The 56,137-nt window shown below is 54.5% G+C and carries 59 protein-coding genes (1 of these 59 cut by a window edge); 12 read left to right on the plus strand and 47 right to left on the minus strand.

Going from position 1 to position 56,137, the window contains the following annotated elements; genetic code table 11:
* Positions 1 to 378: 378 nt before the first annotated feature.
* Positions 379 to 1,086 (plus strand): winged helix-turn-helix domain-containing protein, encoded by a 708-nt coding sequence (locus AAIE04_RS15195; protein WP_498577269.1) that lies wholly within the window; start codon positions 379 to 381, stop codon positions 1,084 to 1,086.
* Positions 1,087 to 1,124: 38 nt separating this feature from the next.
* Here the strand turns inward: AAIE04_RS15195 and AAIE04_RS15200 are convergent, their stop codons facing one another.
* The 9 genes from AAIE04_RS15200 to AAIE04_RS15240 all read right to left on the minus strand — a co-directional run bounded on the left by AAIE04_RS15200 (position 1,125) and on the right by AAIE04_RS15240 (position 10,122).
* Positions 1,125 to 1,607, minus strand: a complete 483-nt coding sequence (locus AAIE04_RS15200) for a FidL-like protein (protein WP_498057688.1) — start codon at positions 1,605 to 1,607, stop codon at positions 1,125 to 1,127.
* A complete protein-coding gene (locus tag AAIE04_RS15205; RefSeq protein WP_498577270.1) occupies positions 1,591 to 2,355 on the minus strand; it encodes a winged helix-turn-helix domain-containing protein in 765 nt (254 codons plus the stop codon). Before AAIE04_RS15205 ends, AAIE04_RS15200 begins: the two co-directional genes overlap by 17 nt.
* Positions 2,356 to 2,508: 153 nt before the next feature.
* Positions 2,509 to 3,513 carry a S1C family serine protease gene (locus AAIE04_RS15210; RefSeq protein ID WP_498577271.1) on the minus strand — a complete coding sequence of 335 codons (1,005 nt, stop codon included), beginning with the start codon at positions 3,511 to 3,513 and terminating at the stop codon, positions 2,509 to 2,511.
* Positions 3,514 to 3,780: 267 nt separating this feature from the next.
* Positions 3,781 to 4,464: a fimbria/pilus chaperone family protein gene (locus tag AAIE04_RS15215; protein ID WP_498577272.1), complete on the minus strand. Its 684-nt coding sequence runs from the start codon at positions 4,462 to 4,464 to the stop codon at positions 3,781 to 3,783.
* Positions 4,465 to 4,487: 23 nt separating this feature from the next.
* Entirely contained in the window at positions 4,488 to 6,854 is a 2,367-nt protein-coding gene (locus tag AAIE04_RS15220; RefSeq protein WP_498577273.1) for a fimbria/pilus outer membrane usher protein, read from the minus strand.
* A gap of 80 nt (positions 6,855 to 6,934) precedes the next feature.
* On the minus strand, positions 6,935 to 7,573 hold the full coding sequence (locus tag AAIE04_RS15225; RefSeq protein WP_498577274.1) for a DUF1120 domain-containing protein: 639 nt from the start codon (positions 7,571 to 7,573) through the stop codon (positions 6,935 to 6,937).
* Positions 7,574 to 7,620: 47 nt separating this feature from the next.
* The gene (locus AAIE04_RS15230; RefSeq protein ID WP_498577275.1) at positions 7,621 to 8,259 is read right to left on the minus strand and encodes a DUF1120 domain-containing protein; all 639 of its coding nucleotides are present in this window, start codon (positions 8,257 to 8,259) and stop codon (positions 7,621 to 7,623) included.
* Positions 8,260 to 8,425: 166 nt separating this feature from the next.
* The gene (locus tag AAIE04_RS15235) at positions 8,426 to 9,043 is read right to left on the minus strand and encodes a DUF1120 domain-containing protein (RefSeq protein WP_498577276.1); all 618 of its coding nucleotides are present in this window, start codon (positions 9,041 to 9,043) and stop codon (positions 8,426 to 8,428) included.
* A 626-nt stretch (positions 9,044 to 9,669) separates the two neighbouring features.
* Positions 9,670 to 10,122: a GNAT family N-acetyltransferase gene (locus AAIE04_RS15240; RefSeq protein ID WP_498577277.1), complete on the minus strand. Its 453-nt coding sequence runs from the start codon at positions 10,120 to 10,122 to the stop codon at positions 9,670 to 9,672.
* A gap of 100 nt (positions 10,123 to 10,222) precedes the next feature.
* Between AAIE04_RS15240 and AAIE04_RS15245 the strand changes: the two genes are divergently transcribed.
* Positions 10,223 to 10,957, plus strand: a complete 735-nt coding sequence (locus AAIE04_RS15245; RefSeq protein ID WP_498577278.1) for a class I SAM-dependent methyltransferase — start codon at positions 10,223 to 10,225, stop codon at positions 10,955 to 10,957.
* A 70-nt stretch (positions 10,958 to 11,027) separates the two neighbouring features.
* On the opposite strand, the gene AAIE04_RS15250 is transcribed toward AAIE04_RS15245, so the two are convergent.
* Positions 11,028 to 11,528 carry a GNAT family N-acetyltransferase gene (locus AAIE04_RS15250; protein ID WP_498577279.1) on the minus strand — a complete coding sequence of 167 codons (501 nt, stop codon included), beginning with the start codon at positions 11,526 to 11,528 and terminating at the stop codon, positions 11,028 to 11,030.
* Between the two features lie 85 nt (positions 11,529 to 11,613).
* Between AAIE04_RS15250 and AAIE04_RS15255 the strand changes: the two genes are divergently transcribed.
* Positions 11,614 to 12,540, plus strand: coding sequence for a LysR substrate-binding domain-containing protein (locus tag AAIE04_RS15255; protein WP_198637333.1), 927 nt, complete (start codon positions 11,614 to 11,616; stop codon positions 12,538 to 12,540).
* Here the strand turns inward: AAIE04_RS15255 and AAIE04_RS15260 are convergent.
* Positions 12,535 to 13,050: a DUF1543 domain-containing protein gene (locus AAIE04_RS15260; RefSeq protein WP_063919941.1), complete on the minus strand. Its 516-nt coding sequence runs from the start codon at positions 13,048 to 13,050 to the stop codon at positions 12,535 to 12,537. The two genes, AAIE04_RS15255 and AAIE04_RS15260, sit on opposite strands and share 6 nt — an antisense overlap.
* A gap of 120 nt (positions 13,051 to 13,170) precedes the next feature.
* Between AAIE04_RS15260 and AAIE04_RS15265 the strand changes: the two genes are divergently transcribed.
* Entirely contained in the window at positions 13,171 to 13,353 is a 183-nt protein-coding gene (locus tag AAIE04_RS15265) for a GDFGVC terminal motif YodC-like protein (protein ID WP_019452265.1), read from the plus strand.
* Positions 13,354 to 13,385: 32 nt separating this feature from the next.
* Here AAIE04_RS15265 and AAIE04_RS15270 read toward each other — a convergent pair whose 3' ends face one another.
* Together AAIE04_RS15270 and AAIE04_RS15275 are read right to left on the minus strand one after the other, a co-directional pair.
* Complete coding sequence (locus AAIE04_RS15270; RefSeq protein WP_019452264.1) at positions 13,386 to 13,664, minus strand: GNAT family N-acetyltransferase; 279 nt, start codon at positions 13,662 to 13,664, stop codon at positions 13,386 to 13,388.
* Between the two features lies 1 nt (position 13,665).
* Positions 13,666 to 13,896, minus strand: a complete 231-nt coding sequence (locus AAIE04_RS15275) for a (4Fe-4S)-binding protein (RefSeq protein WP_498057712.1) — start codon at positions 13,894 to 13,896, stop codon at positions 13,666 to 13,668.
* Positions 13,897 to 14,088: 192 nt separating this feature from the next.
* On the opposite strand from AAIE04_RS15275, the gene AAIE04_RS15280 reads away from it, so the two are divergent.
* Positions 14,089 to 14,502: a DoxX family protein gene (locus tag AAIE04_RS15280; protein ID WP_019452262.1), complete on the plus strand. Its 414-nt coding sequence runs from the start codon at positions 14,089 to 14,091 to the stop codon at positions 14,500 to 14,502.
* A 78-nt stretch (positions 14,503 to 14,580) separates the two neighbouring features.
* Here AAIE04_RS15280 and AAIE04_RS15285 read toward each other — a convergent pair whose 3' ends face one another.
* From AAIE04_RS15285 to AAIE04_RS15345, 13 genes are all read right to left on the minus strand, one after another.
* Positions 14,581 to 16,527, minus strand: a complete 1,947-nt coding sequence (locus AAIE04_RS15285) for a phage tail fiber protein (protein ID WP_154747710.1) — start codon at positions 16,525 to 16,527, stop codon at positions 14,581 to 14,583.
* A 121-nt stretch (positions 16,528 to 16,648) separates the two neighbouring features.
* Complete coding sequence (locus AAIE04_RS15290; protein ID WP_060441076.1) at positions 16,649 to 18,682, minus strand: phage tail fiber protein; 2,034 nt, start codon at positions 18,680 to 18,682, stop codon at positions 16,649 to 16,651.
* Between the two features lie 57 nt (positions 18,683 to 18,739).
* Positions 18,740 to 24,457 (minus strand): TipJ family phage tail tip protein, encoded by a 5,718-nt coding sequence (gene gpJ / locus AAIE04_RS15295; RefSeq protein ID WP_498577280.1) that lies wholly within the window; start codon positions 24,455 to 24,457, stop codon positions 18,740 to 18,742.
* Between the two features lie 54 nt (positions 24,458 to 24,511).
* On the minus strand, positions 24,512 to 25,132 hold the full coding sequence (locus AAIE04_RS15300; RefSeq protein WP_060441078.1) for a tail assembly protein: 621 nt from the start codon (positions 25,130 to 25,132) through the stop codon (positions 24,512 to 24,514).
* Positions 25,129 to 25,839: a C40 family peptidase gene (locus AAIE04_RS15305; protein WP_019455556.1), complete on the minus strand. Its 711-nt coding sequence runs from the start codon at positions 25,837 to 25,839 to the stop codon at positions 25,129 to 25,131. Before AAIE04_RS15305 ends, AAIE04_RS15300 begins: the two co-directional genes overlap by 4 nt.
* Positions 25,840 to 25,841: 2 nt before the next feature.
* Positions 25,842 to 26,594, minus strand: a complete 753-nt coding sequence (locus tag AAIE04_RS15310) for a phage minor tail protein L (protein ID WP_498577281.1) — start codon at positions 26,592 to 26,594, stop codon at positions 25,842 to 25,844.
* An 8-nt stretch (positions 26,595 to 26,602) separates the two neighbouring features.
* Entirely contained in the window at positions 26,603 to 26,944 is a 342-nt protein-coding gene (locus tag AAIE04_RS15315; protein ID WP_498577282.1) for a phage tail protein, read from the minus strand.
* 74 nt (positions 26,945 to 27,018) lie between these two features.
* Positions 27,019 to 29,463, minus strand: coding sequence for a phage tail tape measure protein (locus tag AAIE04_RS15320; protein WP_498577283.1), 2,445 nt, complete (start codon positions 29,461 to 29,463; stop codon positions 27,019 to 27,021).
* 55 nt (positions 29,464 to 29,518) lie between these two features.
* Positions 29,519 to 29,824 (minus strand): DUF1799 domain-containing protein, encoded by a 306-nt coding sequence (locus tag AAIE04_RS15325; protein WP_154747734.1) that lies wholly within the window; start codon positions 29,822 to 29,824, stop codon positions 29,519 to 29,521.
* Positions 29,821 to 30,174: a phage tail assembly chaperone gene (locus AAIE04_RS15330; RefSeq protein WP_498577284.1), complete on the minus strand. Its 354-nt coding sequence runs from the start codon at positions 30,172 to 30,174 to the stop codon at positions 29,821 to 29,823. Before AAIE04_RS15330 ends, AAIE04_RS15325 begins: the two co-directional genes overlap by 4 nt.
* A gap of 73 nt (positions 30,175 to 30,247) precedes the next feature.
* Complete coding sequence (locus AAIE04_RS15335; RefSeq protein ID WP_019455562.1) at positions 30,248 to 30,910, minus strand: phage tail protein; 663 nt, start codon at positions 30,908 to 30,910, stop codon at positions 30,248 to 30,250.
* A gap of 126 nt (positions 30,911 to 31,036) precedes the next feature.
* Complete coding sequence (locus tag AAIE04_RS15340) at positions 31,037 to 31,558, minus strand: phage tail terminator-like protein (protein ID WP_019455563.1); 522 nt, start codon at positions 31,556 to 31,558, stop codon at positions 31,037 to 31,039.
* Between the two features lie 157 nt (positions 31,559 to 31,715).
* Positions 31,716 to 32,084 (minus strand): antiterminator Q family protein, encoded by a 369-nt coding sequence (locus AAIE04_RS15345; RefSeq protein WP_154747735.1) that lies wholly within the window; start codon positions 32,082 to 32,084, stop codon positions 31,716 to 31,718.
* 173 nt (positions 32,085 to 32,257) lie between these two features.
* Here AAIE04_RS15345 and AAIE04_RS15350 point away from each other — a divergent pair, with 173 nt between their 5' ends.
* Positions 32,258 to 32,929 (plus strand): LexA family protein, encoded by a 672-nt coding sequence (locus AAIE04_RS15350; protein ID WP_019455565.1) that lies wholly within the window; start codon positions 32,258 to 32,260, stop codon positions 32,927 to 32,929.
* A gap of 64 nt (positions 32,930 to 32,993) precedes the next feature.
* Here AAIE04_RS15350 and smrA read toward each other — a convergent pair whose 3' ends face one another.
* Positions 32,994 to 33,566, minus strand: a complete 573-nt coding sequence (gene smrA / locus AAIE04_RS15355) for a DNA endonuclease SmrA (protein ID WP_498577285.1) — start codon at positions 33,564 to 33,566, stop codon at positions 32,994 to 32,996.
* Positions 33,567 to 33,750: 184 nt separating this feature from the next.
* Here smrA and AAIE04_RS15360 point away from each other — a divergent pair, with 184 nt between their 5' ends.
* Complete coding sequence (locus AAIE04_RS15360; protein ID WP_099784257.1) at positions 33,751 to 34,086, plus strand: MbeD/MobD family mobilization/exclusion family protein; 336 nt, start codon at positions 33,751 to 33,753, stop codon at positions 34,084 to 34,086.
* Between the two features lie 67 nt (positions 34,087 to 34,153).
* Positions 34,154 to 34,600, plus strand: a complete 447-nt coding sequence (locus tag AAIE04_RS15365; protein WP_019455567.1) for a DUF1198 family protein — start codon at positions 34,154 to 34,156, stop codon at positions 34,598 to 34,600.
* Positions 34,601 to 34,627: 27 nt separating this feature from the next.
* Here the strand turns inward: AAIE04_RS15365 and AAIE04_RS15370 are convergent, their stop codons facing one another.
* The 3 genes from AAIE04_RS15370 to AAIE04_RS15380 all read right to left on the minus strand — a co-directional run bounded on the left by AAIE04_RS15370 (position 34,628) and on the right by AAIE04_RS15380 (position 37,236).
* The gene (locus AAIE04_RS15370; protein WP_019455568.1) at positions 34,628 to 34,966 is read right to left on the minus strand and encodes a DUF2002 family protein; all 339 of its coding nucleotides are present in this window, start codon (positions 34,964 to 34,966) and stop codon (positions 34,628 to 34,630) included.
* Positions 34,967 to 35,068: 102 nt separating this feature from the next.
* On the minus strand, positions 35,069 to 36,241 hold the full coding sequence (locus AAIE04_RS15375) for an MFS transporter (RefSeq protein WP_019455569.1): 1,173 nt from the start codon (positions 36,239 to 36,241) through the stop codon (positions 35,069 to 35,071).
* A 98-nt stretch (positions 36,242 to 36,339) separates the two neighbouring features.
* Positions 36,340 to 37,236, minus strand: a complete 897-nt coding sequence (locus AAIE04_RS15380; protein WP_498577286.1) for a LysR family transcriptional regulator — start codon at positions 37,234 to 37,236, stop codon at positions 36,340 to 36,342.
* Between the two features lie 105 nt (positions 37,237 to 37,341).
* Between AAIE04_RS15380 and AAIE04_RS15385 the strand changes: the two genes are divergently transcribed.
* On the plus strand, positions 37,342 to 38,724 hold the full coding sequence (locus AAIE04_RS15385; RefSeq protein WP_074055588.1) for an MFS transporter: 1,383 nt from the start codon (positions 37,342 to 37,344) through the stop codon (positions 38,722 to 38,724).
* A complete protein-coding gene (locus tag AAIE04_RS15390; RefSeq protein WP_498577287.1) occupies positions 38,721 to 39,101 on the plus strand; it encodes a DUF4440 domain-containing protein in 381 nt (126 codons plus the stop codon). The genes AAIE04_RS15385 and AAIE04_RS15390 overlap by 4 nt, the downstream gene beginning before the upstream one ends.
* A 195-nt stretch (positions 39,102 to 39,296) precedes the next feature.
* Here AAIE04_RS15390 and asr read toward each other — a convergent pair whose 3' ends face one another.
* From asr to AAIE04_RS15470, 16 genes are all read right to left on the minus strand, one after another.
* On the minus strand, positions 39,297 to 39,647 hold the full coding sequence (gene asr / locus AAIE04_RS15395; RefSeq protein WP_004928953.1) for an acid resistance repetitive basic protein Asr: 351 nt from the start codon (positions 39,645 to 39,647) through the stop codon (positions 39,297 to 39,299).
* 177 nt (positions 39,648 to 39,824) lie between these two features.
* Positions 39,825 to 40,862, minus strand: coding sequence for a 3-deoxy-7-phosphoheptulonate synthase (locus AAIE04_RS15400; protein ID WP_498577288.1), 1,038 nt, complete (start codon positions 40,860 to 40,862; stop codon positions 39,825 to 39,827).
* Between the two features lie 29 nt (positions 40,863 to 40,891).
* Positions 40,892 to 42,304, minus strand: coding sequence for an FAD-dependent oxidoreductase (locus AAIE04_RS15405; protein WP_498577289.1), 1,413 nt, complete (start codon positions 42,302 to 42,304; stop codon positions 40,892 to 40,894).
* Complete coding sequence (locus tag AAIE04_RS15410) at positions 42,301 to 42,759, minus strand: PNPOx family protein (protein WP_498577290.1); 459 nt, start codon at positions 42,757 to 42,759, stop codon at positions 42,301 to 42,303. The genes AAIE04_RS15405 and AAIE04_RS15410 overlap by 4 nt, the downstream gene beginning before the upstream one ends.
* 69 nt (positions 42,760 to 42,828) lie before the next feature.
* Complete coding sequence (locus tag AAIE04_RS15415; RefSeq protein ID WP_498577291.1) at positions 42,829 to 44,598, minus strand: non-ribosomal peptide synthetase; 1,770 nt, start codon at positions 44,596 to 44,598, stop codon at positions 42,829 to 42,831.
* 44 nt (positions 44,599 to 44,642) lie between these two features.
* The gene (locus AAIE04_RS15420; RefSeq protein ID WP_498577292.1) at positions 44,643 to 45,578 is read right to left on the minus strand and encodes a hypothetical protein; all 936 of its coding nucleotides are present in this window, start codon (positions 45,576 to 45,578) and stop codon (positions 44,643 to 44,645) included.
* Positions 45,572 to 46,942, minus strand: coding sequence for an aldehyde dehydrogenase family protein (locus AAIE04_RS15425; protein ID WP_498577293.1), 1,371 nt, complete (start codon positions 46,940 to 46,942; stop codon positions 45,572 to 45,574). The genes AAIE04_RS15420 and AAIE04_RS15425 overlap by 7 nt, the downstream gene beginning before the upstream one ends.
* A gap of 2 nt (positions 46,943 to 46,944) precedes the next feature.
* The gene (locus AAIE04_RS15430) at positions 46,945 to 48,006 is read right to left on the minus strand and encodes an acyl-CoA synthetase family protein (protein ID WP_498577294.1); all 1,062 of its coding nucleotides are present in this window, start codon (positions 48,004 to 48,006) and stop codon (positions 46,945 to 46,947) included.
* A 12-nt stretch (positions 48,007 to 48,018) separates the two neighbouring features.
* Positions 48,019 to 48,654 (minus strand): pyridoxal 5'-phosphate synthase, encoded by a 636-nt coding sequence (locus AAIE04_RS15435; RefSeq protein WP_498577295.1) that lies wholly within the window; start codon positions 48,652 to 48,654, stop codon positions 48,019 to 48,021.
* A 13-nt stretch (positions 48,655 to 48,667) separates the two neighbouring features.
* The gene (locus AAIE04_RS15440) at positions 48,668 to 49,513 is read right to left on the minus strand and encodes a PhzF family phenazine biosynthesis protein (RefSeq protein WP_498577296.1); all 846 of its coding nucleotides are present in this window, start codon (positions 49,511 to 49,513) and stop codon (positions 48,668 to 48,670) included.
* Complete coding sequence (locus tag AAIE04_RS15445; protein WP_498577297.1) at positions 49,492 to 49,845, minus strand: hypothetical protein; 354 nt, start codon at positions 49,843 to 49,845, stop codon at positions 49,492 to 49,494. The genes AAIE04_RS15440 and AAIE04_RS15445 overlap by 22 nt, the downstream gene beginning before the upstream one ends.
* Positions 49,842 to 51,707, minus strand: coding sequence for an anthranilate synthase family protein (locus AAIE04_RS15450; RefSeq protein WP_498577298.1), 1,866 nt, complete (start codon positions 51,705 to 51,707; stop codon positions 49,842 to 49,844). The genes AAIE04_RS15445 and AAIE04_RS15450 overlap by 4 nt, the downstream gene beginning before the upstream one ends.
* On the minus strand, positions 51,704 to 52,324 hold the full coding sequence (locus AAIE04_RS15455) for an isochorismatase family protein (protein ID WP_498577299.1): 621 nt from the start codon (positions 52,322 to 52,324) through the stop codon (positions 51,704 to 51,706). The genes AAIE04_RS15450 and AAIE04_RS15455 overlap by 4 nt, the downstream gene beginning before the upstream one ends.
* 78 nt (positions 52,325 to 52,402) lie before the next feature.
* Complete coding sequence (locus AAIE04_RS15460) at positions 52,403 to 52,861, minus strand: PhzA/PhzB family protein (protein WP_498577300.1); 459 nt, start codon at positions 52,859 to 52,861, stop codon at positions 52,403 to 52,405.
* A gap of 46 nt (positions 52,862 to 52,907) precedes the next feature.
* On the minus strand, positions 52,908 to 53,690 hold the full coding sequence (locus AAIE04_RS15465) for an SDR family NAD(P)-dependent oxidoreductase (protein ID WP_498577301.1): 783 nt from the start codon (positions 53,688 to 53,690) through the stop codon (positions 52,908 to 52,910).
* Between the two features lie 113 nt (positions 53,691 to 53,803).
* Positions 53,804 to 54,190 carry a VOC family protein gene (locus AAIE04_RS15470; RefSeq protein ID WP_308886286.1) on the minus strand — a complete coding sequence of 129 codons (387 nt, stop codon included), beginning with the start codon at positions 54,188 to 54,190 and terminating at the stop codon, positions 53,804 to 53,806.
* Positions 54,191 to 54,739: 549 nt separating this feature from the next.
* Between AAIE04_RS15470 and AAIE04_RS15475 the strand changes: the two genes are divergently transcribed.
* Together AAIE04_RS15475 and AAIE04_RS15480 are read left to right on the plus strand one after the other, a co-directional pair.
* On the plus strand, positions 54,740 to 55,468 hold the full coding sequence (locus AAIE04_RS15475; protein WP_498577302.1) for a DUF2461 domain-containing protein: 729 nt from the start codon (positions 54,740 to 54,742) through the stop codon (positions 55,466 to 55,468).
* An 85-nt stretch (positions 55,469 to 55,553) separates the two neighbouring features.
* A complete protein-coding gene (locus AAIE04_RS15480) occupies positions 55,554 to 55,862 on the plus strand; it encodes an ElaB/YgaM/YqjD family protein (protein WP_004928950.1) in 309 nt (102 codons plus the stop codon).
* 61 nt (positions 55,863 to 55,923) lie between these two features.
* On the opposite strand, the gene pdxR is transcribed toward AAIE04_RS15480, so the two are convergent.
* Positions 55,924 to 56,137, minus strand: partial view of a MocR-like pyridoxine biosynthesis transcription factor PdxR gene (gene pdxR / locus AAIE04_RS15485; RefSeq protein ID WP_498577303.1) — the end only. The gene runs 1,217 nt beyond the window's last position; only the last 214 of its 1,431 coding nucleotides appear in the window; the start codon falls outside the window, past its right edge; it ends in the stop codon at positions 55,924 to 55,926.

The following is a 56,137-nucleotide window of genomic DNA, read 5'->3' on the forward strand; positions in this document are numbered from 1 at the left end:
AAGAGTTAAAAGCAACTGCCTTTTATCTGCAGACAAAACGTTCTTCACTAATATTTATCAGCGCAGGTTTTTCTCTGCCGCCGGCCATCAAACCGGTGAGAACAATCTACTACCCAGAAAGCAATCATGGAATATAAAACTGAATATTAATATAAATTAAGGATATGTATGCCACAAAATAACAAAAAATAGATTTTAATGCCAAAACAAGTCAAAAATTATAATTACTGTAAATAAAAAAACCGACTGACTTACATTTAATTAAGTAATTAAAAACACAAAGTAAGAATATTCTAATTCACCGACAAGCAAGCGAGTTGAAAAAAAAGCTGACGAGCCACATTATTAATACCGAACAGACTATTTACAGGGAACAAGATGAAATACATTATAAATAATGCCATCATCTATGATGAGCGTAAGGGAACGCTGTCACGCAGTAAAAAAGGTGACAAAGAAATCGTTTTATTAAAGCCGGCACAGAGATTGCTTTCACTATTTATTGAAAGCAATAATGAAATTGTGGAAAGGGAACGCTTACTGGACGAGGTGTGGAACAATCACGGCCTGACGGCCTCCAATAATAACCTGAGCAACTACATCTCGGGGTTACGTAAAACGCTGGCGCAGCTGGGGGAAGAGGATATTCTGGTCACCTATCCGCGGCAGGGATTTAAACTCGTTGCGGAGTCGGTAGTTGTGTTAGCGGATGAAAATGCCAATAATTCGCCTGATGCAAACCGCCTGACGCTGAAAGGGAAAATAAAACGTATAAAACCGCTCGCCCTGTTGCTGGCCTGCTGCCTCGTGGCGATCGGCGGCGCGGTCTATCACTATACGGCGAACAACGATCTGAGTTTTATCGGTAAATATCACAGCTGCAGCATCTTCGCCATCGACAGCACGCAGGATATTTCATCGGCCAGGCGGCTGCTGAGCGAGTTCGACTACGATTGCGGCAGCGACGCCAGCGTATACTTATACAACCAGGTGAACGATAACGACGGCGACACCACCTCAGCCATGATGACCTACTGTCTAAAACAGGGGGGCGCGCCCTGTAAAACGGTCAACCTGAAACAATGACGCCGGCCCCCGCAGAAGGGCCGGTACAGCAGGGGGTGTTAGCGGCGGTTACAGATAAAGTTCGGGGAGTGATTATCGGCAAAAATATATTGCTTATCATTGACCTTTTCGACCGTAAACAAAATATCTTTCCCAACGACGGGAAACAGGCTGTCCACGACGGCGTTGTCACTGTCGTCTTTTGGGCGCCGGACAATGCTGGTTGGGCGCAGCAAAAATCGCCCCTCACTCGCGCTATACTTCATGTTGATGGTTCGCGCGAGGGTAAAGTGACGGTTATTGTATGTCGCCGTACCATTGATGATAAATGCGCTTTCCCGATCGTTGATGTTAACAATGCTGATAAAAATCACCCGCGACAGAGATAAATCGCCGTCATGATACTCCGAGCGAATCACCGCATTGCATTCCGGCATTATCGGGGTGAAAAAACGCAGGTATAAACCGGTAAGAATAAGCGCAACGCCAAGCGCGCTCACCGCCATCAGCAACAGCCTTCTCGTTCTATTTTCTGAAGACATACACATTCTCGCAAGCTGCGCTGATATTCCCTTGCGTTTTAGGGCAATAGGCAAAGAAAGTCGCTAACGAATGTAAAGCGCTGAGAACCAGCGCGCCGCCGTTGTAATAATAAATCGTCGCCGGCTTTTCACAGCCAAACCCGTTTGCCGCGATGTTCTGCGCCACATCCTGCGAGGAGATGCTGGAACGCACCAGCTTATGGTGGCTGTTGATCATCTCGACATCGCAGTTGTTTATACGTGCGCCGGGAATGAATTGCGCAGTGGGAATTGAAACCTGACGCACCCCGGCGCCGAAGACCATCAACCCCAGGATAAAAACGGCCAGCGCCAGGCTCTCCCAAACATACTTTATGCGCCATTTTTTTCCTGTGTCGGCCATGACGCTCACCCGCTTAACTACCGTATCGTCAGCAGGCTCTTCCGTGCGAAAGACTCTCGCCTGGAGCTGAATGCCCTGTTTCGGCAACGTGACTAATACCTCATTTTCCCCCAGTTCAGAGAAAGCCTTGCGCAGCTGCGAAAGCGCGTTGTTCAGGTTATTGCCGGACTCGATCTGCCCATAGCTTCCCCATACGTGACTGAGCAAGAAGTCGCGACTCAACACTTTATTATCATTTTTTATAAATACTAATAGCAATCTGTTAATCGTCGCCGTTAGCGAGACTTTTGGCTGTTCATCATCAATAACGCAAAGCTCAGAGATATCTTCTCGATAAATTATTCTGTTGTTTATCACATAAGCCATAGCGCACCTCTTGTTGATCGCTTATATGATATCACAACGCAACATTGATAGGAATATTCTTACAAATAAACGAAAAAACCATTGAATACACTGAGTTACAATACAGTAAAAATCAATATAAAACCCACCATTCCTGTCAACCAAGCAGAACCTTCACTCATTTTGACAATCATCAACCACCACGCTAGAAACAAATTTTTCACTGTTTCTTTCCATTATGATATCAATAGTACGGCCTGGTGGCGTCTCGGCAAAAATATTCAGCGCCTCTTGTGCATTATTAATGTTATTTCCTGCTACAGTAGTTATAACATCACCTATCGTTATCCCCGCTTCACTCGCCGGCCCTTTATTTTTCACCCCGGTGACCGTAACCTGATATTTTCCGCCAATATGTTCGCTGGAACGACTGACATTGGCGGCCTCCACCCCAATGCAGCCGCGAATCACTCTGCCATCCGCAACAATTTTTTGCATCACGTTCTTCACCAGCGGCGCCGGCAAAGCAAAGCTGATGCCAGCCACGCTGTTCAGATCTTTGTCTACCGAGAAGACCGACGTATTCATACCGATCATTTCACCGAATGAATTCACCAACGGCCCGCCGGAATTACCTTTATTGATAGGCGCATCGGTTTGAATAAATGTTTGCCTGCCGATAACGCCGAAGCCGCTGCGGCCAATCGCGCTGACAATGCCATGTGAAACCGAACCGACCAGGTTGTAAGGATTGCCAATCGCCAGAACAAAATCGCCAACCTTGAGCTTGTTACGATCGTTAATACGGATCGGCGCCGTTCCCGCCGGCTCTATCTTCAATACCGCCAAATCGGTCAACTTATCGTAACCGACAAGGGTCACCGGCCTTATGCTCGCATCGCTCAACAGAGCCACGGTAGTTTTTATTCCATTGACGACGTGATAATTCGTCACCACATGCCCCACCCGGTCCATAATGACGCCGGTCCCTAGCGGGCAACCATAATCACCACCATTACAATCCTTGGAATATATATATACAACGGATGGTAATGCATTCTCTATCGCCTGGCTCAAGGATAATTCACGGCTCCCCTGCACGCTCAGGTTATCGAAACATTTAAAATAGATAACGCTGGCCGCTACGCCAATAAGAGCGCAAATTAACATATGAGTCATCCTGTTATTCATCGCGCCCTCAATGTGACGAAATCATTATTATCAGAACATTCTTCATACCGAAGATAAAATGCGCTGACAAGAAAAAGTTCATATCATCACGGCCGGCAGCGCCAATGGCAACTCGGAACAGGCCATCATGTACGCGTTGACGCAGGAACTGCTGTGGAAAAAAGCATAAGAAGTGCTACGGTTAAACCGCAGCAGCGAGAAAGGCCCAGCCAAATCGCCCGCTGGCTCTCACCGGGCGATTTGGCCTTGGTCATATTATTTCACCGCCAGCGTGACTGCCTCCTGCTTGAAGCCGTAGCGGCTCAGCGGCGTGATCACCACCGATGTCGGCCGGCCCTCTACCGCCAGCGTCTGTGTTTCACCGGCCATCAGGTAGTAGTTGTTCAGCGTCGCCATCTTGCCCGACGGCTGCAGCGCCAGCTGCGGCGCCAGCCGCACCACGTGCAGGCCGGCGTTGGTTATCGTCAGCCGACCGTCCGCCGCGCTCAGCTGCAGGTCGTCCCACGGCGTCTTGCTCACCGCCACCGATTTCGGCTGCAATATCAGCCCGATGCTCTGGCGCACCGGCATGCGCGCGCTGTTGTCCACCGCCTGGCCTATGCCTTCGAACGACGCCTTCAGCATCACCTCATGCGGTAGCACCGTACCCGGCTTCAGCACGAAGTTCACCTGCTGGCTCTGCCCCGCCTCGATGCGCGCTATCGGCGGCGACAGCAGCACCGCCTTGCTGAACCCTTTGCCATCCAAATCCTCCACCTTCGTCGCCAGCAGTATCGGCTCCGATGAACCGTTCCGGATGCTGAAGTTCACCCGCCCCGGGTTCTCCTCCAGCACGATGCCCATGCTCTCCAGCTGAAACGACGCCCCGGCGGAGTGCACCAGCCCCATCGCCAGCCACACCCCACCCAGCCATTGCGCCAGACTTCGTTTTATCGTCATGCTTGCTCCTCTCTTTTCATCCGTTATGGGGCCTGGCCGCCTGCCGCACGACAGACGCCATCCCCCTCTTCGTACAGCACCGACGGATCGAACGCCGCCGGCACCGCGTAACTCACCACGCATTCGTTCATATTCAGGCGCCGCACCCGCAGCGCCTTGCCGATATCGTCATTCACCAGCATCAGATTGCCCTCGCCTATCAGCGTGCCCAGCAGTTGCCCCCGCTCGTCATGCACCGACGCCCCGGTCGGCAGCGGCGTCCCGTTCTCATCCCGCAGGGTCAGCAGCAGCTGGCGCACTTCGGTCACCCGAAAGCGCCGCTCCGCCACCGTGCCGCGCGCCAGCTCAAACGCCGCTTCGGTGCTGTCCAGCCGCAGGTTCAGCGGCAGCGACAGCGTATCGACCTGCGCACGCAGCGGCAGATAGGGCATCAGCGCCGGCAACAGCGCATCGCCGGCGAAATCCGTGATGCCGCTGCCGCCACCCGACACGCTGACGCCGGACTGCCCCGGCACCTTCATCACCGCGAAGGTGTCGCCGATGCGCTGCGGCGACGTCACCCAGGTGCCGTTGGCCACCCCCAGCCCGCCCGACGACGACAGCGACAGCGAACGGCTGCCCTGCCCGCTGCGCGAGGCCCCCAGCGCCAGCCGGGTATAAGGCGTCTCGCCGCTCAGGCTGCCGGCGGTCTGATAGTCGCCGTCCGCATCCCGCGTCACGTCCAGGTAACCGTTCAGCCGGTCGCTTACAGGCCCCTGCCAGCTGCCGCCCAGCGTCATTTGATTGTTGCGCCGCGCCTGCAACCGGCTGCTGACGCTGCCCGCGCCCCAGGGCAGGCTCAGCCCGGCGTAAACCGCCGCGCGGTCATAGGCGGAAGACTGCAGGTTGACGCTCAGCGTCGCCCGCCCCAGGCTGATGCCGTACGCCAGCGCATGCGTCCAGCTGCGGCGGCTGTCGCGGTAATAACGCTCGTGCGACAGCGAGTAGGTCAGCGCGCCGGCGTTCAGGGTGCGCCAGGAGAGCGCCAGCCCGCCGTTGTAGCGCAGCCGGGTCGCTCCCGCGTCTTCCGCTGCGGGCGGATTCAGCGCTTCATCCGCCTCCCGAAAGCCTTCGGTGCGATACTGCGACGACAGCGACAGCGCCAGATTTGGCCCCAGCGCCCGCTGCCCGAGCACCTCCAGCTGCGCCCCCCGTTGCCGGCCGCGGGTGAAAATCGCGCCGGCCGACAGCCAGTTGCCGTCGGCATCGCCCCGCGTGCCCTGCCATCCCAGACGCTGATAGGTCCGCGCCAGCAGCCCGCCCGCCGTCATCAGGCCGCCCCGCTCATCGCGGAATGCCTTCTCGCCCAGCAGCAGCGCCGGCGGCGAGGCGCCATCGCGGCCGGCGCCGTAGGGCCGGTAACGCCCCGCCGCCAGCCGGTAATCTCCGCTCTGCCCCGCCGGGTCGCCGCTATCGGGCGTCACCGTAAAGCGCTGCTGCCGCCCGTCGGTTTCGGTCAGCGTCACCTCGGTCTCCACCCCGGCCATCACCGGCCCCAGCTCGCTCAGCGCAAACGGCCCGGCCGGCAGCAGGGTGCGATACATCACCTGCCCGCGCTGTTTGACCTCCAGCGTCGCCGGGCTCGTCACGCTGCCCTGCAGCGGCACCGTCAACACCGCACCGCGCGCGCCGGTATCCAGAGAGGCCAGCTGCCCGCCGCTGAGCGGCACGTTGCCGCTCAGCGCGCCGCCGGCGCTGAACTCGCCGAGCTGAACAAAGGCGCCCCAGGCGGGAAAATCTTTGGTCGCCGAAGTCTCGTACACCTCAAGCCGGCTGCCGCGCTCGTCGTTGCTGTAGTTTGAGCGATTGCGCAGCACCCAGTTGCGCAGGTTGATGCCTGGCTCCAGCATCGCCTGCAGCGTCTGCTGATTGCCGTAGCGCCCCTGGCGGCGGTTGCCGTACAGGTCATAGTTCAGCAGCAGCGCATGGCCGCCCGACTGCTCGGTGCGCAGCTTGTCCGCATCGAACGCCGCTTCCGGCAGGGTGATTTCCACCCGAAAGGCGCCGGGAAACGGCCGCACCGTCGCCTGCGGCCAGTGCGCGTCAAAACGTTCGCAGGCTCCCGGCGGCGGCACGGCCCGCAAACGCAGCGTTTCCGCCAGCCGTTCATCCAGGCAAAGCTCACCCTGCGCATCGAAACGCACCTCTTCCTGGTAACGCTGCGCGGCGTTGACCTCCAGCGTCACCCGATGCACGCCCGGCAAAAACCGGGCGGTATTGAAAAATTCGGCGATATCCGCGTTGTACCCCAGCTGCGCCAGGGTTTTGACATCAAATCCGGAGGCAATGGCTTTCGTCATCGGCCAGACCAACAGAAACAGCAGCGCCGATGCCCTTTGTCTTATAGACACGTCATCTTCTCGGGGTTAATTCAGGAGTTGGCAGGTTCAGAAAAGGGGGAGAAGCTCCCCCTTGCGCTATCCATCAGGCATTAGAGTCCAAAACCGAACTCCAGCGTGGTGGAGCCGTCCAGGTTGGTATCTTCGCCGACGCCGCCGTGCATATCGCCGCTTTTAGCCAGGAAGGCTTCAACCATCAGCTGCACAGTGAAGGTCTTGCCGATGGCCAGCGTATTGCCGGAGGTCTGAGCCCAGCCGGCCCGTTTGCCATGTTCAAGCTGTACCGAGGCTGAGGTTCCCGAGATCGTGCCGTCTTGAGCCACGAACATATTCACGGCTCTGCCATCAACCTGAGGAAAATAGGCAGTGATCGCATAAAAACCCAGTTTGCCGGTATTGTTGATACTGCCGAGACCGAAGGTTTTACCCGCTTCGCTGGCGGTGCCCAGACGGTTATCGATCGCATTGAAGGTCATCGGCGTTTCAGCATCGCATTTCACTTCCATAGTGCCGCCGCCTTTTGTTCCTAAACTGACGGCGTTGTCTTTATTGATCCGCATATGGCTGATACTGCCGTAATCGAAGATCCCGTCATTGGGCAGCGACACTTCGCAGGTCGGTGCCACCAGTTCCCCCACCACTTTGATTTCCGCAGTCGGGCCGGCGGCCTGACTGCCGCCGGCGACCAGCAGCATCGCAGCCGCCATCATGCGTAACGTAAATTTATTCATTGTTCGGCTTCCTTATATCGCTACAGTCCAAAAAAACCTTCAGGCACTCAAATGCCGTACGCGAAACTGAGCGTGGAAGAACCATCCAGTTTTACACTGTCGGTGATCGGGCCATTCATGTCTTTGGAAGAAGCCAGATAAGGTTCAACCTCAAGCACTGCACGGAAATTTTTACCGCTGTTTTGCACATTGCCGCTTTTGCCCCAGCCGACGATGTTGCCTTTATCAAGATAAACGGAATTGGCCGTGGAGAAGGTCGTGGTGCCTTTTTTGACGCTGTATAACGCGGAAGGTATGGCATTAACCGCCGCACTGAACACGTTCACCTTGTAATATCCGAGCTTGCCGGAACCATTAACGCTGCCCAGGCCAAAGTGGGTGCCGCCCGCAGTGCTGGCGCTGCCTTCACGGTTATCGACTACGGTGAAGTTTAAAAAGGTATCAGCTTCACAAGTAATGGAGAGTTCTTTTTGCGACTTGCTCAACGCCGTGGCAGTCGACGTGTTGATCAACGTATTCGACAATTTACCCAGATCGAAAACCCCGTCATTCATGATGGTCACCTGGCAAGACGGCACCGCCATCTGCCCTTTGACTTTCAGTTCCGGCGACATGGATGCGGCAGTCGCGACATTCGCCATCAACATCATTGAGGCGATGCTTGCAGAGATTACTGTTTTTTTCATAATGAATTATCCATATTCATAGTTAATACTTGCCCTGTTTAAAACCGAAAACAGGACGTTTGGCGGAGATAAAATCCCCTCGCTCATTCACGCTCACTGCAATTAGCCGTAATGGCCTCAGGCAATGCAGAAACGGCATGCGGTATTGCTTTTTGTTTTTTATTATTCAGAGCCCAAATACGAAACTCAGCGTTACTGAGCCGTCCAGCGCCGTTTTGTCGGTCACCGGTGTGGTGGCGGTCAGAACGGGCGTGACCGAGATATCCATGGTATAGGCGCGCCCGGCGATGCGCGTCGCATCAGGCTGCAGCCATTCGGTGCACTCGCCGGACCGCAATGAAACCGCTGCGCTCGGTAATGCGGTGGTTGAACTGCGTGAACGCAACAGCGCCGGCGCGCCATTTACGCTGGATTGAGTCAGGCCGAGCATGAAATAGCCGATAGGCAGCCCATCCGGCGTGTTGCCCAATCCAAAATAGTGCAGTGCCGGTTCGCTGCGGCTCGCCGCCCGATTGTCCGTCGGAATCAATGCCAGATAAGCGTCACCTTCGCAGCGTATCTGCCAGGTTTGCCTCAGGGTCGGCAACAGCTGCTTGCCGCCACCAGAAGCATTGCCTAACACGGCGCCATAGTCGTAAACGCCATTGTTGCCGGCAATAACGGAGCATCCTGAATACTTTATTTTTCCTGAAACCTTTATCTCGGCCGAAGGCGCAGCGATAAGTTGGGCGGAGAAAAACACCCACAGGGTAAAGGCCCCTGCTTGCAACACTTTATTTTTCATTCCGATAGGCTTTCCATTCCATGAGTCCGTGCGTTTGCCGCTGCGCCAATAGGCTGAGCGGCAAAGTATTTTCCCTGCCGATTATTGAGGCGCTAATGCTCACTTATTCAGGCCAGGGCCAGAAGATGCCACTGTGCCGGTGCCGTTAAACTTAACTTTTCAACAGGGAAATTGAAATATAAAGCCAATTAACCGCCTTGATTTAGCACATGTACAAAAATAAATAACATTATGTAGATATTAATTACAGAAAAACGCAGCCGCGCCCTACAAAGCAGGAAAATCCCCCTGTGACAATCATCTTTAATTAGCAATCTCACCACAAGAAAAACAAATATAGAGAAGGCTAAAGGTCATTAATAAGAAATATATCCCTCTCATCGCAAACTAAAGGAATCCAATAATAAACAGAGCGAATAATCTATTTTATTTCAAATAAGATTAAATATGAGTCAGCAACCCATCAGACTATCAGCCCGTATCGAAAAGCCCAGCCGTCAGGCCATTGGCTTAACGCTTGCCGGCTGAAAACGGGGTATGGCCAATATCATCGGCCAAACCGGGAAGACTAACTGAACCCTCTTTCCGGCTCACCATCAAGCCTGAGCAGAACAAGATAGAGGGGTTTACAGCACCCGCGAATAGACCCGCGAAGCCTCGCCCCAGGGATGATACCCGAGCCCGTTATACACGAAACCGCTGCGCTCGTAGTACCCTTCCAGATCGGTGCACAGGTGCAATTGCGGGAAGCCCAACCGGCGAGTTTCCGCCGCCACATGCTCAATCAGTTTGGCTCCATAGCCCCGGCCGCGCTGCGTTTCCTCTACATAGAGCGCGCATAGCCAGGGATAGAGCTCGCCGCGGCTGATAAAGTCGTTGGTAATCAGCCCCGAGCAGCCGAGGATCTGGTCATTTTCCATCAGCAGGTACCACTGCGGCAGCGGGTTGGCGGCGCCGATACTGCGGTTGATGGCGTCTTCATACATCATCAGCGTTTCTGCCGTAGCCCAGTGCCGCTGAAAATAGGCAATGGCGCGCGGCGCCAGCTCGGGCGCTTGCCGCACCGAAATCATGTCCATCGTCATTCCTGTTATCGATATTGTCAGCGTAGAATTATGCAGCAATATGCAGAGTATGGCAGCGGCATTCCGCCGCCATCGTTCATTCCAAGGAGTCATCATGACGCAAAACATCTATGACAATCAGGCCTTTTTCGACGGCTACGCGCAGCTCAGCCGTTCGCAGCATGGCCTGGACGGCGCGCCGGAATGGCCCGCCATCCGCCGCATCCTGCCGGATTTACAGGGCAAAAGCGTGGTCGATCTCGGCTGCGGCTACGGCTGGTTCTGCCGCAGCGCGCGCGAACAGGGCGCCGCCAACGTACTGGGGCTAGACGTCTCGGAAAAGATGCTGGCCAGGGCGCGGGGGATGACTGACGACGCGGACATCGAGTATCGTCGGCAAGATTTGGCGCAGCTGCAGCTGCCACCGGAAAGTTACGATCTGGTCTACAGCTCGCTGACGCTGCACTACCTGGAAGATCTGGCCGCGCTGTTCGCCACGGTTTACGCCGCGCTGAAACCCGGTGGGCAGTTTATCTTCACCGCCGAGCACCCGATCTACACCGCCCCGGCGCAGCAGGGCTGGCTGACCGACGGCAACGGGCAGAAATCCTGGCCGGTCAACGGCTACCAACGGGAAGGCCAGCGCGTCTCCAACTGGCTGGCGGAAGGCGTCATCAAGCAGCACCGCACGCTCGGCAGCTATATCAATCCGCTGGCGCAGCAAGGGTTTATCATTGCGTATTTGAACGAATGGGGCCCCAGCGCGCAGCAAATCGCCGCTAATCCGGCGCTGGACGAAGAGCAGGAACGCCCGATGATCTTCATTCTCGCCGCCCGCAAACCCGCCTGATGCTTGCCTGATTTACCCGCAGTACACCATTAACACCGCCAAATTTGGGGAGGCCGCCTCCCCCCAACGGCTATTGCGCCGGCAGCGCCGCCCCGTGCGCCGCGAAGTGCGTCAGCGCCTCGCCCTCCATGCGATAGCGCACCCACTCGCCCTGCGGCTGAGCGCCGATGCTGAGGTAGAAATCGATGGCCGGTTGATTCCAGTCCAGCACGCTCCACTCCAGGCGGCCGCACTGCCGCTCGCACGCCAGCCGGGCGATGTGCCGCAGCAGGGTTTTACCGGCGCCCGCGCCGCGATGCTTCGGCGCCACGTACAGATCTTCCAGATAGATGCCGTTTTTACCCAGCCAGGTGGAGTAACTCATAAAGAACACCGCATAGCCCGCCGGCTCGCCGTTCACCGTACAAATCAGTGCTTCGGAACAGGCGCCCGGTCCAAACAGGCTGCGTTCGGTATCTTCCACGCTGGCCAGCACCTGCTCGCGCGCTTTTTCGTACACCGCCAGCTCGATAATCATATCCAGAATCAGTTTGGCATCGCTTTTTTGCGCCGGGTAAATCTCAATGGTCATGGTGAATCCTGAGTGTATTGATGACTGTGCTTGCCAGCATATAGCGCCTCCAATACTGTATGAACTGCATTTTCATCAACAGGTAATGAATATCATGCATCTGGATTTGAAACGTCTCGATCTCAACCTGCTGCTGGTGTTCGAGGCGGTGTATCGGCTGAGGTCGGTGACGCGCGCCGCCGCAGAATTGGCCCTCAGCGCATCGGCGCTGAGCCACGCGCTGATCCGGCTGCGCAAGGCACTGGCGGACGAGCTGTTCTACCGGGTCGGCAACGACATGCATCCGACGGTGTATGCCGACAGCCTGGCTCCTACCGTCAGCGAAAGCCTGGCGCTGCTGTCTAAAGGGCTGCATCCGCGCCCGCGCTTCATCCCCGCCGAAAGCCGAGAAAGCTTCACTTTCGCCATTACCGATTACACCGCTTTCGCGGTGTTTCCGGCGCTGATGGCGCAGATGCAGCGTCTGGCGCCTGGGCTGTCATTTCAGCTGCGCTATTCCGAGCGCAAAGTGGCGCTGAACGATCTGCTGGCGGGGCGCATCGATTTCGCGCTGGGCTTTACCGAAACCGACGGCGAAAGCTACCCGGAGATCGACGAGGTGAGCTGGCTGGAGGATGAGTATGTGGCGATCTGTTCGCCCGCGTTCAGCGCAAGATACGGCGAACTGACGTTGGAAAATTACCTGCGGGCGCGCCATCTGGTGGTGACGCCGTGGAACGAGCAGCGCGGCGTCATTGACTATCAGCTCGACAAACTGGGGCTGCAACGCGATATCGCCATTCGCACGCCTTCATTGCTGGGCGCACCGTTCATCGTCGCCGACAGCGAACTGGTGATGAGCATGCCGCATTACGCCGCGCAAAAATTACGCCAGGCGGCGGTACTGGATGTCCACCCCCTGCCGTTTCCGGTGCCGTCGTATCAGATCAAAATCTACCTGCACCGTAAGAACGGCAGACCGGAGGCCTGCCGCTGGTTACGGCAACAGCTGCAGGCGCTGGCGGCGTTATAACGCCGGTTCGCCGATCGGCAGATACCCCTGCCACAGCGGCCGGGCCGGTTTGCCATGCGGGTTGGCCCGCAGATGAACGTGGTAGCCCTGCAGCGCCTGCAGCAGCAGGCAGTCGTCCACTTCGGCCAGATCATCCTTGTGCTGTTGCGCGCTGTCCCTCAGCAACACCCGCTTGGCTTTGTCTTTGGCCTCATCGGCGGAACGCGCCACGAACAGGCCGAACTGGTGCAGTTCCGCCAGCTCATCGCTGCGGTAACCGCCCACATTGACGAAAAACAGCTTCTCTTCACCGGCGAACGGCGCAGGTTCCAGGCTTACGTCGTAACCGTCCGCCCAGTCGATGCGCGCATAGCCGTCGACATGCACCTTGCGCTTGTCGCCAAACCACTTTTCACGCAGCAGCGGGTAAGCCTCTTCCGGCCGATCCGCCGCCGCAAACTGCACGTCGTGCAACTCAATATTGGCGCCCGGCGCCGTACCGCCCACATAAAACATCAATAATCCCGGCATGTTATTCTGCTCTCCTTGGTGATAATCGCTGTATAAATTAATACATAACGAAACATCTGCCAACGGCAGCGCCATTCTGTGTTATCAATAGATGAGGTTTAATCTGTTGTGGAGGAACGCATGGCATTCAATATCGGTGATTTTGTGCAACGCACCACCGGCGGCCCAAAGATGACCGTGGTGGCGATCGACGGCGAAACCCTGGTTTGCAGCTGGAATGAACTGGGTCAAGAGCAGCGCACGGAGGTGCAGGCCAGCGACGTGGCGCTGTACCACGAAGACGGCGATTTCGGCGTCTGCTGAATGACCGGGGCGCGCCGCGCCCCGTTATCGCCTCAGGCGCGAATGTCTTGATAGGCCGGTGTGGTATCGAACTCATGCTTGGCGAACGGGCACAGCGGAATGATTTTGCGCTGTTCCGCGCGCATTTTCTCCACCACCAGCGCCACCAGCTTTTTGCCGACGCCCTGTCCCTTCAATGACTCATCTACCCAAGTGTGATCGATAATAGTCAGCTTGTCGCCGCTCGGCACGAAAGAGATCTCGGCGATCGTCTTGCCCTGCTCGTCATTGATATAAAAACGCTTCTCGTCTGCCAGTATTTTAAGATCCATATTATTTCTCCCTATATTTCAGTGCACCGCTGGGACAGGTGTCGATAACGCGTTTCACCTCGGCCGGCTCGGCATTGTCCGGCATAATCCACGGGCGGCGGTTCAGGGTAAAAATAGCCGCGTTGCCGCGCACGCAGTTGGCGGAATGGCGGCAGATCGCGCTGTTAAAATAAACGTCAATCTTGTCGCCGGAATAACGGCGGTAACCGGTTGCGGTCAATTCCTCGTCCATCATGGCCTCACATTGCCTGTTTTATTGTTTTTGCTCCAGGCTCAAGTATAGGCAATGTCGCCGGCTTCACCACGCGTCTCGCTCACCGAAAAAAGAGGCGCAACCGCCCGCCGCCGCTAGAAAAAAACGTAAATTGATCTAATCTTTAATCAGCAAGACAACATAATTCCGACAGTGGCTAAGGAGTTCGAAATGGGTGATAGCTCAAAAGACGGCGTAATTCTGCTGTCCCGCATTCTACTGATGGTTCTGTTTATCATTTTCGGCTGGATGAAACTGGTCAACTTCGGTGCGACCGTCACGGCGATGGAAGGCTATGGCACGCCGATGCCTTATTTGGCGGCGATTATCGCCGTGGTGGTGGAGTTTATTTTCGGCATCGCGCTTATTCTCGGCCTGTTTACTCGCCCTATCGCGGTCATTTTCGCCCTGTATGTTCTGGGCACTGCGTTTATCGGCCATCCGTTCTGGAAGATGACCGGCATGGAAATGATGGGTAACGAAATCAACTTCTTTAAAAACATCAGCATCATTGGCGGCTTGCTGTTGCTGGCGGTAACCGGCGCCGGCCGTTATTCGCTGGACTATAAAATATTTAATAAATAATTCATCGATACGTCAATGGCAGCTCCTGCTGCCATTGACGTTCCTCCCTTTTCCGCTGCCTATCAGACGTTGTCTCGCTTACACCTCTGCCGCTATGGGGAATTCGGGCATTTGTACGCGCAGATCGATATGACGTCCCTCAGGAATGTCGATAGGCTGACCATCCACATACCCTTCTTTAATATTCCGCGCGAAAACAGGAACACCGTCGTGGGTACGGTGATAACTGCGAATAATGATATCGCCATTGGTTTCAACCTGATAATCAACCCAAATCAATGCTTGCTTGTTACTGTCTAATGGGATTTCAATCCCACCGTTTATCCCCCCCCAAATTGGGTCGGCATTGAATCCGAGCGTCCCTGCCATGCGGTAAACCCCTTCGCTGAGCCTCTCCGTTTTTACCCCCAGAACGTCTTCATTGAATACGCTGCGGCCATCACCAAAGAGCTTGACTACCGGGGAGGCGGGTTTGAGATACCCATTGGTGTCCGTGATCGTGGAGGCCTCTGTCCAAACCTTGAACCACTTGCTCCACTCGGTGCCATTCCAGGTACGCAAAAACATCTTCCCACTCTGGTTTCCCGACACCCCATAACCGTAACAAGTTTGCGCCGCGCGATAATTTTCTTTGGTGTCTTCTTGACCGACTTTCCAGCCATACACATCCAGAAAATACGTCCCGACATCTTTGAACGGATTCCCCAAAGGATCCGTTCCTACCATCCCTCTGCGCGAGAAGTATCGATCATTAAAATCCAGTTTTCTCGCTGCCGTTACACCATAGGTCAATCCCCAATCTTTCAGGTTGGAAATATCCGATACCGTAGGCAAACAGGTATCACCGAAGGTTCGCCCCCAGCTGATTTTCCCCGCCGATACCGAGTTGGATACACCGGTAAAGAGTGCTCCCGATGAGCCCACAGCCATATACCCTGTTGTTGGGCCACCATCGATCGGCAGTGAGACACAGCCAAAAATGTTGTTGGGAAGTGGAGCATTGTCAGAGGCCGGCGTCACTCGATACATGTTGTAAATTCGTTGAAAAGCATCATCTTTATGCTGGGCACCTGCTCCCAGACCAAACTCCCCTTTTGAAATCAACCGGCTGTCGAGATAATCACGATCGACGACAGTTGCATCGGTCAAGTTCGCAATCACTTTTTTACCCAGAGGGCTCTCAGGTATAACGCTATCTTTGGTGGCGACATGATTCCAGTTATCGACCATAGCCATATCTACGCTAGAAATCTCATAGAAACACTGATTGATAAAGCTACCAAGATTGACATGTACCTCATACATATTCGCCGTTCGCTCAATCAAACAAACGTCAATGACCGCCGCACGCTCTTGCAGTGCGTTCCAACATGTCACCCCCGCTCGTCCAGCTGCGTTGACAGTCGAAACTTGCCCATCACCGGTACGTATAACAATACTCGCCATCGCATTATGGATCCAAGCTCCGTTATAACCTGGTCCGCCGGTAACATCGATCTTTAGCGTACTTCCACCTTGCGTAAATTTGCTGATTTCACCAAGCAAATACCATCCTGGGTTCTTTGCCGTACCAGGCATCTTCCAACGAGTGTTATTAATGACTTTTTTAACCGTGACATCCATGCTATCGAGCACTTTCCTATATCCCGGCAAGATAATGCGTTGCCCATCGTCTTTTTCTATGGTGACATCACCTGATGAAGTCAATAAATTCATCAAATCATTGCGGCTTCCTTGAAAGTAAGTTAGCAAAGCTGACAATCTTGCGGAAAACTGGCTGATATCACCTTCATAAGTAGTGATAATCGCGTAATCTTGCCCAGTGGCCGTCGAACCTGCATAAGGCGAACTTAATACAAAGAGATTGTTGTTACTTACAGATTTAATCTCATAAAGTTGATTGTCTGGAGCCAGCAAAATCGTCCCAGGCATCACGCCATTTTTTGCGTCAGCCCATTGCGTCCCCACCCCTGCGACGGATGTCCCATTGCTGACAACATTAATTTTTCCCGTTCTGTACCACATGCTTAAATTCCTTGATATGCAATTGCATCATGATTAAAAGGCAGGCGTGCCAATGCCTGCCGTTAATGACATATTTATAATTAGCAACTCACGAAAGAGAGAAATAAATAGTCGATTCTAATTACTGCAAAGGTCCAACGTTGGCATCATCTGCATCGGCAAGATCAATATCGCGAAAATCTGCCGCATGTTTTTCCTTCTCATCAACTTCCTGATTCTGAAGGACATCCAGTCGTAGATCGATCCAGCGCCCCGCCGGAATATCCATAGGCTCACCGGCAATAACCATCGCCGTATCTGCATCGAATCGCCGTTTACTGACTCTGACCGTGACGACGCCATCGTCGTCAGTCTCCGTCTCTACGAAGCACAAACGGTTGCCGTTGCCATCTTGAGGTATTTCAAACGTCCACCCCTCCTTTGCGAAGCCACGAGCACCAGTGAGGCGATAAACGCCAGTCGTGAGCTTTTCTGCAGTGACTCCCGCCGCCTCGGGATTGATCGCCGCTACGCCGGCAAGCATAAAGCCGGCTAAAAAATCACTGTTCATGCGCTGCGGATCGCTGGACAAGCGAGCAATCGGCGAAGCTTTCTTGATAAAGCCGTTGCCATCTACCGTCGTCGTCGCTTCTGTCCAGTCCTTAATCCATCCAGTCCATTTCGTACCGTTCCACACCCGGGTAAAAACCTTGCCGCTTTCAGAACCAAGGCTGCCATAACCGGAAACCACCTGCCGCGTGCGAAGCGAACCGGGCTCCGCTCCGCCATCCACTTTCCAGCTTTCAACTTTAATAAACGCGGCGCCCACCCCCAATTCCGCCGGTCGATTAATAGCGTCATTAATCACCATCAACGGACTGGACTGGTATAGCGAATCTAAATTAAGCCGAGCTGCAGCGGTGACTGCCCCCGTCAATCCGTAATCTTTGCCATTTCTCAACTCCGAAACGGCAGGAGCATAGAGATCGGTAAACACGCGCTGCCAGAATATTTTTCCTTTATTTTCCCCATAGTTGCTTCCTTGCCCTACCCAGGCATGCCGCTGCCCGCTCACCGCCAAATAAGCCGCCGATGGGCTGCCATCCAGCGGCAGGGAAACCACCGCTACGTTACCCGCACCACCTGGATAGTTAGCCGAGTCTTGATTTATCCGATAAAAACGGTTGAGCATTTCAAACGCATCATCTTTGTGCACAGAAGTGCCGCCAATCCCGGTACCATCGCCAGCCCAAATGCACTTCTGCAGATCTATTTTCTTGTTTGCCAAACTCTCGACATACTGCGCATAGATTCCCACGTTCATATTGCTGGCAGGAAGGTCGCCCTCGAAACGAGTCCCTTTGTTGACCCAACGGCTCAGCATGGTCGAAAGTGACCCTCCTTGCACCGTATAGTAGTTGGAGGCCATGAAACTGCCCAGAGTCACATAAACATCGTAATTATTTGCCGATGTTTCTACTAAAGAAAGAGCTTTAATAATAACTTCATTACCTGAGTGAACCACTCTAGCTGAAATGCGCCCACGTGAATTAACAACGTTATTCTGCGTCCCCGTTCTGATAATAACCTGTGCTCCAGTGTTATTGTAAACCTGGCCATTAAATCCCGCCCCGCCAACGATATCTATACTCACCGTTGCGCCATTTTGCGGGAAGTTCACCAGCGTTCCCCACAAATAAGTGACATCTGCCGTTGTTGTCACCGGCATCGCAAAGCGTAAACGATCGATGGAAACAAGCGCCTTGTCTTGCATATCCGCCATCAATTTGCTGTACGAAGGTACAGTGATCAACGAACCATCTTCTTTGGTTAATTTAACGTCGCCGGTACCAGTCAAGACATCGATCAACTCACTACGACTTCCCTGAAAATAGGTTAGCAAGGCGCTGAATCGAGCAGAGAACTGACTGATATCTCCTTCGTAAGTCGTAATGATGGCATAGGGTTGCCCATTGGCCGTCTCACCCGAATAACTACTGTTCAAGGTCAATGAAGCATTGCTGTTAACGCTCTTGATTTCATAGAGCTTATTATCTGGTGCCAGCAACATCATCCCCGGCATCACGCCGTACTTTGCATCTCCCCATTGTGTGCCGGTCGCAGAAACAGAGGCGCTATTAGCGACAACATTAATTTTACCCGCTTTATACCACATACTTATTTCTCCATGTTTCTAAAAATTAAATTAAGGTAATTAAACGCCAAAGAACATTCATCCTCTCCAGGACCAGAACCTATTATTCTTAAGAGGGAAAACCATCATGACAAAAGAAGAAACTATTGTGCTATCTCGATCATCCATAGCGTCAGTCTCAATTCTAATTTGCTGCTCGCCGGCATACGCTGGAATATCGATTGAAATAGCATCTTCATAAACATCCCCTCCGCTCACTCTACTGAATCGATGTTGACGAAGGATATTCCCATTCAGTTTGATTCGCATATTGCATACCGAACCTCGCGGGCTGCTGTAATACACGACCTTGATATTGGGAATGACGAGTCTCACGGCATAGTTCATTCCACCCGCATAGACGTAGGTATATACGCCATCATGCTTGCGTAGCGTCTGGGCACTGAATGCCTGCATGCTGGCAATATCACCATCTATCCTATTCGCATAAACCTTGCCTCTGACATCGCAGTTCTCATTGATGGTCACGTTGTTGAATACGCCTGAAGTGGCGAAAATACGTCCGCGCACATCCATATTACTGAACGTGGCATAACCATTCTTATTGATCGCCCATCCCTGCCGATAAGCGGGGTCGTCATGCCAAACGTAGTTTGACGACGTGATTTCCTGTGCTATTTTTGCACTGTCTATCGAAGCATTGGCGATAAACGCGGCGTTAATAAACGTCTGGCCATTTTGCACGGCAAACGGGGAGGAGACACTTCCGTTTGGATTATTCAGCAACGCAAAACGATCCGCCTGGACCAAGAACTGACTGTTGCCCGCGCCATCTACGCCCAACGCCATCCCTGCAACAAACTGCCGCCCTGCGTTGTCAGCCTGTACCTTCAAACTCCATGATGCCGATATCTTTCCGTTCAATGAAGCCTGTGCCTGTTTGACCTCCTGTACCGCCGCAGTGTTATTACCGGCGGTCGCCGTCACGTGATCAATACGTTGTCCTAATGCACTATCGGCGCTTGAACGTACGCTGCTTTCATTCAGCAGATTGGTTTTGACCTTACCCACTTCAGTATTAAGTTGAACAATCTGTTGTGAAGAGGCCGATTGGTTATCGGTAACTGTTTTCGCCAGTTGGGTAAGTGCAGCGCGGTTTCCCTCTGTTTTACTGGATATATCGGTAAGCTGTTTTGCCTGAGCGCTACCCGTATCCACCAAAACCTGCAGCTGTTGTTCAACGTTCGCTTGATTCTCATCAACCGTGCCGCTTAACGTCGTCAACTGTTGTGCCAAAGCGCTATCGGCCTGCGCCCTTACCGTCAACTCTGTGGCCAATTTAGCCGCAACGCTACCAAAATTGGCCTGCAAGCCAATCAACTGCCTAGCCTGCGCTTGTTGCTTATCGGCCAAAACCGTCTGTTGAGTCTGGAGCCCCGCAGTAATGGTGTTTTGTTGCTGAACATCCCCACTTTGCTTCAATGCCAGCTCAATATTGGCTTTCGCCGTCGCTGCCAACGATTGTGACAGACTGGCATTGGCGCTATCGGCATCAGATTGCGTTTGCTGCAGCTGCGTAATTGCAGCCTGGCTCTCCCCTACCTGGCTATTAAGTGAATCCAGCCGTTGTGATAATGCGCTGTCCTCGGTCGCGCGTACGGTGAGCTCCTGCCGCAGCCCGGCAGAAACATCGCCAAAGTTAGCCTGCAGCATAAGCAACTGCCGTGCCTGCGACTCCAGCTTGTCGGCATGAACCTCCTGTTTCGAAATAAGCCCGGCGTTTACCCCAACCTGTTCTTTCTTGCTGTTATCAAGGTTTAGCGCATTCTCAATATCCGCTTTGCTCAAGGCTTCCAGCGACTGCGTCATTCCCGCCCGTGCGCTTTCGGCATCGCTGACAACCTGCTGCAGTTGGGCCAAGGTTGCACGACTATCGCCCACTTGACTATTGAGCGAGTCCAAACGTCGTGACAGCGCGCCGTCTTCCGTTGCACGCACGGTTAACTCTTGCTGGAGTTCTGCAGAAACATCACCAAAGTTGGCCTGCAAACGTGTCAACTGCCGTGCCTGAGACGCCAACTGATCGGCCTGAACTTGCTGTTGGACGGTAATCGTGGCGTTAACTTCGTGCTGATCTTTTTTGCTGTTATCAAGATTTAATGCGTTCTCGATATCCGCTTTGCTGAGTGCTTCCAGCGATTGCGTAATGCCCGCCATTGAACTCTCGGCATTGCTGGCTGCCTGCTGAAGTACATTGATGGCCGAAGCCTGGCCATCAACGGCCGTTCCCAACGTGTTAAGCGCTTTCGCCTGAGCGCTGTCAGCTTCTGCGCGAGTCTGCGATTCCGCTGCTATCGCTGCCGTATTGGAGCCCGCTTGTGATTCCAGGGCACTGAGTTGCCGTGCCAGAGCCGACTCGCTATCCGTCAAAGTCTTCAGTTGCTGCGTAACCTGGGCCTGATTATCGCTAAACTCGGCGCCCAATCCGCCCAACTGCTCACCCATTGCCTGCTGCTGGTTAGCCAATGCTTCCGTTTTTGCCGTAACGGCCGCATTAACCCGACCTTGTTCCGCATGATGGTCATCGACAATTTGGGCACTGGCGGCCACATCCGATTCCACTTTGGCCAACGCCGCTTGAGCATCTGCCTGCGTTTGTTCCAATTGGGCGATCGTTCCCTGCTGCTTATCGGAAACGGCTTTTACCGAATTGATAACTTGGGACATTGCCTCATCGGCATCACTCCTTGCCTGCTTTTCTTGAGCAATTTGCGCCGCATTGCCCGCTGATTTGGCCACGACGGCAGCCAATTGCTCTGCCAGCGCTTGGTCCTGTTCCCGCAAGACGCTAACCTGAGAAATCACCTCTGCAATGCTGGTGCCGTCACCGCCGGTCAATGCGTCTACTTTAGCCTGTAGCTCGGTATCGGCCCGCTGCAGAGCCGCTCGCGTCCCGCTAAGCTCATGCCGGGCATCTTGAATATCTCCGGCCAACGTTTGCTTCGCCATCGTCAAATCAGTGCGTGCCAAATCGAGTGTCAGGCTATTCTCAATCGCCGCCTTGCTGATTTGCTCCAGGTTGCGCTGCAAACCTTCTACGGTCATGTTCAGATCGGTATTGGTGCCGGCAACTTGTTCTTTAACACTCTCGAGTGCCTGCTCCAACGCACCGACATCGCCGGCCAGTGCCTCCTTGTTTTGCTCAATGTCACGCTGCGCCTTAGCGATCTTATTCGCCAGATCCTGAACGTTTTGATCGGACGGCAGACTGGAGATTTTATCCAACAGTTCTTTACCTAACTCCGTCTCGGTAATGCTGTTGGCAATCTGTTCCAAAACGATATCCGCTTTATCGGAGGAAATGCCGCGTACAAACTCCGTCCATTCAGACTGTAAGCCGTTTTTATCCGTAAACGCCGCGCGAAAATACAGCGTTTGCCCCGCCCTGAGTCCTTGCATGTCATAGTTATTTTGCGGATAAGGCACGTCTGCCAACAGTTTCTCATCAGAGAAATCCGCTCGTGCAGCAACGGCTAGCGTTGTTTTCAGACCATCCTCAGCCCCTGTACCAAACATCCAGGAAAGTTGGATACCAAATACCCGATCGATAGAAGCGCGCAGCCCAACGATTCGCGGCGGTGCCCCTTCTTTACCGGCCAAATAGGTGGTTTCCGAGCGGCCCCAAGGTGAGGAGACGTCGACTGCATTAACCGCACGCACCCGAACATCATAATTGCCTGCGAAAATACCGTTGACTTCAAACCCCAGCGAAGAGGTCGCACCGATATTCACCCAGTTGCCGCTGTCTTTGCGCCATTGCGCTTCATACTTCAGCGCACCGGTCACCCTCGCCCATTGCACGCGCAGAGTGGCGATATTGATCCCTTGGCTGACATAGTCATACCGGGAAAGAGTGATATTGGCGGGTGCGGCTATCGTGCCAGGGGGGGTGACAGTAAGCGGCGGAGAATCCAACCGAACACCGTTATCGATAAACGCGTATTTATTTGGATCGTGCTCTACCGCACTGATGGTGAAAGTGCCGTCATCGTTGGATTGCACTGAAATCACGCGGAACTGTTGAACGGCCAGGTCGTCAGAATCGATGCTCCAGACCGCTTCCGTTTCCGGTTGCTGACGAAAAGCCGCAGTGAGCGTTACGGTTTTCTTGTCAGCGGCAATGCTGGCAATGGTGCGGCGTTGGGCCGTGCCATCCGGCAGATTGACGCACAAACGATCGCCCGCGGTAAACTCGACCTCACGATCCAAAACGACTGTTCGTTCCTGTGCAGTTCGGATCCTGCCGCCATTGGCCTTACCGGCCAACATCGCGTCCGCGACGCCGATAATACGCGCAGGCAGAGGAATATTGCCGTCCAGTCCAACGTTAAAACTGACGGTACGATCTTTGGCATTGCTTAAAATAGCCCAGCGACCGCGGCGATGAGCTTCGGTCCGGCGTGTGCAGCCAATAGCCGTTATTTCGGTCTGGTTCACCCCATACCGTTTAACCAAATCGTTATCGTAGGCCGCCTCAACGGCCTCGGCATAATGATTGGATGGATCGCCCCATTTGACCAACGCCGAGGTATAGCGATTCTTGTAAGAACCTGAGGCATAGGTAAACTCACCGTTAATCACGTTGGCTCGCGAATAGACAAAATCCATATCGCGCGGCATATCCGCATAGGCAAATAGCTGATCGTTACCCCAGTAGGTAATACCGCGGAAAATAGCCGAAATATCGCGTAAGACGGTGTAAGCATCTTGCTGAGATTGAATATACACATCGCACAAAAAGCGTGGTTCCTTACCCTCACCACCCAGTCCGTCACTGACGAGCTCATCACAATACTGGGCGATTCGATAGAGTCCCCATTTGTCCATTTCCAATGCGGAAACCCGGTTCCCCAACCCATAGTTCTTATCAAGCGCAATATCGTAGAACACCCAGGCAGGGTTGTTGCTCCAAGCCCATTTGAAACTGCCATCCCAAGCGCCGGAGTAACTGCGAGCCAACGGATCGTAGTTGGCGGGAATGCGTATAATCTTGCCTTTTGGCCTGACGGTAATTTTAGGGACCGCGTTGAATTGAGCTGCGTCGAACTCAATGAACAGCAGTGCCGTATTGGGATAACGAAACTTCGCGTCAACGATCTCGGTATAAGTCTGAACCTGGGTATTATTTACCAGTTTGCTGCTGGTGGAGTCCGGCGTCAGACGACTTACACGCAACGTCCAGCCGTTTGTTGCCTTGGGCAAGTTAACCCGATGGTCACGCTCATACAAACTGGTGGTTTTGCCCTCTACTTTTCCGGCAACGACCGTTTGATAAGCAGCGCCGTCGGTAGAGAGTTCAATTTTGTATTCCACAACCGCGCCATGCATATCACCGTTATTTTCATAACGAAACAGCGATGGAAATCCCATCCGAATGCGCAATGCATCAATGTCGGTATTAGTGAAAGTACGTGTCCAGGCATTGGTCGTCGTCAGTTTTACGTTGACGGAGGTTTCCGACTCAACGTCCGGCATCCCCTGAATGTAATCCTGCATTTGCGTACCATTGCGCACCTCCCATTTCAGTCCGGTGAAATTCTCGCTGCCGTCGGCATTGTGTATCAGCGTGCCATCCAGCAGAATGCGCGTGCCGTCTAGTTCGCCGGCGATCTCACCTTCCGATAACGCCAGGAGGATTTTAATTTTTGCATTGGACTGCAAGTCATCAGGTGATTCGACCGGTGTATGCGCCGCTCCACCACCACCTTTGCGCCCGCGAATAAGTGTCTGTGCCATATTGCGCCCATAAAAAAAGGCCGCCTGAGCGACCGTGATGAATAAAGAAACGTCCTATTGTTGGTTTTCGGCGTAAATGCCCGCTGAGATCACCGCTCCCCCGATCTCGCGTTCACCGTACAAAATGGGCACAGGGTAGCCCTGTGCAGTGGTATTGACCGGGGAACCGAAAGCATACGAGGGTTTGTTCTCCACCGATTGTGAAACAGACATGCCGAAGCTGGGTTGCGGTGTCAGCATCTGGATGACACCGCCCATCACCATGGAAGCACCCATCATGCTGAGCGTTGAAACGGTGAGAGAAGTTGCCATGGATGCCTTCCAAAGCGCCAACGTGCCGCCCCCTGTATAAAATGCCCCTATCAAAGCGGCAACGCCGAGCACTATCTGGAACATGCCGCCGTTCTTGCTGCCCGCAATGATCGGCATGATGCGGATCACGGCATCACCTTTCGAGGTTGCGAACTCTTCAACCCCGATATTTTGATCACCGTTGAAAAAAGCGAAGTGAATGCCTTGGCGATGAGCGCCCATCATATATTTCTCAAACCCCTCGACCGTGACGCACAACGCGCGCAAGGCTTCACAAGTATCTTCGACCACCAACCGGTGAGTCTTGCCAAACCGCTTGCCCAGTTGGCCTCCTAACCTGATTGTTCTCGCTACCTTGTTCATAACAACTCCTTACGCCTGACCACTCGTACCGTTCGTTCTTGGAAATAGCCGTTATAGGGATAACGTTGGCTTAACTGGCCATAGAGATGATGCAACATCATGCTATCCCCTAAATAAATCCCCGCATGGTTTGTCACCGGAGCTGAAATTTGCATCATGATCATGTCACCCGGCCGTATTTCTCCCGCAAATTCACGAAACCCTTCACGATACCAATGCTCGTCATAGAGTCGGGTATGACCATCTCTCCACCACTCATGCTCTACGGAGTAATTATTCAGCATGATTCCATGCTGCCGGTGGTAATAATCCATGATCAATGACCAGCAATCGGCATGTCCCAGCAGCCAGTTGCGGCCAATCAACGGACGATCGCCACGCGGTGCAATTTCGAGATAATCCCCTTCAGGCCACGACAAAATGCCCCAGACAATACCCGAATGATCGCACTGAACCCGGTCCAACTCAGAAGGAACTACATTTGGCACATCGGGATGGCTGTGAATAATGCGAATAATTTCCCCACACGCTTCCGCACGAGCATAGTCCTGCGGAGCAATAACAAACCCCTCCAGCGGGCTGTCAGCCACATTATCACACGGCAAATACCGTACTTTACGACCACTGAGTACCACAAAACCGCAGCTTTCATTCGGGTACACCGAGCGGGCATGCTCATATATGGCCTGCATAACATGTTCTTGCATGCTCATTTCCCTAAAAGATTTGAACCAGGGAAACCACCGAAGGAGAGCGGCTGGGCTTCACCAAACCTTTTTCTGCATGAGGAAACACGGCCGCCACAGACATCCAACGCGGGATCGTCCACCGGTTGATCATCTTTGTCGAAGCCGGCAACGCCGCCGTAGTCGCAACCTCTTCCTGTACGATACCAACCGCGAATACACCACGTGCACAAACCATGGATTTGCCGTGACGGCAATTGTTGCCCCTGCAAATCAAAGGGTGTGGCCAGTTGGAATTCCACGACGGTGTTAGTCTCAGCAGTTTTGCTATCGATATAAAATACCTGCACTCGTTCCTGACTGGCATCCGCCAGCGAATTGCCTGCCGGAAAGTTGCGCGCATCAAGGTATTTCACAAAGGTTTGATGCACGGAGACTTTGGCCTGGACAAGATCGCTGTACGCCAGACATAACGCAGTCACCACATTGCTGATATTAGCAACGCGCAGTTTCGGCGTAGGCTGTGAACCGTCAGTTGTCGTGGCCAAGCCGGTAATTTCATACGGGTAAGCTTCATATTCCTGGCCCCGCCACCAAATTGACCTGGGCTTCAGGCATTGCTCATCCCCTGCAGACGCGGCAAGCTCCTCAGATTCCCGAGGAAGGCTGTGCGCATGGAAGCGCAGGATGTCCGCGCCAAAACCGGTCCCATCAATTTCAATCAATTGGATAACTTCACCGGGCTCTAATTTTTGCACATCGTTGTGATATGACATGGCTCCCCCTACACCCCGAAGGCCTGTTCAAAGGTAAAACTCACCGAAAACACATTGCGTGAAATCGGTGATACCGTGATGGAGTCAGATTTGACTCTAAACAGATTTTTTCTGCCGCCGGGCGGCGTCCAGAAAAAGGCGCGGATCACATGCGCATTTAAAAAAGACAACAGCGACTCCGTAACCGTAGGGTGGCCGGTATAGACCAGCTGCCAGGATTGGGTAACGCTGTTTAACCCATTGCTGCTGATTTGCTTATATCCGTCGCCAAACTGTGCGCTGCGGACATTGTGAAAAAAGTTGCCGACAGGTGCCGCCTGCGTGCGCCATTGAAAAGTATCGATTGGCATATTTACTCCAGACATAAAAAAACCCGCCGTAGCGGGTTGTGACCGTATATTTCGTAGTTTTAGCACCGATAAAATCAGCGCGCTCCCGAGGCATTCCAAATCAATCCCCCCGGTTTTAGTTCTTTGCTCAACCGTTCGGTAATCGCTTGGTTGACGATACCCTGTACGATTTTCCCCATCCCTCCCGCAGGAGGCTCACCGGCGTTACGCGCATTGCCATCCTGGCTCATCACCACAGTACTATTTACCGTAATACCGCCTCCCCGATCGCCTTTCAGTCCGAACATCGGTGCACGCTCGCCGACCAAACCACCGTCAGCGTAGCCGCGCATCATGGCGTAAAGATGACCTACGCCAATACGCTGCGTCGCCTCCTTGGTCATGACAAACTCACCGCGATGCACAACGCCGGCAGCATCATACTTGCCGCCATCACCGGTATACCCACCGGAGGACTTCAACCCCATCGGCACCGCCCCAGGAGTGTTACCGCCCGAAGAAGCGTCTCGGGCAATCCATCCCATGGCTTTTTGCACCATAAACGCCACCAACAACTGATTGATAACCTGGACGATCATTTTCAAGATAGAGGAAGTAAACTCTTGAAAACTGGTTTTCCCTGTGGTGACCATATCCGTCAACATTCCGGAAAGGCCGTTAAAGGTGGCTCGCCCAACATCCGCCATAGAGGCGTAAACGTTGGTCGCAGTATCCAGATATTCGCTCCATCCTTTACGTGCACCGGCGAGCCAGTCGCCACGAACCTTATCTTCAGCAGCAAATGTGTTTGCCAGCTCACTCATCATATTTGCAGCAAACGGGTTTTCTTTATTCTCCCGACTCAACTGCTGAAGCTCACGACGGCGTTGCAATTCACGGTCACTCACTCCGCTTTCTTGCAGTACTTGCTGGGATTTCGAGCGTTGTTGATTAATGTAATCCCCCGCAATACGGCCGTAGTCGGGCTTTTCTTGCCCTTTCGCCGACGAGACAGGGGCCGCTACCGCCGTGGGTGAATAAAATCCGGAGCGTTTATTGCGCTTACCCAGCCACGTGTCTATTTGCTCACGGCTGTCCCCCTTGTGAACAGGCGGTTGTTCCGCCGTCATGGCCTCACGATAACCTGCAAGGCCGGCACTGATTCTTGCGTGCCCCTGAAAGATGCTCTCCTCTAACTTAGCGGAGGTCTTCTGGCTGTCCTCAACAATTTTTTTATTCGTCTCAATAAAACCGTTAAGAAAGTCAACGTGGGCCATCTTGGCTATAGGCCCCAAAGAATCAACGATAAAGCCGGAAATCAATCCATCGCCTTTTGTGATTAACAGCCTGACTTCATCGATAAGCGTGCCCACGATATCTTTCACCAGCCTGGCCATGGCCAACATATCCACGCCAACGCCATGTGCGGCATCAGAAGCCCATTTTTTCACGTCCATCCACATCAGCGACAGCGGAGACATGTTTTCCATGATAGCCGCAGACTGCCTGCCGGTCTCATCACCATAGAACTGCATCGCCAACGTAGCCGCATCGGTGCTTTTCCCAGCATCAACCAAACGAGAGACATGCTCTAACATCTCAACGTTGACAAAGCCATACTGCTTACCCAACTCCGCCAATCCTTTAACGGGATCGTCCGCTATTTTGCGGAAGTTGGCTTCAACCTCTTCAGCGGTCACCTCGGTCACCGCACCAAGATCCTGCGTTGCTTTGGCAATAATGCCTATCTGCGGCGCGGAATAACGTCCCAAACGGTTCAAAGACGTGAGCAATGTTTCATTCGAACTGATACTGCTGTTCGTCATTGAACCGATAGAAACTGCCAGAGACTCCATTTGGCCAATCGAGTTGAAGGCCTGGCCGTTGGTCATAATGATGGAAGTTCGCATACTGTCGAATGATTCACGGACGTTATAGCCCCAACTGGCCAACGTTGCGACACCACCGATGACCCCACCCAAAGCGGCGCTAGTGGTCACCAACAATGGGCGTAATGCTTGCAACGTATTGCTTACGCCACCAAATGAAGTGACCAGTTGTGCCCCATGATTTAGCGCAACTTTCCAAACAGGCTCCCCCGACGCCAATGACGACACCAAACCCAACATATTGGTTGATAGAGTGTTTAATGTTTCCTTATAGGCTTTGGCATTATTATTACCAGTATGCATATCAGCAGCTTGCTGCCCCATTTGCCTCCTAAGCTGCTGCAGCGCCGCCCCATGGCGCCTTAAACCTTGCTCATCGAAGGCGCTGCGGGAAACTGAACTCTGGGTTTGACGTTGCTGCCGAATCAACTTGCCCAATTCATTATTTAACGGACCCAGCCGAGTCGACATCTGATGTAAACTATCACTATAGAGGCGGAGATCCTGCGCCCCACTGCGAAAAGCGCGATTCAGCACATCGATTTTACCGACGGTTGCCGAAGCGTTACGTTGCAAGTCGTTCAATTCTTTATTCGCACGCTGCAAATCACCGGTATGAATACGCAGCGTCATTGTTGCAATATCTGCCATGTCTGGCTCCTCGCCACAACAAAAGCCAGCACGGGGCTGGCACCCTCGCAGGCGATCATTTTCGGTGAATGACTCTTAGCGCTGCGTTTTCCATAATACGGATATCATTTAATGTGCTCGCCTCGTCATCTACCGCATAAACCTTCATTAACCAAGGCAGACAGTTATAATCCAACCCGGTGACACCATTCATTCCGATACGCCACTGCGTCGCCATCATCTGGAAAATAGTGACAGCTGATACCATATCCGGCCAGATTTCCAGAGTGACCGTTTCGTAGTCATCTATCGTTAATCCAAATGCGGCAAGCTCTTCGGGAGGGGTTTTAAGCGTGTAGAAAGCCTCGGCAAGCGCCGTCAGTTTTTTTCCCGTACCACCATCAACTCTTTGGTATACGCAGTGGCAATTGCATCAAACGCGCGCGGATAGTTATCAAGCAATGTGATAATGCTTTCTCTATTCAACGTGTCGGGCAATGACCATCCATCACAAATTTCGTGCAAGAAATCGGCCATAGGTTCATTGTTGTAGCTACCCGCATCCAATTGCTGTTCGGTTGCTTCGCGCAGCGATTTTTCCAGCGTTTCCAATTGGCTGCGTTTTTTATGTTTGAACGAAAATGTCAATATTCCATCCTCGCTTCCCGCACGCGGAATAGCGACGTCAATGCTAAAGGTTGGGGTTGGGTTAAGGGTAAATTCAGTCATCATGAAAAAGCTCCAAGCAAAAATAGTGTCGTTGAAAAACAGGCCTTACCGAGATAAGACCTGTTTGCCGTACCGATTAAAGGGTGGTTTTATAGAAAGTCATGTCGCTGGACTGAATTGCCAGCGATACAGCCACAGTTTCCACCTGGTTGACAGCCGTTGTTGGTTGAGGGTCAAAAGATGGAATTGCTGACCAATAGCGCAGTTCGTTAGCTTTAGGGACGTACATATAAAATGCCAAAACATCGCCATTACGATCCGCATTCTGCAACACGCTATAAATTGGCTGTGTCGAATCGTGAGCGAAGGTAAAGGTTTGCGTTTTCGCCGCCTTGAATGTCGCGAGGTTGCGTTGACGATCATCCTCAAGAAACTGAACCTGAGCATATTGTTGATCGCCGCCCGACTGAGCCACTTCGGTAATTTGCGGAATTTGGGTCCAGTTGGCGACTTTAGTCAGTGCACCTTTACCGATACCGGCAGGGAAAAACTTCACATCCGAAGTATTGATCGCACCAATAGTAACGCTGGTATCGGTTGAGGCTGTGATCTTGGCAACCAAGTCATCAATCAGCCCCCAGCCTGAATTGACAATGACAATGTCCCCAATTTTCAAACCATGACCTGTGGCCAGAGTAAATACAGCGCCATTAGCGTTGCTAACCGCCGTCGTTGCTACCGTCGAAGTAGCAGGGATACCGGCAAATACAGTTGCGCCATTAGGTAATGCAAAACTCATGGTAACTCTCCATTTTTAGATATAAAAAAACCGCCAGGAGGCGGTAGCAGATAAAAAGAAAGACATCATTTTGATGTACTTCTTCATTACATTTATAATCGGTTACGTCTCAGCGCATTAGAAAATTCATGACTGAGACCAATAACTGATACTAACAGGAATGATATAGCTATCTTCTTTTTGAATAGCAGGTAAAATACTGGCCGGGGCATTAATACTGCAGCTCAAATAATCATCGAAAAGCTCAGCACCATTGGGAAAAAGTGACAACACCCGCTCCGCTAACAGATAGCCATCATGGCTCCCCTCGCCTTTTTTGATCACAATATTGACCTGATAATTACCGCTGTATATCGTCACATCCTGAGAAACACCGACCCCCTGATTGACTGCAGGAACAATAAATGGCTCAAGATGCAACACCGCACTTCCCTCAACAGGGAAATTTGCCAACGTATAGTCGATATTGTTTTTTTCCGCCCATTGCAACAGTACCGACTCAAACAAATCTTTTATCTTTAAGGTACTCAACACAACCTCCAAATAATTTAATCCATAAATCCTCTCATGCCCATCAGGAATTGACACAATCTTATATGGTGTTTTTATCAACGAGAATAGAAAAATTAGAATTAATGCCTCATGCATGCCAACTTCAGATGTTATCAAGCTACATGATAAAATTCGAAGCGAAAAGAATTATTTTATTATTTTTTTAAATTAAAAAATAAAACAAACAAAAACACCCCGATAAACGGGGCTATATAAAAAATTGTGAAAAACCTCAACGCTTTTTATGAATACGCTAATAGTTTTCCATCTGCAACTTTATTTCCTCATGAGATAAACATCCATCTATAAAACCTTCCGCAATTTGCATTTGCTGACGAACTCTCCCTTCAGAGCATTTCCAACCACGTGCGATAGCCGATTTTGATTCGCCATACACATAGTGACGCAGAATCAATTCCAACTCTTCTGGTTGACGTATAGCCTGCAATCGAGCAACGGCACGATCGACAGCCAATCCGTCTTCATCACAACAAGAAAGGCGATTCTTTGCCGTATTCGGCAACAATCCCTTAAAGCCCGCAGCGATATGAGAGTATCCCATCGAAGGATGTTCCCGCGCCCAGCCTCCCCACCGCATCAATACCTGCTGTATATCCCTCATGCCCCCTCCAGGAATGTACCTTATGAATTCACTATCACTCAAAAAATGTGCTAAAAGTACATTTACGCTGACTAAAACCATCAACAAATGTACCTAGTGGATACATTATGCATATAAAAAATAGTTAAACAAGTAACTTGTACCATTTTGGTACATATGCTGTAATAAGTGATATGAAAACGATCGAAGAAATCCGACGGGAAAACGCCAGAAAATTGCGCGACGGCGTGGGCGGCAACTCAAACTTCGCTGCCATGTTGGATCGCGAAGCGACGCAAATCAGCCGAGTTATCGGTAAAAACCCCACAAAAAAAATTGGCGACGATCTCGCTCGCCATATGGAAATTTGTTTTTCTCTTGCTACCGGATGGTTGGATAAAACCCATGACACCGCCGCCGGCCACACCAACGTTCAGGAAACATCGTACGGCAACGATAAAAAGATAAAATTGGTTCCGGTGATATCCTGGGTTCAGGCAGGAGCCTGGACGGAAATCGCGTTTTCAGAGGTTGATTTGATTCAAACAGAACACTATCCCTGCCCTGTCGCCTGTGGGGAAAGGACCTACATTTTGCGTGTGGTCGGCGATTCAATGAGCCCGGAATACTCCCCTGGCGATCTGATTTTTGTCGATCCTGATGTTACCCCCTGGAATGGCGATGACGTGATCGCTTTAATGAGCGACTTCGGCGAAACCACATTTAAACGTTTTATTGAAGAGGGCTCAGAACGGATGCTAAAAGCACTCAATCCTGATTGGCCGGAACGTTACATCCCAATCAACAGCAACTGCCATATCATCGGTACTGTTATCTTTTCGGGTAAATCTCGTCGCCATCGATAAGTCCGCTGTTTCATGTCTCATGCCACGCCGCAATCATTCTCCTGAGGTATAGCGGTTTCCTCACTCAACGGCTGCGCTTGGCGTGGCGCTCGAAGTTTTCCGCCTTGGCCTGCGCCGATTTACGCAGCGTGACGTAGCAGGCGCCCTCACCGCCGTCGCGGGGTAAGGCGCGGCAAAACGCCTGCACCTGTTCAAACTGCGCCAGCCATTTGGCGACGTAACTGCGCACGATATTCGGATGGCTCTCGTTCTGGCGCCCGCGGCCGTGTACGATCAGCAGCGAACGCAGGTTTTGCGCCTCCGCCTGCACGATAAAGCGAAACAGCGCCTGCCGGCTGGCTTCAACCGACTGACGCAGCAGATTCAGCGACGCCTGCGGCGGGTAACGGCCGTTGCGCAGCTTGTCCAGCACGCCCTGCTGAATGCCTTCCCCTTTGAACTCCAGCGGCTGTTCACAGGGGATCACCTCGAGAAAACCAGTGCTGAGGAAATTTTCTTGCAGCAGCCGCTGCGCTTCGCGCCGCGCGCTTTTGTCCGCCGTCTCCTGCGGCTTGAGGTACAGCGTCTGCCGCCCGCTAGCCAGCGGCACCACGTCCGCCATCGCCTGTTCAAAAAAGTCTTTTTCCTGCTCGCTCATGTTCCACCTCTCTTGAACGGCAGCCTTTACGGCCGGGGATGGGGACGATTGTAAGACGCCTTGGCGCGGTTGCAAGCCGGGAATTGTCAGCGGCATTTGTCTCATTTGTCGTCAACGGGTGAGCTTGCGAGCAGTTTTCGCTATACTGCTAAGCCATCATTGAGTGCCGCAAAGGATCGAGCCCATGACAATGCGCGAGCTGGAAATCCAGTTTCAAAATGCGATGAATGAGTTGCAGAGCAGCTTCGAACGGCAACACCGCGAATGGCAGCAAAGCTATCAGGCGCTGCAGCAACTGCTGGAAGAAGCCAAACAGCGCGAAGCCGCGCTGCGGGCGCAGAATGAACAACTGGTGCGCAAGCTGAGCACCGCCAGCTCGGTGCCGGAGCAGCATGCGCTGGTGAAGCAGATCAAAATGCTCGGCGCCCATCTGGATGCGCTGGCCAAAGACGCGGCCACCTTCAATCACCACCTGCGCCAACAGAGCGCGGTCGGTAATTTCAGCGGCGAACAGCATTGATAACAGGCGCTGTCGCACAGCGCCTCCCGCCCCTCTTCTGGCGTATTGAGAGTGTAATAAAGCCTAAATGACCTGGATCATCCTCGCCGCCCTGATCGTCGTATTTATTATCGGTTACCGCATTTTGACGTCCGACACCCGTAAAGCCATCGATTCACTGGCCCATCTGCTGAGGGTCAAACCGATGCTGATCGAATCGATGATCCAGGAAATGGGCGGCCGCCAAAGCCAGACCTTTATCCGCATGCTGAACAACGGTTACACCGAAGAGATGCACCAGGCCGCTTACCTGCTGTTCATCTACCTGACGTTCATCAAGCAGGCGGATGACGAACAGATCGGCCAATGGCGCGATGTGCTGCTGCGCGCCGGGCTGTCGCCGGAGCTGCACGCCGAACACACGGAAGCGGCGCTGTTTTACTTCGCCGAGCTGGATATCGATGCGTTTGAACTGGCGCAGTTCCGTCGCGCCTACAATGAGCGTTTCAACCGCGAAGCATTGGCCCACGGCTGATAGCGTCCCCCTGGGGCGGGGGACCGATTACAGGAACATGCTGTAGAGGTAGCGCGACAGCGCTTCGCGCGAGCTGAAGCCGTGTGCGATGCCGTAACGCTGGTTCGGGGCGTCGCCGCTTAAATCCAAGGGAAACTCCAGATACTGTTCGCTGGTGCGCACCGGCGAGGTCGGCGTGGCGAAATGCACGCTTTTCTCTTTCAGCGCCGGGTGGATCACCAACGCGGTTCTGCCCATCCGCGCTTCGCGATTCACATACACATAGTGTGCGCCCTTGCGGTAGCCATAGGCCTGATCGGTGACATAATCACGCTCAAAGCCGGTATTCTCCAACACTTTAGCCACTTCATCCGGCCGTAAATACATCGATTCCTCCTCTCATTCTGGACCGCTGAGCGACCTTACCGTAATCATTCACCGAAACAATGATTTTCTGGGGAGGAATCCGGGTTTCAGACTATTCCTGACTCAGGCCCGACGCTGCTGCAACAGACGCAGAGTGAGCAATACTCCGAGCGCTACCAGCAGCGCCGCTGCCAAATAGATCGACGGCACGCCCGCTTGCCCAATCAACAGCCCGGCCAGCGGTCCTGTGATGCCCAACGCCAGATCGAGGAAGGCCGAATAGGTGCCGAGCGCCGTCCCCTGATTCTGCGGTGGCACCTGCTTCACCGCCTCGACGCCCAGCGCCGGGAACACCAGCGAAAAACCGGCGCCGGCCAGCAACGCACCGGTTTGCACCATCCAGGGCTCGCCGGCTTGCCAGATCAACAGCAGCCCGACGATCTCCACCAGAAACGACGCCAGCGTCACCTTCAGACCGCCGTGGCGGTTGATGACATTGCTGAAGATCAGGCGGATGCCGACGAAGGCGCAGCTGAACAGCGTCAGCGAAAACGCCGCGCCGCTCCAGCCCTTGTCGGCGTAGTAAAGGGTGATGAACGTGGCGATCACGCCGAAGCCGACGGTGCCCATCGCCAGCCCCAGGCCATAGGCCCAGATACGGCCGAGCACCGCGCTGAAGGCGATGCGTTGCCCGGCGGCGATCGAGACGTCCGGTTTGCCGCTCGCCAACAGCAGCGCGACTGCAACCGCCAGCACGATCAGCGCCGCCACACCGGCCAATCCCCACTGCTGGTTCAGATATACGCCGAGCGGCGCACCGGCCGCCATTGCGCCGTAGGTGGCGACGCCGTTCCAGGAAATGACGCGGGCGGTGTGCATCGCCCCGACCCGGCCGATGCCCCATAGCGTGGAACCGGTGCTGGCGAAACTCTCGCCGACGCCGAGAAACACCCGCCCCACGCACAGCAGCAGCAGGCTGAGCCACGGCCAGCCGTCAACGCCGAACGCCAGCGCGTAAAACAGGCCGCTGACGCCGCAGCACGCCAGGCCGAACAGCACCACCTTCTTCGGCCCCAGCAGATCGGCGTAGCGCCCGGCGTGCGGGCGGCTGAACAGCGTGGCAAAGTACTGCGCGCTGATGATAAGGCCTGCCAGCACCGAGTTGTAGCCCAGGTGGTTATGCACGAATCCCGGCAGCACCGCCAGCGGCAGGCCGATGGTCAGGTAGCAGACGAAGGTGAACATCACCACGGACAGAATGCGTCGGTTCAACTGGAGGTTATTTTCTGCGGTCATCGAAGGTGGCTCGCATCGGACGAGGTAGACGAAGCTCTCCAGCATACCCCGATGGGATCTGATGATAAATGAGAGAGTGATAACGAATTATTATTTCGCTAACGGTTTGTCGCCACCCGCGCGCGCAGAAAATCGATAAACGCCCGCACCTTCTCCGGCACATGGCGGGTGTTCGGGTAGAGCGCATAGATGCTCTGCTCAGGGAAACGGTGATCCGGCAGCAACCGTTGTAGCCTGCCGGCATCGATTTCGGGCTGCGCCAGCCACGCCGGCAGCAGCGCCACGCCGCCGCCATGCAAGGTGAACGCCAGCAATGCCGCAGCGCTGTCGCCGGTGAGCGTCGCGGCGTCCGCGACCTTGAACAGCACCGCTTCGCGCTGCGGGGTGATCACCTGCCAGCTGAGCGGCGAACTGAGCCGGCTGTGGGCGATCCACTGCGCCTGTGCCAGATCCGTCAGCGAATGGATCGGCCGGTCGGCCAGATAATCCGGCGCCGCCACCGGAAAAATGGCGAAGCTGTCGATCAAGGCCGCACGGTGGCTGGAATCCGCCAGTTGCCCCAGGCGGATCGCCACGTCGAAGCGCTCCGAGATCAGATCGGCATGATAAGAAGAAGAGACATGCTGGATGCGCAGGCGCGGATGCTGCCGCGAAAACGCCGCCAGCGCCGGCACCACCACCTGCGCGCCATACTCCGGCGTGCTGGTGATACGCAGCACGCCGCTCAACCCATGATGATCGCGGCGCACGTCGTCCAGCACATTTTCCGCCTCCTGCAGCAGCTGCAGGCTGCGCTGGTAGAAACGCTCGCCGGCATCGGTCAGCGATAGCCGCCGGGTGCTGCGCGCCAGCAGTGAAACCCCCAGCTCGTTCTCCAGCTGCTTAACGTTAAAGCTCACCACCGCCTTGGTTTGCCCCAGCGCCACCGCGGCGGCGGTAAAGCTGCCAGCCTCCACCACCGCCGCGAAGATCGCCAGGCGCTGCAAATTCAGCATTTCGATGCCCTTATTGTCAAAATTATTTTGACAGTGTAATCGCCCGCCGCCGATTTATCCGCACTTTTCCCCCCGCTACACTGCTCGCCTTCAACCGGAGGCACCATGTCTTATCGCAGCAAAGTGGCAATCGTCTATCTGCTCGGCTTTTTCGTCGATCTGATCAATATGTTTATCGCCAACGTCGCCTACCCCGCCATCGGCCAGGCAATGCGGGCGTCGGTCAGCCAGCTGGCGTGGGTCAGCAACGGCTATATTCTCGGCCTGACGCTGGTGATCCCGCTCAGCGCCTGGCTGGCGCAGCGCATCGGCGGGCGGCGGGTATTTATTCTTTCACTGGCGCTGTTCATGCTGGCCACCCTCGGTGCGGGCAACGCCGAGAGCATCGGCGCGCTGATCGGCTGGCGCACCCTGCAGGGCATGGGCGGCGGCTTGCTGATCCCCATCGGCCAGACGCTGACCTATCAGCTGTATCGCAGCCATGAACGCGCCGGGCTGTCGGCGGCCATCATGTTAGTCGGGCTGCTGGCGCCGGCGCTGTCACCGGCGCTGGGGGGCTGGCTCGTCGATCGGTTGGATTGGCGCTGGGTGTTTTTCGCCAACCTGCCGCTGGCGGCCTTGGCGCTGGCGCTGGCGGCGCTATGGCTGCGCGCGGAAACATCGGCGACGGAGCGAAAACCGCTCGACGCCACTGGCCTGCTGAGCGCCTGCGCGGCGTTGACGCTGCTGCTGCTCGGCCTGACGCGGCTCAGCGAAGCCGGTCATCAGGCTTCCGGCACGGCGCTGCTGATCGCCGGCCTGCTGGTGCTGGCCTATTATCTGCGCCATAGCCTGCACACTCCGCAACCGCTGCTGAACCTGCGACTGATCGGCGACCCGCTGCTGCGCAACGCCATGGCGGTTTACTTATGCATTCCCGGCCTGTTCATCGGCGTCAGCCTGGTGGCGATGCTGTATCTGCAAAACCAGCTGGCGATGCCCGCCGCTCAGGTGGGAGGCCTGATGCTGCCCTGGGCGCTGGCGTCGTTCCTGGCCATCACGCTGACCGGCAAAAGCTTTAATCGCCTCGGCCCGCGGCCGCTTTTGATCGTCGGCTGCCTGCTGCAAGGCGCCGGCATGCTGACGCTGGCGCAGATCGATCAGGCCGGGCAGCATGCGCTGCAGATCGCCGCCTTCGCCCTGATGGGGTTCGGCGGCAGCCTGTGCAGCAGCACCGCGCAGAGCAGCGCGTTCCTGCAGATCCCCGACGACCAATTGGCGGACGCCAGCGCGCTGTGGAATATCAACCGCCAGCTCAGTTTCTGCCTCGGCGTGGCGCTGCTCAGCCTGCTGTTGAATCTGCTGCTGACCGTGTTGCCACCCGCAGCCGCCTACCGAACCTGCTTTATTCTGGCGGGCGCCAGCGTACTTATTCCGCTGCTGTTGTGCCTGCGTCTCGCCAACCGCGCCATCGTGCGCCAACTCAACGCTAAACAGGATGCTGTATGAACCCGTATTTTACCGAAGTGATCGACGCCCACATCGCCATTGAGCGCTGGCTGGGCAAAGGGGCTGGAGAGGAACAGGCGCTGCTGGCGCGCTTTACGCCGGATTTCAGCATGATTGCGCTGAACGGCGCCCCGCTGGATTTCACCGCGCTGTGCGCTTTTTTCCGCGCGCATCGCGCCGCCAAACCGGGATTGGAAATCGAGATAGAAGAGATGAAGCTGGTGGCCGAATGGCCGACGGGCGCGGTAGTCAGTTATCGAGAAAAACAGCGGTTGCCAGGGCAAAGCGCCACCCTGCGGCACTCCACGGTGGTGTTCGAGCTTCTGCCCGCCGCAATCGGCTGGCGACATTTGCACGAAACCGCTATGGCGCAGTAATCACAAAAAGCTGCCGGCCAAAAACAGTTCCCAGCCGACGATCACCCCGCACAGGGTCACCGCGCTGAAAATGACTTCAAACAGATAGCGATTGATCATCGTGCGTAGCCTCAAAAGAAGACACCCGGAAGAACCGGGTGTCTGAAATACGGGCTGGATCATGCGGAACCTTTCGGTTCCGCAAACATCACTTAATTAAGCTTTTTTACCGGCTTTTTTGTGGTGTTTTTTAGCGGCCTGAGCTTTCTGCACTGGCGCTTTTTTGTGGTGCTTTTTAGCAGCCTGGGCTTTCTGAGCTGGCGCTTTTTTGTGGTGCTTTTTAGCGGCCTGAGCTTTCTGGGCTGGCGCTTTTTTGTGGTGCTTAGCTTTCTTGTGGTGCGTTGCTTTAGCTGGCGCTTTTTCAGCAGCAGCCGCTGGCGCAGCGGTAGTGGTGGTCGCAGCTGGAGCAGTGGTGGTAGCCGGAGCAGTAGCTGCAGTATCAGCAGCGAAAGCAACAGAAGACAGACCCATAGTGGCAGCAACGATCAGCGCTAATACTTTTTTCATCTTTAAATCCTCAGAGTGTTGTTTCGGTAAGCTCCGGTGGAGCCGTTGAAACAGATACTAGTGGAATCAAACCGCCGTTTCCGTGAGTGATTGGTTTCGCCGAGTAACCAAATGTACAACCTGGATGAACACCGTACATTGGCATCCGTTCTTCTACGTTTACCGTTGCCGGCGCCGCTAGAAACGCGCGTCAACGGCCTCGGCCAGCATGGCCAACAGTTGCTCGCTGTCCGTCCAACTGAGACAAGGATCGGTAATCGACTGCCCATAGGTCAGGGGCTGCCCCGCAACGACCGGCTGCGAGCCTTCTATCAGAAAACTTTCCGCCATGATGCCGGCTACCGCCCTCGACCCCGAGCGAATTTGCCGGCAAACCTCCGCAGCAACCGTCATTTGGTTGCGCGCTATTTTCTGGCAGTTGCCGTGGCTGAAATCGATCATCAGATGCGTCGGCAGGTTGCCTGCGCGCAACCTGTCGCACGCGGCGGCAATATCCTCCGCATGGTAATTCGGCTTTTTCCCCCCACGCAAAATAATATGCCCGTAAGCGTTGCCCCGGGTCTGATAAACCGTCATCTGCCCATGTTGATCCTGTGAGAAAAACGTATGGCTGTTGCGGGCGGCCCGAATGGCGTCAATAGCGATAGCGATATTGCCGTCGGTGCCATTTTTAAATCCTATTGGGCAAGACAGCGCTGAGGCCATTTCCCGGTGCACCTGGCTTTCTGTTGTTCGCGCACCTATCGCCCCCCAACTGATCAAGTCGGCGATATAACGCCCCACCACCACATCCAAATATTCGGTGGCAGTAGGCAGCCCAAGCTGATTGATATCCAGCAGCAGCCGACGCGCCATTTCAATGCCGCGGCTCACCTGGCAACTGCCATCCAATGCCGGATCTGAGATTAACCCCTTCCATCCCACTACCGTACGCGGTTTTTCGAAATAGGTGCGCATGACGATTTCCAGCCGATCCTGATAAAGCTCCCGCTGGGTCGCCAGCAGCCCGGCATAGTCCAGCGCTGCGCTCCGATCGTGGATCGAACAGGGGCCAATCACGACCAGCAGCCTTTTATCTTCCCCGTAAAGAATGCGTTCGATACGTTTACGCGCCGCAATGACATTATCGATAATGTCGGCGGAAGCCGGTAATTGCCCCGCCAATTTATCGGGAGTCACTAAACTGTCGATACGCAATTCATCTATTTTGTACATAATGTTCCCTAGTACACTGGTGTACATGTTTATACGATGAAATCTTTAATGAACTTGTAAGAAAGGCTTTTATGAAGAGCGCATTTTTTGGCGGTGATGAATAGCAGATCGGAAAGCCTGTCTTTTAACGCTTCACCGCGCGTTTTAACCCCCATAATATCTTTGGTTACTTTGAATTGAATATATGCCAGCAGGTCATGCTTATATGGATGAGGCACCCCCAGCCGATCCGCGATCACCATGCCTGACACCACTGCTCCTTCATGCCCCCCCAGACTGGTGTCAACGCCGCAAAACCACATGTTGGCACCGCCCTGTATTTCCCTCAGACGCGTCTTATGTAAAAAATCGCCAGGCTGCTGTTGAGCCACGCGCCAGCGGCAGGTTGCTACCCACTTTTGCGGATCGATGGGCACTTTGGGATCGAGAGTCACCAACAGCGGCGTGGTAAGATGCCGATACGGTGATAGTGCGTTAATCACGCGGGTGACGCTACCGGCCGGCGTTCCCGCAGGCGAGTCGGTGAACTGGCGGAAATTGAAGTAGTGCGGCACGGCCTGCTCCCCCAGATAGCGCGTATCATGGTGAGCCACGCTTTCGATATCGTGATAGGCGAAATGGGACAAGATCTCCCGTTGCTGCACCGTCGCCTCAGCCAACAGAGACAGAGTCACCTCCGCAGAGGTGGCGAAAATCACCGTATCGAACATCTCCTCTTTTCCCGCATGGCACAACGCAACGCCTTTGCCACGGGGTTTTACCCACTGTACCGGCGTATTCAGCCGCAAACGCTCCCCTAACGTGTCGGCCAGGCTTTGCAGGTAGCGATTCATGCCGCCGTCTACCTTGCGCCAATAGCCGGGGGCAAAGAACGACACCAGATTGGCGTTGAACGACAGCGCGAAAAACATCAGCGGATAACTACGCAAATCGACATTGCAGCCGGTAGAAATACTGATCATGGGATAGAGCGCCTGATAAATAAACCTGAGCGAATAGCCGTTTTCCGCCAGGTAATCCGCGATCGACATCGCTTTATAGCGCATGTCGCCGGAACTCATCACCTCCGACATGCCCAGTTGAAAGCGGCTAAACTCGTCCTGCATGGTCTGACGCATGGGGCCATCGCAGTGAACATTGCTCCAGTATTGCGCTTCTCCGGGAAAACGGGCGTGGAACGACGAGGGCGCCACATAATTTTCGATGCCTAAATAGCGCAGCAAATTAAATACGTTCGGTGCCACCCGTTCGTTAAAATATTCCACCCCCATATCCACGGGAATGCGCTCTTTTTCACCAGCGCCAACCGAGCACGTATAAACGTGCCCGCCGATATAATGGTTTGCTTCAAACAGGGTTACATGATGCCGATCGCGCAATAGCCAGGCCGCTACGGTGCCCGCCGCGCCGCCACCAATAATGGCGATATGTTTTTTCTTCATTGTGGCCATGCCTCCCGCTTCGGCGCCCGCAGCCAATGCAGGCACCGTTTCACGCCCATGCGTCTTTGCGTAAATTTTATTTCCATTAATTGCAGTCGCCATATTGTCAAAGCCATAACGCGACTGATTGGATAACGCTCACAATAGAAATTTCGCGCCTGCTCCTCATGTTCCGCAGACAACGGTGTGATGTGAGCCTGGTATTGCATTCCTCTCATCGACATCATTGATTTCACCGATGAAATAATAGTTCCGGAAACCGTTGGCGCCTTAAGCATTAACTGCGAATGCCGTGAATTGATGTCGCTCATCAAATACAACACCATTTGCTCTTTTTGGAATTGATAAAAACAACTTGCAGACCACACGGTTCCTTCCGCGGCGACACTGAGCGTTAATACGCGCTCCTGATTAATAAATTGGCAGATTTCACGTAATTGCTGTTCGTTATTCATGACCTCTCCTCAGCATGCCCCGTGGATAATGCTCTGGATGCGTTAATCATATTTACTGCAACCCGCCGCTCAGGTGTGTTGCAATATCTGCTCCGCAATGACGTTGGGATTTTCGCCACTGACGATCAGCGCTACCGGAATTTTGCGCTGCAACTTCGCACTGATAATGCCTGCCGAAATCACGGCCAGCGCCGAATTGCCGCCGAGGTCGAAAAAGCTTGATGTGGCGTCAAACGCTTTGCGGCCCAGCGTGGTAGCGAAAACCTGACAGACCGTTTCCGCGATGGCTCGCCGTTGGGCGCAATCCTGCGCGAGCGGCGCGCGGTCGACATGGTGGTGCAACGTGTTGTTCCAACAAGGATCGGGCAGGGATTTTTTGTCGAGCTTGCCGTTCGGCTGGAGAGGAAAATCGGGCAGCATCACGAACAGATCCGGCACCATATAAGCGGGTAGCTTATTCGCCAAGCTGGCTTCCAGCGACGCTTTGCTCAATGACGCCCGGCTGACGATATAAGCGGTGAGCATATCGTCGCCCTGTCCTTCAAACGGTCTGGCGGCAACCACCGCGCCCGCGACGCCGGGGATATTTTCCAGCTCTTGCTCGATCTCGCTCACTCCGATGCGATTGCCGCGGATTTTAATTTCTCCTTCCCCGCGCCCCAACCATTCGATTTTTCCCGGCTCGCGCAGGTGAACGCGATCTCCCGAACGATAAAGCTTCATGCCGGTTTGCGGATGAGTGATAAAGACTTTTTCCGTACCCTCGCGGTTGCCGTAATAGCCTTGCGCCAGGCCATGTCCGGAAATATAGAGCTCCCCCTGCTCGCACGGCTCAAGCGCTTCGTTCAGCACGTGCAACTGGGTATTCGCCAGCGGTTCGCCGATGGAAATATAATCCGCATCCCACTCAACGCTTTCGCACGATGTCCATACTGTCGCTTCCGTGGGGCCATACAGATTCCATAATTTGCCGCAGGCCTGGCTCAATTTTTTCGCTAACGCCAACGGCAGCGCCTCCCCACCGGCCAGCAGCGTCACGGAGGCATCGGGGCGCCAGCCGGTAGCCCACAAAATTTTCCATAGGCTCGGGGTCGCCTGAACGAAATGGCTTTGCTCAATCAGCGGGAGAATGCCTTCGATGGCGCTCACTTCATCATTGTTCGCCAACAGGACCGTCCCACCAACGCTCAGCGGCAGTAGCAGTTCAAGAATGGAAATATCGAACGCCACCGTGGTATGCGCCAAAAAGACATGGGACGAACGCACGTCCAACCGTTCGGCAATGGCGGTTAAGAAGTTGCTCAGCGCCTGGTGGCTGATGCTGACGCCCTTGGGTTGCCCAGTCGAACCGCTGGTAAACAGGATGTAAGCGAGGTCATCGCACCGCCTTGCCACGCAAACCACCTTCCCTGCCGCGCCAGGTACGGGATACGTCACGTTATGGTGCAACCGCCGTGCCAGAACGCTCTCGTCCGGATGAGCGAGCAGCACTTTCGGCTTGGCGACGTCGACGTAGCGTTCCAGTCTGGACAGCGGATAGGTGGGATCCAGCGGGACAAAGGTCGCCCCGAGAGCCAATGTGGCGACCATCGCCGGGATCAGCCATCGATCGCGATGTAACAGCAATCCGACGACATCATTCGGCCCAACACCGACCTGCGTCAGTTGGCGCTGTACGGCAACCACGCGCCGTTCGAATTCGGTGTAATCCATGCGGCTTTCGCCGTTGATTAGCGCAGTTTTCTCTGGATGCTTCACGATTGACTGTAGAATCAACTCGGCCGCGTTGCCGGTTTCGCTGATATTCACACTGCAGTTTCCTGTCATCATGTCTGGCATGAGGAGCTCCTGTTGGCAAATCATTGAGAAACGCGTTGGCGCCGTTATTCAAGCGTCGAGAGAGACGACGAGATATCGTCGACCCATTGTTCATCGCGAAATGAGGCCGATACGCCGCCGAAATCCATATTGAGGCTGCGTAAGAACGGTCCGATGCAGATGACATCCGCCACATCGAAGCTTTGCATCTGCCGGATCATCGCCGGCACCGACAGCGTTTCCGTTTCGCCGCGCACGCACATCTGTCTGATTCCCTGCGGATCGTTAACCACGCCGATTTCCGGCAAACAGGTCACCACCGGATAACGCGGCGCAGGCAGCGCACAACCCTGCAAATACGCATCGACCTGCTCGGCGATCCGCCGGCGATAAGGAGTGTGATACGCCGAGTTGCACAGCGCCGGCGGCAGCACCTCCAGCACTCCGGAACCTTCCTGCCCGCGCCCCTCCAGCGCCCGGCGCAATCCAGCGACCATCAACAGCGAGCCAATGCCTTGATGAATCGGGCCATAATCGACGGCGATGCGCATTTCCGGCGGCTGGTGGTAGAAAGCGCGACCGCCTTCTTCCATCACCATGACAAATCCCACCGTTTCGTCTTCGTCATCGGGCATGTCGACCCGCTGGCGAATCAGCGCCGTGGCATCGTCCAGAGTCAACCCACCGGCCACGCAGAGTGCGGCCACCTCTCCAAGACTAATGCCGCCTACGCAGCTCGGCGCACCCCGTTGTTCAATGATGTCGTCGGCTATGCCCAGCATGCCGGCGAGCAATCCTAGCGAAACCACCTGCATGCATGAAGCATCATCAGGCGGCGGCGTCTTACGCAAGATCGTGTCGACGTCCATATCGGCAGAGCGCGCAACCTGCCCGAAGCGGGCGCGAACCAGAGGGTGGGTAGCGTAAAGACGCTGCATGTCTTTCATCATGTGGGATACATCTGCAGGCCCAAAAATCAGCGCATACGGAGTGGTCACCATGTTTCTCCTTTAATTTTATTTTCTACCCAGGATGGTGTGACGCGAAATCCCCGATTGCACATCAGGAAATCACTTAGATAAGCATCGTGGGGTACCGAGGGGGCCATCCATGTAGTGGGAATATCACCGACATAAATATTACTGATGCTGGCATCGGCCAAAATCGGTGCCAGCAGCCGGGCTTGTCGGGAAAAGACCGTCACGACCAAGGAGCCCGACAGCATCGGTGCGCTGCGCATCGCCTGATACGGCGCGACCGTCACGCAGGGGAAAGGCAACTCGCGTTGCACCCGCGGATCGTCAGGTTCAGTAACTTCGATCACCAGCGGATGCAGCACGAAGCCTTCCGGTATCGGGTCAGCCTCAACGATTGAGCCGAGCGCGCTACGCAGCCAATCCACCGTTTGCCGCGATGCATACGGCAACGTCTCCGGCGGCAGCTGTTGCAACGCCAGCCTTAAACGCCGACAAAAGTCATGCGTATCGCCCTCCACCAGCACCGCGCTGGCCGACACGCAGGCGGCGCCGCCAAGATCGGTCATTGACCTCGCCACCAACGCGGCCGCTTCATCCAGGCAAGCGTCGGCGCCGACGACAATCTTGGCGCGCCCCGGCCCCTGCACGCGTACCCGGGGATGGAGACGGTATTTATCCACAATATCCTGGCCGCCGTACGCCAACGTCAGGTCGGCCGACGCCACCAGTTCGTCCGCTCCACGATAGTCTGTGGGGATCAGCGCCACATAATGCGCCAGGCCGGCTTGCGCCATCGCACAGACCACGCGTTGCGCCGTGAAGGGTTCGCGCGTAGAAGGCCTGACTAGCGCACGGTAACCCAGCGCCACCGCTTGTGGCCACAGCGCATGAATGCCCGGCCCATTGCCGGCGGCCAGCACGGCGAAAATGTCGCCTTTACGGCTGAATAAGCTGCACCCGGCCTGCGCCTGCGTATCGTGTCGCGACCAGCAAGCACCTTGCGGCCTGCCCGCGTCGATAATCTGCGGCATCTCACGTAACGCCTGCGCGATCGCGGCCAGGGCGTTTTGCGTCACCGCCGCCGGTAAGCCGGTGGTGCGGCGCACTCGTTGACAATACGCATCGGGCGACAGCCCCGCGACCGCGTCATATTGGAAGCTATCCGCCGCACGCGCCATCGCGGCATGAATTTCCGTCAGGGAGAGCGCGGGGGCTGCTCTCATCACACCGATGGTGCTATGGATGTAAACCGGCGGGGCGACCGCCATTTCCGCTACCGGGGCGCCGAGCAGATCGTGGATCGCGACGCGCCGCCGAGTCGCATACTCGCGCCCCAGCGCTACGGCCTCGATCCGCCCCATCGCTGCAGAATCAAGAGGAGAGTTCATGGTTAATAAACCCCCTCGATAACCGCGCGTCCGTCAATGGCTGCCAACGGGCCGACGTCGCTGACCGACGCGCCGGGGAAATCGTCGTTGCGCGGTCGGCGCACCGCAGTATCACGCTCCAGGATATTGGGGAAGAAAGCGTAACGACTGAGATGATGCATGATCACTCGCCCGCGCTCGCCAAACTGCACGGGGTGTAGCGTTTGCGGCTCGACCACCTCCAGCAGGAGGTAGGGGGCAAAACTGTCGAAAATCACCGCGTCGTCGATACTCGCCGGGCAACGCGCCTTGGCTTCCCCCAGGATCATCGTGCTGCCATAGCTGGCGTTGATTGGCACCGCCGGAAACACCTCCGTTTGCAGGAACGCCAGGGTATCGGGATCCATTTGGGTACCGCCCCAGGTGATCTCCTTCAGCGTCCGGTTCATATGCGCCACCAGCGCCGGACGCTGCGCCATTCGCTCCAGAATCGGCGGTGTGGCGATAAGGTACTGGATAGACTGCGTGTACAGGATATCCTCAGCCTGTTCGACGATATGCGCGGCATAGGCTTGCATCCCGGCCATATCATTGCGCTGAATGCACTTTTTGACCCAACGCGGATCCAGATCGACGGTAAAGCACAACCCGCCTTTAGCCCTTGCGCGACGGGTGTTTATCGCGCCGACGATATGCGGGCCGGTCGGGACCAGCGCCAACGTATTGCCGGGCTGTTCGTCGGCGCGGGACCGCTGATCGGATAAACGCCAGCTCACCAACTCATCCAGCCACTGCTCAAACACCACGATGCGTTTCGGCTTACCGGTGGTGCCGCCGCTTTCAAATACGCCCGCCAGCGCCGAGTCATGCAGACCACGTGGGATCAGCGCTTCTATCGGAACGTCGCGCAGACGATCGGCGACATCGGGGAAACGCGCCAGATCGGCGAAGGTGTTAACCTCATGCAGCGGATCAAAATCGAGCGATTGGCGCATATCCAACCAGAACGGCGCGCCGGTTTGCGGTGAAAAATGCCATTTCATCATTCCCGTCAGGTGGGAAGTAAAGTCAGGTAAATTCATCATATTTTCCCATGGTTACGGCTGTAGCCAGGCGCTCCGCCATTCGTTCCGGTGATACTCGGCCCGCAGGCGCCGGTGCAGGCGATCCGAACTGGCGGCCCAAAATTCCACCGTTTGCGGTACCAGTTGGTAGACGGCGAAACGGTCGGGACAGGGCAATGCCCCCGCGCCCTCAAGGGCCTCGGCCGCCCGACGCAGCGTCTCGCTGTCCAACAGCGGTTCACTTTGGTGAGAGACTGTCGACATTGCATGCAACGGAACCGGGCGTTTTTCCCAAACCGCCTTGGCCGTGGCCTGCGGCAGCTTGACCACCCTGCCGCTGACCGAGAGCTGTCGCCCCAATTCTTTCCAGTAGAAGTGAGCGCAGGCATGGGGATGGCTGTCGATATCCTGAATCTTGCGGCTACAGCTGTGGGTGGCGAACAAAATGCCGGTCTCGGCGAAGTCGAGGATCGCCATAACGCGCGAACTCATTTCGCCCTGCACATTGGCGGTCGTCAGCACCATCGCCCGCGGTTCTCTGACCTGTTCGCGTATCGCTTCCCGCACCCAGGCGCAGGCGAGCTCAATCGGCTGGTTCAGCCGCGCATGGAAAGGCAAAAAATCCGTATCCACCTTGCCGCTGACACTTTCAAACGCACTACTTCCCATTTTCCCTTCTCCTTCAAATCGCGTAGGTGCCCTGCGCTACCTGGATGGCATGCCCCCCGGCATACAGCCGGTACGCCCCTTCATCCCTTTGCGCCATGCCGTACATTTTTGACGGGTGCCCCATTTCCACCCCCTGCCAGATTTCCAACGACTGGCTATAGTCGCTCCACCCATGCCGCGCCAGATGCAGCGCCAAAGGCCCGGCGGCCGAGCCGGTCGCCGCATCTTCGACGACACCGTATGCCGGTGAGAACATGCGCAGGCGCCAGCGATTGCCGTCGCGGCAGAAACAGAGCGCGGCCATGTTTTCATGCTGCGCCAGCGCGCGCTGATCGGGATTGAGCGAGGCCAGCGTCGGCATGTCGGCGACGCCGACAAAGACGTGACGCGGCCCGACGTCGTACTGTTCAATCGGCAAAGTGCTATGCGTCACCCCCAATGCGAGCAGCAACGCTTCAGCTTGCGCATAGGGTTGGATTACCGGGGACGGCTGGAGCATATCGACATGGGCAACCGGGAGATCGTTGCGCAACTTGGCATCTTCCAGCGTGAAAGGGAAAACCCCCTTCGCGGTTTCGATATTCAGGGTGGTTTTTCGTAACCGGAGAGACAACGCCAGCGCCGTGCCCAGCAGCGGGTGGCCAGCGAACCCCAGTTCATTCACCGGTGTAAAAATGCGGACATGCGCATCGCCACCGCGACGAGGGCGCGACACGAATGTGGATTCCGAGAGCCGCATTTCCGCCGCTATGCGCTGCATGGTTTCCGGCTCAAGATCGTCACAGTCGAAAAATACGGCGACCGGGTTGCCGGCCAGCACGCGATCGCTGAACGCATTTACGATGACATAGTGGTGCATGTTTCCTCCCGATTCAGCAAAGACGCCCAGGGCGTGATAATCAACTCATTCAGACAAGATGCGGCAACGGTGAACCGCAGCCGCACATCCGGCGGCCGGCCGATCGCCTCGGCGGCCGCATTCAGCGGCAACGCCGCGAGATCGGGTTTTTCATCACGCCACACCATCGCCGCTCCCCAGCGCGGCGGTGCCTCATTCATAATCCAGTATTTGGCCTGCAACGCGCCTATTCGCTGCCAGGCAGCCAGATCGACCTGTTCAAGCTGCGCCTGCAGTTGCCCGATGTCCGGTTCGCCCGGCGCCAGCTCCCACCACACACATTCCATGATCATGAGGTCACCATCTGTTGGATTGATTCATAAAGGATCCGCGGCCCATCGATGGTCAGCACCGACTCGGGATGGAACTGCATGGACGAGAAATGCGGTCCGCGCAGGCCATAAATCTGGCCGGTCGTTTCATCCCGTGCGACGCGAATCTCGCCATACTCGCTAGCCAATGCATTGCTGGCTGCCAGCCCGGTGAACGTGTTGTAAAAGCCCACGCGTTCAACCTTGTCAAAGAAGGCGATCTCTTTTTGTATCCCCTGATTGGGCGACGCCAGCGCGACTATCGGATATCCCAGGGCAGCGCACAGGATCTGATGACCGAAACAGATTGCGATAAAGGGTTGGCCTTGTTGCATGGCTGTCTGAATCAACTTGCGGCTGCGGATCACTCGCTTGTCGTTCAAATCGCGCGGATCGCCCGGCCCGGGGCCGATGACCAGCAGCTCATGCGGATTAGGTTGAAGAGGGGAAGCGTAATGCGCGAGCCGAACGTTGAATCCCATCGCGCGCAGCTGATACTCCATCATCGAGGTGAAGGCGTCTTCGTTATCAATCAGCAGCACCTCGCCCCGGCAGCACCTCGCATTCGTGCTGGCGGCGTCACGCCAAAAGGCGGCCAAACGATGATTGTGCTTTTGCAGCGCGACGGAGACCTGTTCATCCTGAAAAATAGACGTCGACTCGCCATTCAACCCCAGGGCGCACTGTAAGGCGGCGGCCTTCGCCCGCGTCTCCGCTGCTTCGGCGGCAGGATCCGAGGTTCGAACCAACGTCGCCCCCAACCCGATGGTCAGCGCGCCCGTCGAATCAATTTCACTCGTCCTGATCAGGATCGCCGAATCAATCGTCGGCTCACCGCCCTCAGACCCCAGCAAGGCGGCAAAACCACTGTAGTAGCCTCGCCCGGATGACTCATATTTGGCGATAACGCGCGTCGCGTTTTCCAGCGGGCTGCCGGTAACCGTCGGCGCAAACATGGAAGCTCGCAAAATCTCCGGCATCGGCAACGATGAATGCCCCTCGAGCCGATAGCCGGTATGCACCAGACGCGACATCGGCGTTAAGAAGGGGCCAAACGTTTTGACATCGGAGTCACAGATGCGGGTCATCATCTTCAGCTCTTCATCCAGTACCATCGACAGCTCATCCTTCTCCTTTTCATTGGATAAGAAATCGATCAGCCCTTCACGGGTCGGTCCGGTGGAGGGATAGCGATAGGTACCGCTAATCGGCGTCATGGAGACCTTCTGTTGCTGCAAAGTGATATGCCGCTCCGGCGATGCACCTATCAAGGTGACATCGCGGCACTGAATGAAAAAGGTCCAGTAAGCGCCGCTTTCTTGCAGCAGCAGGTTTTTAAAAAGGGTTAATCCCGTTTCGCAGCCATAATCTGCGAAGGCGGCGGTAAAAGCGCGGCGGATAACGAAATTAGCCCCCTGACCGGTGCCGATCTCCTGTTGAATGACTTGAGCGACCGTGTGCGCATACTCATCGTCGGAAGGTTCGAACGCGGCGCTGCTCACCTTCAACGGCGCGTCGGGCAGCAGGGCCAGTGCTTCATGGAGCGGCACTTTATGGCTGTGCGCATTGACGAACGCAATAAGCGGTTTACCGTCATCATTAACGGCATAACCCCGTTCAGCAATCTGTCGATAAGGCGCAACCAACAGCGTTTGCTGCCCATCGCCGCCGTCAGCATTCGCCGGTAAATCCACCAAATCTTGCAAACTGTTCAGATGCCGTTCTTCCCCCGTGATCACTTCGATTTCGGGAACCGCGCCGCGCCCGCATCTGAATAACAGCGCAAACGATTCATGGTTGCTGCCATACCGCAGCAAAGAGGTGATTGTCGGCTCTGTGTTCATGCTGTTACCTCGTCCACCGATAATATCGACGCACAACATGACGCAGCGTAAGTCAACATGCGTTGGTGGGCCGCCAGCGAAAAATCGGCTATCGCATCCCGCGCCAAAAAGACCTCAATGTCTCTGGAATAAGCATCCAGGGCGGTGGTTAAAATGCCAATTTGCGCATAGACGCCACATATAATTATTTGATCACGCTGCTGGTCAGAAAATATATTGGCGAGTTCCGAAGAGAAGAACGCGCTATATCGCCATTTTTTCAATACCGGTTCTCCCGGTTGAGGCGATAATAACGGTGTGATTGCCGTGTGCAACGGATCGGCATCCATTCCAGCTCCCCAAAAATCATAAAGCAATCCGCGCTCTTTGGCGCTCATGCTGCCTTTCTGGCCGGTATAAACCACGGGGACGGCATGTTTCCTCGCCCAGTCTAATAATTTCGAGCAATTCTCTAACAGGGTCTTGCGTAATGACTCAGGCAACGGATTAAGGAAGAAGCTTTGCATGTCATGAACTAAAAGCAAACTTCTGGCGGGAGTCAGACGCCAGTCCACTTTATTTGGCATTGATGCTGTCAGCGAGCCGAGATCATAGTCTTCAATATCAGGTATAGCCATGTCATATCCCCAGTCTTATCAGGACGTAAAAAGGAATCACATAAGAACGCGATAAAGATGAATCAATGAAAAAGGATATTAGGTCGGAATGCCTTCTCTGATTATTTCCGGCACACCAATACCCAATGCGCGGAATTGCTGACAAGGATTCATAAACTCACGTTGAAGGATGATTTTCCCATTTTTAAACTGGAAGTAATGAATGAAGTGATTCTGATAAAACCCTTTGGGGTAGCCCTTAAAATTAATCTCTCCTTTACCGTCACATTCAACCCAAAAAATATCCGGGTCCTGCGTATCGAAAATCTGCACGTTGTACCAGCGCCAATCGGGGAAGCAAGCTAACGACCATACCGCATGTTTAGCCAACTGCTTTTTGCTTTTGATTACGACCGGTTCACCACTATCCGTAGTCCAAAGTCCTCCGCACCCCTCCTCGTCAAACAATTCGTGCCTGGATAATCGGGCTTGCCCGTAAGTATTCATATACTGTTCGACAATATTGCGATTGCTTGCGCGCGCATTACTTTCCTTCATCACTGCTCCTTAATTCCATATAAAATGAAACAGCATGCTTATTTGATTATGCGATGCCAGCCAGGCGTTGTTGCCCATTCTGAACGATCAAGGCATTTAACGACTCCCCCAACAGCAGCCGCAACGGCGGTGTATCCGAATCCACCAGCGCCATCATCGGCGCCACGGCGGCATCGGGAGCGGCCAATGGCAAACGCGGCCAACTCTGCTGCATCATCTGCTCATGAGAGGGATAGGCCTGCCCGCGTTCCGGGCGCACAGCCGAGCTGCCAATCCAATCGGTCAGGTGGGGACCAGGCTCCACCAGCGTGACATTGATTCCAAACGCCTTGACCTCCTGAGCCAAGGTTTCGACCATGCCTTCCACCGCCCATTTTGTGGCGTTGTACATCGCCATGCCGGGTAATGCCAGCAAACCGGCAATGCTGGAGATTTGGATCATGTGCCCATGCCCTTGTCGCCTTAAATACGGCAACACCGCCTGAATCACCCACAAAGATCCCAACAGATTGGTTTCGACAATCTGCCTGGCTTCCTTTTCCGGCACGTCTTCCAGCGGGCAAAACAGACCGTAACCGGCATTGTTCACCACAGCGTCGATGCGCCCGAAAGCGTGAAAACCGATCTCCACCGCAGCGGCCACGGCGGCGCGATCGCACACATCCATCGTCACCGGCAAGAGGTTTTCGCCGTACTCAGCGGCCAGATCGGCCAATTTCTCCGGCTCACGCGCCGTAGCGATAACGCTATCCCCCCTTTTTAGCGCCGCCTCGGTCCATACGCGGCCAAAGCCGCGAGCCGCACCGGTGATCAACCATATTTTTCTCACATGCCTCTCCTTGCGTGCTATGGCGAGCTCATGGCCGATGCACATCTGCCCCTAAAGCAAAGCGATGTATCGCTAACGCCGCCTGTCGGTACAGACAACATCGGCCAGGCCGATTACAGCTTCTCGATTCCGCTGGTGTCCGTCGCGCACAGGCGGATGCGGTGCCCGTCCGGATCCAGCGCCACAAAGGTGTAGCCAAATTCCAGCCTGCTCGGCGGCAACGCCATTGGAACATTGCGCGCCTTAAAGTCGCGGTAAATGGCGTCGACCTCTTCGATCGAGATATCACTCAGGCACAGCTCAAATCCGCCGAATGCCGGTTGGGGCTTCGGCTCGATATCGTGCTTAGTTTGCAACCCTAAAATAAAACCATCTTTTAACGAGAACACGGAAAAACCGGGGAAAGCCTCGATCGGGCCCTCGCCAAAAATAGCTTTGTAAAACGCGGTGCTGGCTTCTACGTTGTCAACGTACAAAATCACACTATTAGGCTTGAACATATCACTCCTCCTGTAAAAGGCTTGAAATCAGATTAATTCAATAGCGCTCGATGTATTTCGAATGGAAATGATTAAATATGAAATTAATCACCATAAGAAAGAAGCAAACTGAGAAAAAAGACAGAGCGCGATGAGCTGAACATAGGAAAAACCGCAGAGGAAAAAGCGGAGCCTTGCTATTCCCACCGGCAAAGGATGCCCCGTAAGAAGAAACCGGGCAATGAATGACGTTAGCGAGAACGTCGAGTCTGAATATATCACCCTGATAATTAATAACTTGCCCACTCATCGTAAATCTTTCCTTATAGATGGTGTTTTATAATAACCAGCAAGAACTATTTCTTTCGCAACATCTGTTATGTTTTCTAATGCTTTGTTTCAACGAGAATGCTTTACGCACAGCCGAATGTATATAAATATTACACACAGTTCGACTTTTGTTGATATGGATCAACAAACCGCTTTCAAGCCAGTTTTTTTATTGAAATAATCAATAATGATTATTTAATTAGATATACTTTACGGTACGCGGTGAAAAAGGGGGTAACAATGGATGATACAACGGCGCCACGCGGTCAATTCAGCAGTGAAAGCATCACCTTCTTAAGCGAAGTAAAACGCCAAAACAGTAAAGAGTGGTATGACAATAATAAGCCTGCATATAACGTGCATTTATTGGAACCTTTTCAGCATCTCGTTGAGTCACTCACCCCAACGATGCAAAGCATCGATCCTCACATTGAGGTCAACCCTGCGATAGGCAAGAGCGTATCCCGCATTTATCGGGATACGCGTTTCTCCAAAGACAAATCCCGCTTTCGCGACCGAATGTGGCTGACGTTTAAACGCGACAAAAAACATTGGATTGACTCTCCGGTCTATTTTTTTGAAATCAGACCAGATGGTTTTTATTACGGTTTGGGCTATTACGCTGCGACGCGAGCCACGATGGATCGCGTCAGAGAAAGTATTCTCCGCCGCGAAAAGGAATTCCGACACGCCACGGCACATCTTTTACCGGAGTTTGAGTTGGTAGGCGAAGCATACAAACGCCCGTTGCAGCCCGATCAGCCCGAAGCCGTCGCCACCTGGTATAATCGGAAATCTTTCTCGGTTATGAAAGAAAACCATGATATTGCCGAGCTGTTCAATCCACAGTTAGCGGCTACGCTGGCAGAAACCTTTACCCAGTTGGCACCGCTTTATACTTTCCTGATTCGTGTCGAAGAAGAGAAGAATAGTGATGCCGAGCAGCAGCGGACACGGCTTTTCGGATAATGACCCTGCGTTTTTTTCCGTGATCGGCCACACAAATCTCAGCATGGTCTACACTTAAAAGACATGTGTCGAAACGGAGAGCCGAATGTTTAAGAAAGCAGAAAGAACAGAACGCGACATCGATCAGGACGTCACTCTGTTGGCCGATACGCTGGATGAAGTGTTGCGTGAGTCCGGTGACAAGACCAAAGAGGAACTGAAAGAGCTGCACAGCAAGGCGAAAGGCGTGCTGCGCGACGCAAGGGCGCGGTTCAATGGCTCCACCAGTCTGACACAGCATGCGCGCGACGCGGTCGATCAAGCCGACAGCTATGTGCGTGACAAACCCTGGCAGGGCGTAGGGATCGGTGCCGCTGTCGGCATCGTGCTCGGCGTGCTGCTGGCCCGGCGTTAACACCCCTGCAGTCATAAAGATAAAACAGATGTGCGTCTGGCCCGCGGAAATCGCGGGCCGTTTAATTTGCGCGTTTGAACAGCTGCGCCAACCCCTGCACCGCCCGCTCCGTCTCCTCCCGCCGGCTGAAATTGGCAAATCCCAACAGTAATCCTTGCCCCGCCGGATGATCGATTTGCCAATCCGACAACGCCTGCGCCGCCAACCCGTGCCGCCACGCTTGCGCCGCCAACGGTGCATCCGCCAGCCCGTGATGCAACCGAGCCAATAGCTGA

Source organism: Serratia sp. Ae19-1, assembly GCF_059801225.1.

Excerpts from the sequence above, each read along its gene's own strand:
- AAIE04_RS15195 (WP_498577269.1), top strand. The coding sequence starts at position 379 with ATGAAATACATTATAAATAATGCCATCATCTATGATGAGCGTAAGGGA.
- AAIE04_RS15200 (WP_498057688.1), bottom strand. The coding sequence starts at position 1,607 with ATGTCTTCAGAAAATAGAACGAGAAGGCTGTTGCTGATGGCGGTGAGC.
- AAIE04_RS15205 (WP_498577270.1), bottom strand. The coding sequence starts at position 2,355 with ATGGCTTATGTGATAAACAACAGAATAATTTATCGAGAAGATATCTCT.
- AAIE04_RS15210 (WP_498577271.1), bottom strand. The coding sequence starts at position 3,513 with ATGACTCATATGTTAATTTGCGCTCTTATTGGCGTAGCGGCCAGCGTT.
- AAIE04_RS15215 (WP_498577272.1), bottom strand. The coding sequence starts at position 4,464 with ATGACGATAAAACGAAGTCTGGCGCAATGGCTGGGTGGGGTGTGGCTG.
- AAIE04_RS15225 (WP_498577274.1), bottom strand. The coding sequence starts at position 7,573 with ATGAATAAATTTACGTTACGCATGATGGCGGCTGCGATGCTGCTGGTC.
- AAIE04_RS15230 (WP_498577275.1), bottom strand. The coding sequence starts at position 8,259 with ATGAAAAAAACAGTAATCTCTGCAAGCATCGCCTCAATGATGTTGATG.
- AAIE04_RS15235 (WP_498577276.1), bottom strand. The coding sequence starts at position 9,043 with ATGAAAAATAAAGTGTTGCAAGCAGGGGCCTTTACCCTGTGGGTGTTT.
- AAIE04_RS15240 (WP_498577277.1), bottom strand. The coding sequence starts at position 10,122 with ATGGACATGATTTCGGTGCGGCAAGCGCCCGAGCTGGCGCCGCGCGCC.
- AAIE04_RS15245 (WP_498577278.1), top strand. The coding sequence starts at position 10,223 with ATGACGCAAAACATCTATGACAATCAGGCCTTTTTCGACGGCTACGCG.
- AAIE04_RS15250 (WP_498577279.1), bottom strand. The coding sequence starts at position 11,528 with ATGACCATTGAGATTTACCCGGCGCAAAAAAGCGATGCCAAACTGATT.
- AAIE04_RS15255 (WP_198637333.1), top strand. The coding sequence starts at position 11,614 with ATGAATATCATGCATCTGGATTTGAAACGTCTCGATCTCAACCTGCTG.
- AAIE04_RS15260 (WP_063919941.1), bottom strand. The coding sequence starts at position 13,050 with ATGCCGGGATTATTGATGTTTTATGTGGGCGGTACGGCGCCGGGCGCC.
- AAIE04_RS15265 (WP_019452265.1), top strand. The coding sequence starts at position 13,171 with ATGGCATTCAATATCGGTGATTTTGTGCAACGCACCACCGGCGGCCCA.
- AAIE04_RS15270 (WP_019452264.1), bottom strand. The coding sequence starts at position 13,664 with ATGGATCTTAAAATACTGGCAGACGAGAAGCGTTTTTATATCAATGAC.
- AAIE04_RS15275 (WP_498057712.1), bottom strand. The coding sequence starts at position 13,896 with ATGGACGAGGAATTGACCGCAACCGGTTACCGCCGTTATTCCGGCGAC.
- AAIE04_RS15280 (WP_019452262.1), top strand. The coding sequence starts at position 14,089 with ATGGGTGATAGCTCAAAAGACGGCGTAATTCTGCTGTCCCGCATTCTA.
- AAIE04_RS15285 (WP_154747710.1), bottom strand. The coding sequence starts at position 16,527 with ATGTGGTACAGAACGGGAAAAATTAATGTTGTCAGCAATGGGACATCC.
- AAIE04_RS15290 (WP_060441076.1), bottom strand. The coding sequence starts at position 18,682 with ATGTGGTATAAAGCGGGTAAAATTAATGTTGTCGCTAATAGCGCCTCT.
- gpJ (WP_498577280.1), bottom strand. The coding sequence starts at position 24,457 with ATGGCACAGACACTTATTCGCGGGCGCAAAGGTGGTGGTGGAGCGGCG.
- AAIE04_RS15300 (WP_060441078.1), bottom strand. The coding sequence starts at position 25,132 with ATGAACAAGGTAGCGAGAACAATCAGGTTAGGAGGCCAACTGGGCAAG.
- AAIE04_RS15305 (WP_019455556.1), bottom strand. The coding sequence starts at position 25,839 with ATGCAAGAACATGTTATGCAGGCCATATATGAGCATGCCCGCTCGGTG.
- AAIE04_RS15310 (WP_498577281.1), bottom strand. The coding sequence starts at position 26,594 with ATGTCATATCACAACGATGTGCAAAAATTAGAGCCCGGTGAAGTTATC.
- AAIE04_RS15315 (WP_498577282.1), bottom strand. The coding sequence starts at position 26,944 with ATGCCAATCGATACTTTTCAATGGCGCACGCAGGCGGCACCTGTCGGC.
- AAIE04_RS15320 (WP_498577283.1), bottom strand. The coding sequence starts at position 29,463 with ATGGCAGATATTGCAACAATGACGCTGCGTATTCATACCGGTGATTTG.
- AAIE04_RS15330 (WP_498577284.1), bottom strand. The coding sequence starts at position 30,174 with ATGATGACTGAATTTACCCTTAACCCAACCCCAACCTTTAGCATTGAC.
- AAIE04_RS15335 (WP_019455562.1), bottom strand. The coding sequence starts at position 30,910 with ATGAGTTTTGCATTACCTAATGGCGCAACTGTATTTGCCGGTATCCCT.
- AAIE04_RS15340 (WP_019455563.1), bottom strand. The coding sequence starts at position 31,558 with ATGCATGAGGCATTAATTCTAATTTTTCTATTCTCGTTGATAAAAACA.
- AAIE04_RS15345 (WP_154747735.1), bottom strand. The coding sequence starts at position 32,084 with ATGAGGGATATACAGCAGGTATTGATGCGGTGGGGAGGCTGGGCGCGG.
- AAIE04_RS15350 (WP_019455565.1), top strand. The coding sequence starts at position 32,258 with ATGAAAACGATCGAAGAAATCCGACGGGAAAACGCCAGAAAATTGCGC.
- smrA (WP_498577285.1), bottom strand. The coding sequence starts at position 33,566 with ATGAGCGAGCAGGAAAAAGACTTTTTTGAACAGGCGATGGCGGACGTG.
- AAIE04_RS15360 (WP_099784257.1), top strand. The coding sequence starts at position 33,751 with ATGACAATGCGCGAGCTGGAAATCCAGTTTCAAAATGCGATGAATGAG.
- AAIE04_RS15365 (WP_019455567.1), top strand. The coding sequence starts at position 34,154 with ATGACCTGGATCATCCTCGCCGCCCTGATCGTCGTATTTATTATCGGT.
- AAIE04_RS15370 (WP_019455568.1), bottom strand. The coding sequence starts at position 34,966 with ATGTATTTACGGCCGGATGAAGTGGCTAAAGTGTTGGAGAATACCGGC.
- AAIE04_RS15375 (WP_019455569.1), bottom strand. The coding sequence starts at position 36,241 with ATGACCGCAGAAAATAACCTCCAGTTGAACCGACGCATTCTGTCCGTG.
- AAIE04_RS15380 (WP_498577286.1), bottom strand. The coding sequence starts at position 37,236 with ATGCTGAATTTGCAGCGCCTGGCGATCTTCGCGGCGGTGGTGGAGGCT.
- AAIE04_RS15385 (WP_074055588.1), top strand. The coding sequence starts at position 37,342 with ATGTCTTATCGCAGCAAAGTGGCAATCGTCTATCTGCTCGGCTTTTTC.
- AAIE04_RS15390 (WP_498577287.1), top strand. The coding sequence starts at position 38,721 with ATGAACCCGTATTTTACCGAAGTGATCGACGCCCACATCGCCATTGAG.
- asr (WP_004928953.1), bottom strand. The coding sequence starts at position 39,647 with ATGAAAAAAGTATTAGCGCTGATCGTTGCTGCCACTATGGGTCTGTCT.
- AAIE04_RS15400 (WP_498577288.1), bottom strand. The coding sequence starts at position 40,862 with ATGTACAAAATAGATGAATTGCGTATCGACAGTTTAGTGACTCCCGAT.
- AAIE04_RS15405 (WP_498577289.1), bottom strand. The coding sequence starts at position 42,304 with ATGAAGAAAAAACATATCGCCATTATTGGTGGCGGCGCGGCGGGCACC.
- AAIE04_RS15410 (WP_498577290.1), bottom strand. The coding sequence starts at position 42,759 with ATGAATAACGAACAGCAATTACGTGAAATCTGCCAATTTATTAATCAG.
- AAIE04_RS15415 (WP_498577291.1), bottom strand. The coding sequence starts at position 44,598 with ATGCCAGACATGATGACAGGAAACTGCAGTGTGAATATCAGCGAAACC.
- AAIE04_RS15420 (WP_498577292.1), bottom strand. The coding sequence starts at position 45,578 with ATGGTGACCACTCCGTATGCGCTGATTTTTGGGCCTGCAGATGTATCC.
- AAIE04_RS15425 (WP_498577293.1), bottom strand. The coding sequence starts at position 46,942 with ATGAACTCTCCTCTTGATTCTGCAGCGATGGGGCGGATCGAGGCCGTA.
- AAIE04_RS15430 (WP_498577294.1), bottom strand. The coding sequence starts at position 48,006 with ATGATGAATTTACCTGACTTTACTTCCCACCTGACGGGAATGATGAAA.
- AAIE04_RS15435 (WP_498577295.1), bottom strand. The coding sequence starts at position 48,654 with ATGGGAAGTAGTGCGTTTGAAAGTGTCAGCGGCAAGGTGGATACGGAT.
- AAIE04_RS15440 (WP_498577296.1), bottom strand. The coding sequence starts at position 49,513 with ATGCACCACTATGTCATCGTAAATGCGTTCAGCGATCGCGTGCTGGCC.
- AAIE04_RS15445 (WP_498577297.1), bottom strand. The coding sequence starts at position 49,845 with ATGATCATGGAATGTGTGTGGTGGGAGCTGGCGCCGGGCGAACCGGAC.
- AAIE04_RS15450 (WP_498577298.1), bottom strand. The coding sequence starts at position 51,707 with ATGAACACAGAGCCGACAATCACCTCTTTGCTGCGGTATGGCAGCAAC.
- AAIE04_RS15455 (WP_498577299.1), bottom strand. The coding sequence starts at position 52,324 with ATGGCTATACCTGATATTGAAGACTATGATCTCGGCTCGCTGACAGCA.
- AAIE04_RS15460 (WP_498577300.1), bottom strand. The coding sequence starts at position 52,861 with ATGAAGGAAAGTAATGCGCGCGCAAGCAATCGCAATATTGTCGAACAG.
- AAIE04_RS15470 (WP_308886286.1), bottom strand. The coding sequence starts at position 54,190 with ATGTTCAAGCCTAATAGTGTGATTTTGTACGTTGACAACGTAGAAGCC.
- AAIE04_RS15475 (WP_498577302.1), top strand. The coding sequence starts at position 54,740 with ATGGATGATACAACGGCGCCACGCGGTCAATTCAGCAGTGAAAGCATC.
- AAIE04_RS15480 (WP_004928950.1), top strand. The coding sequence starts at position 55,554 with ATGTTTAAGAAAGCAGAAAGAACAGAACGCGACATCGATCAGGACGTC.